This is a genomic window from Streptomyces sp. NPDC040410 (assembly GCF_055595715.1).
In genome coordinates this window covers 230,687-286,501 of the sequence record NZ_JBVIVK010000010.1, presented here as the reverse complement: position 1 = coordinate 286,501, position 55,815 = coordinate 230,687, and the positions used below count along the sequence as shown (strand labels likewise).

The 55,815-nt window shown below is 71.0% G+C and carries 53 protein-coding genes and 4 pseudogenes (2 of these 57 only partly in view); 28 read left to right on the top strand and 29 right to left on the bottom strand.

What is annotated here, in order from left to right:
* Window positions 1-166, bottom strand: the 5' portion of a protein-coding gene (locus ACZ562_RS21680; RefSeq protein WP_471181495.1) for a glycosyltransferase family 2 protein. The gene continues 3,497 nt to the left of window position 1, outside the view; 166 of the gene's 3,663 nt are visible here — the first part of the coding sequence; the start codon lies at window positions 164-166; its stop codon lies beyond the left edge, outside the window.
* A gap of 189 nt (window positions 167-355) precedes the next feature.
* The gene (locus ACZ562_RS21675) at window positions 356-619 is read right to left on the bottom strand and encodes a WhiB family transcriptional regulator (RefSeq protein ID WP_003975777.1); all 264 of its coding nucleotides are present in this window, start codon (window positions 617-619) and stop codon (window positions 356-358) included.
* A gap of 688 nt (window positions 620-1,307) precedes the next feature.
* On the opposite strand from ACZ562_RS21675, the gene ACZ562_RS21670 reads away from it, so the two are divergent.
* Genes ACZ562_RS21670 through ACZ562_RS21655 form a run of 4 tightly spaced genes read left to right on the top strand, consistent with a single transcriptional unit; the run spans window position 1,308 to window position 5,200 of the window.
* Window positions 1,308-1,820 (top strand): cysteine dioxygenase, encoded by a 513-nt coding sequence (locus ACZ562_RS21670; RefSeq protein WP_471181492.1) that lies wholly within the window; start codon window positions 1,308-1,310, stop codon window positions 1,818-1,820.
* Between the two features lie 34 nt (window positions 1,821-1,854).
* Window positions 1,855-2,814, top strand: coding sequence for a 2-phospho-L-lactate transferase (gene cofD / locus ACZ562_RS21665; protein WP_471181489.1), 960 nt, complete (start codon window positions 1,855-1,857; stop codon window positions 2,812-2,814).
* Complete coding sequence (locus tag ACZ562_RS21660; protein ID WP_471181486.1) at window positions 2,811-4,139, top strand: coenzyme F420-0:L-glutamate ligase; 1,329 nt, start codon at window positions 2,811-2,813, stop codon at window positions 4,137-4,139. Before cofD ends, ACZ562_RS21660 begins: the two co-directional genes overlap by 4 nt.
* Before the next feature lie 59 nt (window positions 4,140-4,198).
* Window positions 4,199-5,200 (top strand): DNA-3-methyladenine glycosylase family protein, encoded by a 1,002-nt coding sequence (locus ACZ562_RS21655; protein ID WP_471181483.1) that lies wholly within the window; start codon window positions 4,199-4,201, stop codon window positions 5,198-5,200.
* Window positions 5,201-5,372: 172 nt separating this feature from the next.
* Here ACZ562_RS21655 and manB read toward each other — a convergent pair whose 3' ends face one another.
* Together manB and ACZ562_RS21645 are read right to left on the bottom strand one after the other, a co-directional pair.
* Complete coding sequence (gene manB, locus ACZ562_RS21650) at window positions 5,373-6,455, bottom strand: mannose-1-phosphate guanylyltransferase (RefSeq protein ID WP_471181480.1); 1,083 nt, start codon at window positions 6,453-6,455, stop codon at window positions 5,373-5,375.
* 166 nt (window positions 6,456-6,621) lie between these two features.
* Window positions 6,622-8,034 carry a peptidoglycan recognition protein family protein gene (locus ACZ562_RS21645; RefSeq protein ID WP_471181477.1) on the bottom strand — a complete coding sequence of 471 codons (1,413 nt, stop codon included), beginning with the start codon at window positions 8,032-8,034 and terminating at the stop codon, window positions 6,622-6,624.
* A gap of 129 nt (window positions 8,035-8,163) precedes the next feature.
* Here ACZ562_RS21645 and ACZ562_RS21640 point away from each other — a divergent pair, with 129 nt between their 5' ends.
* The 4 genes from ACZ562_RS21640 to ACZ562_RS21625 all read left to right on the top strand — a co-directional run bounded on the left by ACZ562_RS21640 (window position 8,164) and on the right by ACZ562_RS21625 (window position 14,010).
* A complete protein-coding gene (locus tag ACZ562_RS21640; protein ID WP_471181475.1) occupies window positions 8,164-8,919 on the top strand; it encodes a TIGR03089 family protein in 756 nt (251 codons plus the stop codon).
* Between the two features lie 118 nt (window positions 8,920-9,037).
* Window positions 9,038-10,255 carry an LCP family protein gene (locus ACZ562_RS21635; RefSeq protein WP_471181473.1) on the top strand — a complete coding sequence of 406 codons (1,218 nt, stop codon included), beginning with the start codon at window positions 9,038-9,040 and terminating at the stop codon, window positions 10,253-10,255.
* 228 nt (window positions 10,256-10,483) lie between these two features.
* Window positions 10,484-12,220 carry an LCP family protein gene (locus ACZ562_RS21630; protein ID WP_471181471.1) on the top strand — a complete coding sequence of 579 codons (1,737 nt, stop codon included), beginning with the start codon at window positions 10,484-10,486 and terminating at the stop codon, window positions 12,218-12,220.
* A 104-nt stretch (window positions 12,221-12,324) separates the two neighbouring features.
* A complete protein-coding gene (locus ACZ562_RS21625) occupies window positions 12,325-14,010 on the top strand; it encodes an LCP family protein (RefSeq protein ID WP_471181469.1) in 1,686 nt (561 codons plus the stop codon).
* Between the two features lie 103 nt (window positions 14,011-14,113).
* On the opposite strand, the gene ACZ562_RS21620 is transcribed toward ACZ562_RS21625, so the two are convergent.
* Window positions 14,114-15,142, bottom strand: a complete 1,029-nt coding sequence (locus ACZ562_RS21620) for a glycosyltransferase family 2 protein (RefSeq protein ID WP_471181467.1) — start codon at window positions 15,140-15,142, stop codon at window positions 14,114-14,116.
* A gap of 126 nt (window positions 15,143-15,268) precedes the next feature.
* On the opposite strand from ACZ562_RS21620, the gene ACZ562_RS21615 reads away from it, so the two are divergent.
* On the top strand, window positions 15,269-16,732 hold the full coding sequence (locus ACZ562_RS21615; protein WP_471181465.1) for an LCP family protein: 1,464 nt from the start codon (window positions 15,269-15,271) through the stop codon (window positions 16,730-16,732).
* A gap of 31 nt (window positions 16,733-16,763) precedes the next feature.
* Here the strand turns inward: ACZ562_RS21615 and ACZ562_RS21610 are convergent, their stop codons facing one another.
* Window positions 16,764-17,339, bottom strand: coding sequence for an acyl-CoA thioesterase (locus ACZ562_RS21610; protein WP_471181462.1), 576 nt, complete (start codon window positions 17,337-17,339; stop codon window positions 16,764-16,766).
* 92 nt (window positions 17,340-17,431) lie between these two features.
* Between ACZ562_RS21610 and ACZ562_RS21605 the strand changes: the two genes are divergently transcribed.
* The gene (locus ACZ562_RS21605) at window positions 17,432-18,712 is read left to right on the top strand and encodes an LCP family protein (RefSeq protein ID WP_471181460.1); all 1,281 of its coding nucleotides are present in this window, start codon (window positions 17,432-17,434) and stop codon (window positions 18,710-18,712) included.
* Window positions 18,713-18,831: 119 nt separating this feature from the next.
* Here the strand turns inward: ACZ562_RS21605 and ACZ562_RS21600 are convergent, their stop codons facing one another.
* Window positions 18,832-19,191: a four-helix bundle copper-binding protein gene (locus tag ACZ562_RS21600; RefSeq protein ID WP_471181457.1), complete on the bottom strand. Its 360-nt coding sequence runs from the start codon at window positions 19,189-19,191 to the stop codon at window positions 18,832-18,834.
* A 536-nt stretch (window positions 19,192-19,727) separates the two neighbouring features.
* Between ACZ562_RS21600 and ACZ562_RS21595 the strand changes: the two genes are divergently transcribed.
* From ACZ562_RS21595 to ACZ562_RS21575, 5 genes and pseudogenes are all read left to right on the top strand, one after another.
* Window positions 19,728-19,919: a hypothetical protein gene (locus ACZ562_RS21595; protein ID WP_093723946.1), complete on the top strand. Its 192-nt coding sequence runs from the start codon at window positions 19,728-19,730 to the stop codon at window positions 19,917-19,919.
* The gene (locus tag ACZ562_RS21590) at window positions 19,903-20,427 is read left to right on the top strand and encodes a DUF6879 family protein (RefSeq protein WP_471181453.1); all 525 of its coding nucleotides are present in this window, start codon (window positions 19,903-19,905) and stop codon (window positions 20,425-20,427) included. The genes ACZ562_RS21595 and ACZ562_RS21590 overlap by 17 nt, the downstream gene beginning before the upstream one ends.
* Entirely contained in the window at window positions 20,424-21,254 is an 831-nt protein-coding gene (locus ACZ562_RS21585; protein ID WP_471181450.1) for a helix-turn-helix domain-containing protein, read from the top strand. The genes ACZ562_RS21590 and ACZ562_RS21585 overlap by 4 nt, the downstream gene beginning before the upstream one ends.
* Before the next feature lie 564 nt (window positions 21,255-21,818).
* Window positions 21,819-22,007, top strand: a pseudogene (locus ACZ562_RS21580) (hypothetical protein); the annotation flags it as partial.
* Window positions 21,998-22,441 carry a tyrosine-type recombinase/integrase gene (locus tag ACZ562_RS21575; protein ID WP_471181553.1) on the top strand — a complete coding sequence of 148 codons (444 nt, stop codon included), beginning with the start codon at window positions 21,998-22,000 and terminating at the stop codon, window positions 22,439-22,441. The pseudogene ACZ562_RS21580 and the gene ACZ562_RS21575, both read left to right, overlap by 10 nt.
* Window positions 22,442-22,640: 199 nt before the next feature.
* On the opposite strand, the gene ACZ562_RS21570 is transcribed toward ACZ562_RS21575, so the two are convergent.
* Window positions 22,641-23,798, bottom strand: coding sequence for an acyl-CoA dehydrogenase (locus tag ACZ562_RS21570; protein ID WP_471181447.1), 1,158 nt, complete (start codon window positions 23,796-23,798; stop codon window positions 22,641-22,643).
* A gap of 190 nt (window positions 23,799-23,988) precedes the next feature.
* On the opposite strand from ACZ562_RS21570, the gene ACZ562_RS21565 reads away from it, so the two are divergent.
* Entirely contained in the window at window positions 23,989-25,332 is a 1,344-nt protein-coding gene (locus ACZ562_RS21565) for a UDP-glucose dehydrogenase family protein (RefSeq protein WP_471181444.1), read from the top strand.
* Between the two features lie 155 nt (window positions 25,333-25,487).
* Here ACZ562_RS21565 and ACZ562_RS21560 read toward each other — a convergent pair whose 3' ends face one another.
* Entirely contained in the window at window positions 25,488-25,991 is a 504-nt protein-coding gene (locus ACZ562_RS21560) for a CGNR zinc finger domain-containing protein (RefSeq protein ID WP_471181441.1), read from the bottom strand.
* A 131-nt stretch (window positions 25,992-26,122) separates the two neighbouring features.
* Between ACZ562_RS21560 and ACZ562_RS21555 the strand changes: the two genes are divergently transcribed.
* Both ACZ562_RS21555 and ACZ562_RS21550 read left to right on the top strand, forming a co-directional pair.
* Window positions 26,123-26,482 (top strand): VOC family protein, encoded by a 360-nt coding sequence (locus ACZ562_RS21555; protein ID WP_471181438.1) that lies wholly within the window; start codon window positions 26,123-26,125, stop codon window positions 26,480-26,482.
* 14 nt (window positions 26,483-26,496) lie between these two features.
* Window positions 26,497-26,889, top strand: coding sequence for a VOC family protein (locus ACZ562_RS21550; RefSeq protein WP_471181435.1), 393 nt, complete (start codon window positions 26,497-26,499; stop codon window positions 26,887-26,889).
* Between the two features lie 124 nt (window positions 26,890-27,013).
* Here ACZ562_RS21550 and ACZ562_RS21545 read toward each other — a convergent pair whose 3' ends face one another.
* The 4 genes from ACZ562_RS21545 to ACZ562_RS21530 form a co-directional block, all read right to left on the bottom strand.
* Window positions 27,014-28,141, bottom strand: coding sequence for a dipeptidase (locus ACZ562_RS21545; protein WP_471181551.1), 1,128 nt, complete (start codon window positions 28,139-28,141; stop codon window positions 27,014-27,016).
* A gap of 137 nt (window positions 28,142-28,278) precedes the next feature.
* On the bottom strand, window positions 28,279-29,463 hold the full coding sequence (locus tag ACZ562_RS21540; RefSeq protein ID WP_471181432.1) for a dipeptidase: 1,185 nt from the start codon (window positions 29,461-29,463) through the stop codon (window positions 28,279-28,281).
* 5 nt (window positions 29,464-29,468) lie between these two features.
* Window positions 29,469-29,972 carry a 5-(carboxyamino)imidazole ribonucleotide mutase gene (gene purE / locus ACZ562_RS21535; RefSeq protein ID WP_471181548.1) on the bottom strand — a complete coding sequence of 168 codons (504 nt, stop codon included), beginning with the start codon at window positions 29,970-29,972 and terminating at the stop codon, window positions 29,469-29,471.
* Between the two features lie 20 nt (window positions 29,973-29,992).
* On the bottom strand, window positions 29,993-31,144 hold the full coding sequence (locus ACZ562_RS21530; RefSeq protein WP_471181429.1) for a 5-(carboxyamino)imidazole ribonucleotide synthase: 1,152 nt from the start codon (window positions 31,142-31,144) through the stop codon (window positions 29,993-29,995).
* Window positions 31,145-31,354: 210 nt separating this feature from the next.
* On the opposite strand from ACZ562_RS21530, the gene ACZ562_RS21525 reads away from it, so the two are divergent.
* Window positions 31,355-31,858 carry a GtrA family protein gene (locus ACZ562_RS21525; RefSeq protein WP_471181426.1) on the top strand — a complete coding sequence of 168 codons (504 nt, stop codon included), beginning with the start codon at window positions 31,355-31,357 and terminating at the stop codon, window positions 31,856-31,858.
* Between the two features lie 26 nt (window positions 31,859-31,884).
* On the opposite strand, the gene ACZ562_RS21520 is transcribed toward ACZ562_RS21525, so the two are convergent.
* The 7 genes and pseudogenes from ACZ562_RS21520 to ACZ562_RS21490 all read right to left on the bottom strand — a co-directional run bounded on the left by ACZ562_RS21520 (window position 31,885) and on the right by ACZ562_RS21490 (window position 37,995).
* On the bottom strand, window positions 31,885-33,159 hold the full coding sequence (locus ACZ562_RS21520; RefSeq protein ID WP_471181423.1) for an ATP-binding protein: 1,275 nt from the start codon (window positions 33,157-33,159) through the stop codon (window positions 31,885-31,887).
* Between the two features lie 209 nt (window positions 33,160-33,368).
* Window positions 33,369-34,046, bottom strand: coding sequence for a response regulator transcription factor (locus ACZ562_RS21515; RefSeq protein WP_235457590.1), 678 nt, complete (start codon window positions 34,044-34,046; stop codon window positions 33,369-33,371).
* 649 nt (window positions 34,047-34,695) lie between these two features.
* Window positions 34,696-35,780 (bottom strand): annotated as a pseudogene (locus ACZ562_RS21510) (hypothetical protein).
* Window positions 35,777-36,097 carry a hypothetical protein gene (locus tag ACZ562_RS21505; protein ID WP_471181420.1) on the bottom strand — a complete coding sequence of 107 codons (321 nt, stop codon included), beginning with the start codon at window positions 36,095-36,097 and terminating at the stop codon, window positions 35,777-35,779. Before ACZ562_RS21505 ends, ACZ562_RS21510 begins: the two are co-directional and overlap by 4 nt.
* A 158-nt stretch (window positions 36,098-36,255) precedes the next feature.
* Window positions 36,256-36,667: pseudogene (locus ACZ562_RS21500) on the bottom strand (LPXTG cell wall anchor domain-containing protein).
* Window positions 36,668-36,871: 204 nt separating this feature from the next.
* Window positions 36,872-37,378, bottom strand: coding sequence for an ATP-binding protein (locus tag ACZ562_RS21495; protein WP_471181417.1), 507 nt, complete (start codon window positions 37,376-37,378; stop codon window positions 36,872-36,874).
* A 230-nt stretch (window positions 37,379-37,608) separates the two neighbouring features.
* The gene (locus tag ACZ562_RS21490; RefSeq protein WP_471181414.1) at window positions 37,609-37,995 is read right to left on the bottom strand and encodes an STAS domain-containing protein; all 387 of its coding nucleotides are present in this window, start codon (window positions 37,993-37,995) and stop codon (window positions 37,609-37,611) included.
* A 248-nt stretch (window positions 37,996-38,243) separates the two neighbouring features.
* Between ACZ562_RS21490 and ACZ562_RS21485 the strand changes: the two genes are divergently transcribed.
* Window positions 38,244-39,191 carry an RNA polymerase sigma factor SigF gene (locus tag ACZ562_RS21485; protein WP_471181411.1) on the top strand — a complete coding sequence of 316 codons (948 nt, stop codon included), beginning with the start codon at window positions 38,244-38,246 and terminating at the stop codon, window positions 39,189-39,191.
* 192 nt (window positions 39,192-39,383) lie between these two features.
* Entirely contained in the window at window positions 39,384-41,048 is a 1,665-nt protein-coding gene (locus ACZ562_RS21480) for a ricin-type beta-trefoil lectin domain protein (RefSeq protein ID WP_471181408.1), read from the top strand.
* A gap of 41 nt (window positions 41,049-41,089) precedes the next feature.
* Here ACZ562_RS21480 and hutI read toward each other — a convergent pair whose 3' ends face one another.
* From hutI to hutU, 4 genes are all read right to left on the bottom strand, one after another.
* The gene (gene hutI / locus ACZ562_RS21475) at window positions 41,090-42,313 is read right to left on the bottom strand and encodes an imidazolonepropionase (RefSeq protein WP_471181406.1); all 1,224 of its coding nucleotides are present in this window, start codon (window positions 42,311-42,313) and stop codon (window positions 41,090-41,092) included.
* A gap of 44 nt (window positions 42,314-42,357) precedes the next feature.
* Complete coding sequence (locus tag ACZ562_RS21470; protein ID WP_471181403.1) at window positions 42,358-43,704, bottom strand: formimidoylglutamate deiminase; 1,347 nt, start codon at window positions 43,702-43,704, stop codon at window positions 42,358-42,360.
* A complete protein-coding gene (locus ACZ562_RS21465) occupies window positions 43,701-44,903 on the bottom strand; it encodes an allantoate amidohydrolase (RefSeq protein WP_471181400.1) in 1,203 nt (400 codons plus the stop codon). Before ACZ562_RS21465 ends, ACZ562_RS21470 begins: the two co-directional genes overlap by 4 nt.
* A gap of 218 nt (window positions 44,904-45,121) precedes the next feature.
* Entirely contained in the window at window positions 45,122-46,786 is a 1,665-nt protein-coding gene (gene hutU / locus ACZ562_RS21460) for a urocanate hydratase (RefSeq protein ID WP_471181397.1), read from the bottom strand.
* Between the two features lie 148 nt (window positions 46,787-46,934).
* On the opposite strand from hutU, the gene ACZ562_RS21455 reads away from it, so the two are divergent.
* The 5 genes from ACZ562_RS21455 to ACZ562_RS21435 all read left to right on the top strand — a co-directional run bounded on the left by ACZ562_RS21455 (window position 46,935) and on the right by ACZ562_RS21435 (window position 50,856).
* Window positions 46,935-48,368 carry a type III PLP-dependent enzyme domain-containing protein gene (locus ACZ562_RS21455; protein WP_471181394.1) on the top strand — a complete coding sequence of 478 codons (1,434 nt, stop codon included), beginning with the start codon at window positions 46,935-46,937 and terminating at the stop codon, window positions 48,366-48,368.
* A gap of 168 nt (window positions 48,369-48,536) precedes the next feature.
* Window positions 48,537-48,935 carry a hypothetical protein gene (locus tag ACZ562_RS21450; RefSeq protein ID WP_471181392.1) on the top strand — a complete coding sequence of 133 codons (399 nt, stop codon included), beginning with the start codon at window positions 48,537-48,539 and terminating at the stop codon, window positions 48,933-48,935.
* On the top strand, window positions 48,932-49,762 hold the full coding sequence (locus ACZ562_RS21445; RefSeq protein WP_471181389.1) for a transcriptional regulator: 831 nt from the start codon (window positions 48,932-48,934) through the stop codon (window positions 49,760-49,762). Before ACZ562_RS21450 ends, ACZ562_RS21445 begins: the two co-directional genes overlap by 4 nt.
* Before the next feature lie 34 nt (window positions 49,763-49,796).
* Complete coding sequence (locus tag ACZ562_RS21440) at window positions 49,797-50,462, top strand: roadblock/LC7 domain-containing protein (RefSeq protein WP_471181387.1); 666 nt, start codon at window positions 49,797-49,799, stop codon at window positions 50,460-50,462.
* A 19-nt stretch (window positions 50,463-50,481) separates the two neighbouring features.
* Window positions 50,482-50,856 (top strand): roadblock/LC7 domain-containing protein, encoded by a 375-nt coding sequence (locus ACZ562_RS21435; protein ID WP_471181384.1) that lies wholly within the window; start codon window positions 50,482-50,484, stop codon window positions 50,854-50,856.
* Between the two features lie 13 nt (window positions 50,857-50,869).
* Here the strand turns inward: ACZ562_RS21435 and ACZ562_RS21430 are convergent, their stop codons facing one another.
* The 3 genes from ACZ562_RS21430 to ACZ562_RS21420 form a co-directional block, all read right to left on the bottom strand.
* Entirely contained in the window at window positions 50,870-51,463 is a 594-nt protein-coding gene (locus ACZ562_RS21430) for a hypothetical protein (RefSeq protein WP_471181381.1), read from the bottom strand.
* Window positions 51,464-51,551: 88 nt separating this feature from the next.
* Window positions 51,552-52,418: a MurR/RpiR family transcriptional regulator gene (locus tag ACZ562_RS21425; protein ID WP_471181378.1), complete on the bottom strand. Its 867-nt coding sequence runs from the start codon at window positions 52,416-52,418 to the stop codon at window positions 51,552-51,554.
* Window positions 52,415-52,756, bottom strand: a complete 342-nt coding sequence (locus ACZ562_RS21420) for a hypothetical protein (protein WP_471181376.1) — start codon at window positions 52,754-52,756, stop codon at window positions 52,415-52,417. Before ACZ562_RS21420 ends, ACZ562_RS21425 begins: the two co-directional genes overlap by 4 nt.
* A gap of 219 nt (window positions 52,757-52,975) precedes the next feature.
* Here ACZ562_RS21420 and ACZ562_RS21415 point away from each other — a divergent pair, with 219 nt between their 5' ends.
* Window positions 52,976-53,404 (top strand): hypothetical protein, encoded by a 429-nt coding sequence (locus ACZ562_RS21415; RefSeq protein WP_471181545.1) that lies wholly within the window; start codon window positions 52,976-52,978, stop codon window positions 53,402-53,404.
* Between the two features lie 13 nt (window positions 53,405-53,417).
* On the opposite strand, the pseudogene ACZ562_RS21410 reads toward ACZ562_RS21415, so the two are convergent.
* Window positions 53,418-53,723: pseudogene (locus tag ACZ562_RS21410) on the bottom strand (SDR family oxidoreductase); the annotation flags it as partial.
* 454 nt (window positions 53,724-54,177) lie between these two features.
* Window positions 54,178-55,566: a cystathionine beta-synthase gene (locus ACZ562_RS21405; RefSeq protein WP_471181373.1), complete on the bottom strand. Its 1,389-nt coding sequence runs from the start codon at window positions 55,564-55,566 to the stop codon at window positions 54,178-54,180.
* A gap of 167 nt (window positions 55,567-55,733) precedes the next feature.
* Between ACZ562_RS21405 and ACZ562_RS21400 the strand changes: the two genes are divergently transcribed.
* Window positions 55,734-55,815: the 5' end (the start) of an SGNH/GDSL hydrolase family protein gene (locus tag ACZ562_RS21400; protein ID WP_471181371.1), read on the top strand. The gene runs 944 nt beyond the window's last position; 82 of the gene's 1,026 nt are visible here — the first part of the coding sequence; the start codon lies at window positions 55,734-55,736; its stop codon lies beyond the right edge, outside the window.

Below are 55,815 nucleotides of genomic sequence, written 5' to 3'. Positions count from 1 at the left end.
CCGCCATGGCGTACTGGACGGGGCGCTCCTGGCCGAGCAGCCCGGCGAGCGCGTCGGGCAGCCAGCGGGCGCCGTCGTGGGCGACGAGGACCGCGGTCACCACATGACGCGGAAACTCAGGAGTGGCAGCGTCGTGTCGGGCTGCCGTGTGGCTGTGCACGGACATCGAGGTACGGGCCCCGGTTCGGTGGACTGAGGTGGACGCCTGTGCCCCGAGGGGGCAGCGGGGCGTCTCGGACGAGCGCCCACACTAGCGGCTGGGCACGGCGGCGGCCCGCCGCCTGTGGATAACCCACCTGCGACGGGCCGTTCGTGAGGTTTGTACGGGCGGCTGTGCCCCGGGAGCCGGCGACGGTCAGACGGCGGCCTTCTTCAGCCGGCGGCGCTCCCGCTCGGACAGGCCGCCCCAGATGCCGAAGCGCTCGTCGTTGGCGAGGGCGTACTCGAGGCACTCGGAGCGGACCTCGCAGGCGAGGCAGACCTTCTTGGCCTCGCGGGTGGAGCCGCCCTTCTCGGGGAAGAAGGACTCGGGGTCGGTCTGGGCGCACAGCGCGCGCTCCTGCCAGCCGAGTTCCTCGTCCGCGTCGTCGACCAGCAGTTGCTGCACCAGCTCGGTCATGTGCGCCCCTCGTCTGTCTTTCGCGTCCCCGTGCTAGCCGTTACCGATTCCGGCTGAACGACACGAGTGAAATTACAAGTGTGCTGCTCCGGGCGAGTCAAGCCGAGATCTGCTATTGGGCCCCTTATTCACTCTGCGGAACCAAGGCCTAGCGGAAAGTGTTCAAATCGGCCTAAACCTTGACAGCAGGCGTGACAGCAGGCGAGGCCCGGAAGGGCCGCCGCCCCCGCACAGAGCCATTCCGTGCCTTGTACGGAGAAGGACGCCCAGGATTTCGATCCCGTTCCGACACGCGCGCCGAAGCGAACCGGATCACAGTCGGATCACAGGATCGCATCGAGGCTTGTGCGCCATGTGTCCCGGGTGCCACATGAACAAACCTTTCATCTGCGAGATGAACCGGATGAGGTGAAACATGTCCCACATACCGGGCGTCGAGTTGACAGTGAAGGTGTGAACCGGTGTCCTTGTGGGCATGCTCGCGAACTTGGCACTCACCTCGACCCGCTCCGCCGGGTCCCACGGTGCTGCCCGCGCTCGCCGTAGCTGTTGCTGTTGCTGTTCCAGCTGTTGAGCCGTACCGCGCTCCGGCCTTCCTCCGCCCGCCGAGGCGACTCCTCCCGCCCGTGACCGGGCGGAACGACCCGCGACACCCCAGCACTCTCCCGCCGAGGAACCACCGCATCCCATGAACAGCGACAGCGACCTCCAGATCGCCGGCGACATCCTCGAAGTCCCGCACCTCCTCCAGACGCCGCGCGAGCACCCGGCCACCGTGGCCGACTTCGTGGGCCTGGCCCGCTCCATCGCCGCGGACCGCTCCCAGTGGGAGCACCTCGTCCGGTACGACGCGGCCACCCGCTGGTACCACCGGCTGCGCACCGGGCCCGGCTACGAGGTGTGGCTGCTGTCCTGGGTGCCCGGCCAGGGCAGCGGGCCGCACGACCACGGCCTCTCCTCGGGCGTGCTGACGGTCCTCGACGGCACGCTGACCGAGCGCACGGAGCGGGGCACCCGCTCGTTGGAGGCGGGTGCGCAGCGGGTGTTCGCGCCGGGGTACGTCCACGAGGTGGTCAACGACGCGCTGGAGCCGGCGGTCAGCCTGCACGTCTACTACCCCGGTCTTACGGAGATGCCCATGCACACGACCTGCACGGCCGCTCCCGCGACGTACGACGAGGTGGACGTCGTAACCGCGTGACGCGTTGTCGTACCCGCCTGCAAGACTTGCTCCCATGCGCATTGTGGTTCTGGCAGGCGGCATCGGTGGCGCCCGGTTCCTGCGCGGTCTGAAGCGGGCCGTGCCGGACGCCGACGTCACGGTCATCGGCAACACCGGGGACGACATCCACCTCTTCGGGCTGAAGGTCTGCCCTGACCTCGACACGGTGATGTACACGCTCGGCGGCGGCATCGACGAGGAGCAGGGCTGGGGGCGTGCCGACGAGACCTTCCACGTCAAGGAGGAGCTCGCGGCGTACGGCGTCGGACCCGAGTGGTTCGGACTCGGTGACCGGGACTTCGCCACGCACATCGTGCGGACGCAGATGATCGGCGCCGGGTATCCGCTGAGCTCGGTGACGGAGGCGCTGTGCGACCGGTGGAGGCCGGGAGTCCGGCTGATCCCCATGACGGACGACCGCGTCGAGACGCATGTGGCGGTCGAGGTCGACGGTGAGCGCAAGGCCGTCCACTTCCAGGAGTACTGGGTGCGGCTGCGGGCCTCCGTGCCGGCCGAGGCGGTCGTGCCGGTCGGCGCCGAGCAGGCCAAGCCGGCGCCCGGCGTTCTGGAGGCGATCGCCGCGGCGGACGTCATCCTGTTCCCGCCGTCCAACCCCGTCGTCTCCGTCGGCACGATCCTTGCCGTGCCCGGCATCCGCGAGGCGATCGCCGACGCCGGAGTGCCGGTGGTGGGGCTGTCCCCCATCGTCGGGGACGCGCCCGTGCGCGGGATGGCCGACAAGGTGCTCGCGGCGGTCGGCGTGGAGTCGACGGCCGCGGCGGTGGCCGAGCACTACGGCTCCGGGCTGCTCGACGGCTGGCTCGTGGACACCGTGGACGCGGATGTGGTGGAGCGGGTCGAGGCGGCCGGGATCCGCTGCCGGGCCGTGCCGCTGATGATGACCGACGTCGACGCGGCCGCGCAGATGGCGCGTGAGGCGCTGGGGCTGGCGGAGGAGGTGCGGGTGTCGTGAGCGAGGCCCCGGGCGGCCACGAGTCGTCTGCCGCCGGCTACAGGGTCTGGGCCGTGCCCGGCCTCCCCGAGGTCGCGACGGGTGACGACCTCGCCAAGCTGATCGCCGCCGCCGAGCCCGGCCTTGCCGACGGCGACGTGCTGCTCGTCACCTCGAAGATCGTGTCCAAGGCCGAGGGGCGCGTCGTCGAGGCGGCCGGCCGGGAGGCAGCGATCGACGCCGAGACCGTGCGGGTGGTGGCGCGGCGCGGCGCGCTGCGGATCGTCGAGAACCGGCAGGGGCTCGTCATGGCCGCCGCCGGGGTCGACGCCTCCAACACCCCTTCGGGGACGGTGCTGTTGCTGCCCGAGGACCCCGACGCGTCCGCGCGGGCGATCCGGGACGGGCTGCGGGGCGCGCTCGGCGTCGATGTCGGGGTCGTCGTCACCGACACCTTCGGGCGCCCCTGGCGCGCGGGACTCACGGACGTCGCGATCGGCGCCGCCGGTGTGCGCGTGCTCGACGATCTGCGCGGGGGCACGGACGCGTACGGCAATCCGCTCAGCGCCACCGTCGTCGCCACGGCGGACGAGCTGGCCGCCGCGGGTGATCTCGTCAAGGGCAAGGCCGCCGGGCTGCCCGTCGCGGTCCTGCGCGGGCTGCCGCACGTGGTCGCCGACGACCGGGGGGAGGGGGCGCGGGCCATGGTGCGCTGCGCGCGCGACGACATGTTCCGGCTGGGCACCTCCGAAGCGGTACGGCAGGCGGTGACCCAGCGGCGTACCGTACGGGCCTTCACCGATGAGCCCGTCGACCCTGGCGCCGTACGGCGGGCGGTCGCCGCGGCCGTGACGGCGCCCGCGCCGCACCACACGACGCCGTGGCGGTTCGTGCTGCTGGAGTCCGAGGAGTCGCGGACGCGGCTGCTCGACGCGATGCGGGACGCCTGGATCGCCGACCTGCGGCGGGACAGGAAGAGCGAGGAGTCGATCGCCAAGCGGGTACGGCGGGGCGAGGTGCTGCGCGACGCGCCGTATCTCGTCGTGCCCTGTCTCACCATGGACGGGTCACACACCTACGGGGACGAGCGGCGGGACGGGGCCGAGCGGGAGATGTTCGTGGTCGCCGTCGGGGCCGGAGTGCAGAACTTCCTGGTCGCACTGGCCGGGGAACGCCTGGGATCCGCGTGGGTGTCGTCGACGATGTTCTGCCGGGAGGTCGTCCGTGAGGTACTGGGGCTGCCGGACGACTGGGATCCGATGGGGGCGGTGGCGGTCGGGCATCCGGCCGAGGAACCGCGGCCCCGGCCCGAACGGGACGCGGGGGCTTTCGTCGAGGTGCGGTGACGCACGCGCGCGTGCGCCTACTCTCGTAGAGCCCCTATCGCTTCCCCAGGACCTCATCCGTGGCAGGACGTTTCGCTCCCCGGCCCACCCGTACGACCGTGCGCGGCGGCCATGTCGCCGTGCCCGGGGGGGTGCCTCGGCAGGCACCGGCGCCGGGGCGGGTGCGGACATGGGTGCCGGACGGGCCGCTCGATCTCGGGCTGGTGCTCGGACCACTGAGGCGCGGGCCGGGTGATCCGACGTTCCGGGCGATGCCGGACGGGTCCGTGTGGCGGACATGCCTGACCCCCGCCGGGCCGGGGACGCTGCGGGTCGCCGGGTACGGCGGCGAGGTGCGCGGGGAGGCCTGGGGGCCGGGCGCCGAGTGGCTGCTGGAGCAGTTGCCGGGGTTGTTGGGGGCCGATGACGACCCGTCCGTCTTCGCGCCGAGGCACCGGCTGGTGGCCCTTGCCCGGCATCGGCGGCCGGGGCTCCGGCTGACGCGGACCGGGCTGGTGCTGGAGTCGCTGATTCCGTCGGTTCTGGAGCAGAAGGTCACCGCTGACGAGGCGTACCGGGCGTGGCGGCTGCTCGTGCGGAAGTACGGGGAACCGGCGCCGGGGCCCGCTCCCGGGCGGATGCATGTCATGCCGGAGCCGCGGACGTGGGCGCTCATCCCGTCGTGGGAGTGGCACCGGGCGGGCGTCGACAACAAGCGGGCGTCCACCATCCTGCGGGCCGTGCGGGTCGCCGCGCGGCTGGAGCAGGCGGTGGGAATGGAACCGGCGGCGGCGCAGGCACGGTTGCAGGTCGTGCCGGGGATCGGGCCGTGGACGTCGGCGGAGACCGTGCAGCGCAGCCATGGGGCGCCGGACGCGGTGACGGTCGGGGATCTGCATCTGCCCGGGATCGTGGGGTGGGCGCTGGCCGGGGACCGGGACGCGGACGACTCCGTGATGCTGGAGCTGCTGGAGCCGTATGCGGGGCAGCGGCATCGGGCGGCGCGGCTGATTCTGCTGAGCGGGAGGACGCCGCCGCGGCGTGCTCCGCGGATGCCGAGGGGTGACATCGGGCGGTTGTGAAGTCGCCGCGTGTCGGTGGGCGTCGGTGGGGGCTGCCGCCCCCGGGCCCCGCTTCGGCCTGAACGGCCTCGTCCTCGGACGCCGGACGGGCCGAGTCTGCCGTGACCGGTGCCGCAGAGCATCCGCCGGACGGGCCGGAGAACCCAGCCCGTCCCCCGTTGCTGGTTACTGGTTACTGGTCCGAGGAGAACCGCACCGCCCCCGCCGGAATCCGCGCGTCGCACCACACCCGGGCGCCCTCGCGGAGTTCGTTGTCGGCGCCGACGACCGCGCCGTCGCCGATGACCGTGCCGGTGAGGACGGAGCGTTGGCCGACGCGGGCGCGGGTGCCGATGAGGGAGTCGGTGATGACGGCGCCGGGTTCGATGACGGCGCCGGGGAGGATCGTGCTGCCGAAGACGCGCGCGCCCTCCGCGACGAACGCGCCCTCGCCCACCACCGTGCCACCCGTCAGCTTGGCGTCGGGAGCGACCCTTGCCGTGGGCAGGACCAGTCGGTCGCCGCAGCGGCCGGGGACCGCGGGGGACGGGGCCCGGCCCATGACCAGGTCGGCGGAGCCGCGGACGAAGGCCGCCGGGGTGCCGAGGTCCAGCCAGTACGTCGAGTCGACCATGCCCTGCAGATGAGCTCCGGCCGCCAGCAGGTCCGGGAACGTCTCGCGTTCGACGGAGACCGGGCGGCCCACCGGAATCGTGTCGATGACCGAGCGGCGGAAGACGTACGCCCCCGCGTTGATCTGGTCGGTGACGATCTCCTCGGGGGTCTGCGGCTTCTCCAGGAACGCCGTGACGCGGCCCGTCTCGTCGGTGGGGACCAGGCCGTACGCCCGCGGGTCCGTCACCTGCGTCAGATGGAGGGAGACGTCCGCGCCGGTCGTCTCGTGGGTGCGGACCAGGGCCCTGATGTCCAGGCCCGTCAGGATGTCGCCGTTGAAGACCAGCACCGGGTCGTCGGGGCCCGAGTGCAGGCGGGAGGCAACGTTGCGGATCGCGCCGCCCGTGCCGAGGGGCTCCCGCTCGGTCACGTACTCGACGTGGAGGCCCAGCGCCGAGCCGTCGCCGAAGTACGGCTCGAAGATCTCGGCCAGGTAGGAGGTGGCGAGGACGATGTGCTCGACGCCGGCCGCTCTCGCTCTCGCCAACTGGTGTGTGAGGAAGGGGACCCCGGCCGCCGGGACCATGGGCTTCGGCGTGTGCACCGTGAGCGGACGCAGCCGGGTGCCCTTGCCGCCGACCAGGAGGATCGCTTCTGTCACCTGTCGTCTCTGCTTCCTGCCGGGACCGGCCCGAAGTGTCTTTCGGCCGGCCAGTGTATGCAGACCTTTGTGTGACGCCTTCGACGGCAGTGCGGCGTTCCGCTTCTTGTCCCCCGACGGCGGTGAATGTGTCCCCCGGCCGTTCCCCGGGCTGTGCTTCCGCTCCCTAGCGCCCCTGGTAGCGGGCCGCGGTCGAGCGGGCCGAACCGAGCTTGCCGTAGAGCTTCTTGCCGGGACACTCCGTGGAGAACCCGTCCCGATGACCGGAGATCACATTCAGTCGTACGTTCTTACCTTTTCGGTAGAGATTGCCACCACCGGACTTGAGATATGTCGTTCCTCGTGGATTGGCCCCCCACAGACCGAGCTTCCAGGCGGTGAGCCGGGCGACGGCCTGCACCGCGGCGGCCGGTGGCTTGGACGAACCGAAGCTGCCGACGACCGCGATCCCCATGCTGTTCGAGTTGAAACCGAGCGTGTGGGCGCCCAGGACCGGCTTCGCCACGCCCCCCGCACGCCCCTCGTAGATGTTTCCGCACTTGTCGACGAGGAAGTTGTAGCCGATGTCGCGCCAGCCCATGCTCTTGACGTGATAGCGGTAGATACCGCGGATGACGGAGGGGGCCTGCGAACAGCTGTACCCGTTGCCGGAGGCGGTGTGGTGCACGAAGGCCGCCTTGACCTGCTTCGTGTAGACGAACTTCTTCTCCCGCAGTGCCTCGTTCGCGCCCCAGCCGCGCCGGGTGACGATGCGCGGGCGCGGTCCGATGTACGGCTTCGACCGCTGCTGCCGCGTCAACTGCCCGGCGCCCAGGGCGAACAGCTCCCGCTCGGTCTCGCGTGCGCCCAGTGCCGGGATCTCCGTGGCGCCGAGGGGTGCGAGTTCGGCGTTGGCGGCGGAGGCGGCGAGCGACCTGGCCGTCTCGGCGGCCGACGCGCCGAAGGTCCGCGCCCCGACCACCGCGCCTCCGACGGCCGGGGCACCCGCCGCGGTGCCGGGCGGCAGCGCCTCCTCACCCGGGTCGACGAGTTCGAGGCGCAGGCCCGAGGGGAGCGGATAGAGGGCCGTCATGGTCCGGTTGCCGCGGCCGGTCTCCTCGACCCGGCTCTGGCCGGCCGCCCGGACGCGCACCTCCACACCGTCCGAGTCGCCCACCCACATCGGTGCCGTGGCGCCGCGCACGCGGCCGGAGGACCGCTCGGCCGTGTCCGGGTCTGCGGCATGGTCGGCGTTGTGTGTCTCGATGTCCTGCCAGCCGGACCAGGTGTCGGTGCCGGCCGCGCGGGTGCGGACCTGGACGCGGCCGCGCAGCTCGGTGCCCGGGTCGTCCCAGATGACACCGACCGTCGAGAAGCGGCGCACGTCCCGGCGGGACAGGCCCTGTTCGGCGGCGGAGCCGAGGACGCGGTCGCGGACGAGCGGGGCGAGGGGCAGCGACTGCGTGCTGCCGGGGATGCTCGAGGCATACGGCTCGACCCCCCGCCCTTCGGTCGTGGCCGCGTCCGCGGGCGGGGTCAGCGGAAGGGCGAGGGCGGCGGCACAGGTGACGCCGATGGAGGAAGCAAGGAATCCACGCATGCCCCTGATCTTGGACATAGTCATACATATCTGTCCATCGGGGAATTGACGGGCCATCGGTTGCCGTTCCGCCGAACCGGTGGCCCCGCCGTTCGCTGCGCGCCCGTGCCCCCGCGTACGCTTCTGCGGGTGAACGCCACCGACCGCACCCCTGCCGACCTGCTGCGTTCCGCGCTCGCCGCGGATCCCGGACGCCCCCTGGTGACCTTCTACGACGACGCCACGGGCGAACGGGTCGAACTGTCCGTGGCCACCTTCGCCAATTGGGTGGCCAAGACCGCCAATCTGCTGCAGGGCGACCTCGGCGCCGAGGCCGGTGACCGGGTCGCGCTGCTGCTGCCCGCGCACTGGCAGACGGCGGTGTGGCTGCTGGCGTGCTCCTCCGTGGGCGTGATCGCGGATGTGGCCGGGGATCCGGCTGCCGCCGACGTCGTGGTGAGCGGGCCGGACACGCTGGACGCGGCGCGCGCCTGCGGCGGGGAGCGGGTCGCGCTCGCGCTGCGGCCGCTCGGAGGGCGCTTCCCGCAGCCGCCGGCCGGGTTCGCCGACTACGCCGTCGAGGTGCCGGGCCAGGGGGACCGGTTCGTTCCGTTCGCCCCGGTCGACGCGGAGGAGCCGGCGCTGATCGTGGCCGGGCGGGAGTTCAGCGGGGCCGACGTGGTCGAGCGGGCCCGGGCCGAGGCGACGCCGCTGGGACTGACGGGGCCCGGGTCGAGGCTGCTGTCCGGACTGCCCTACGACACCTGGAAGGGGCTCGCCGCCGGGCTGTACGCGCCGCTCGCCACCGGGGGGTCCGTGGTGCTGTGCCGGCATCTGGAGCAGTTGGGCGGGGATGCGCTGGCACAGCGGATCGAGAGCGAGCGCGTCACCGCCACGGCGAGGTAGCGCCCGGCCACATCACCCGTTCGGCGGAGTTCCACCCACCCCCCGCGCCCCGTGCACGCCATGGTCGTAAGAGCAGCACGCACGAGACGCTCGTAGGCGACGAGGGGTGGACCCAGACGTGACCGACACCGCGCGCGCGGCCTCCGGACGCCAGGGTGCCGAAGGGATCTTCGGGCCCGGAGCGGGGGCGTCCGCGAGTGGGCGGGGGCTGATACGCCGGCGTCGGCGGAGGTGGGTGCGGTGGACCGGGTTCGGGGTCGCCGTGCTGGTCGTGACGGCCGTCGGGGCGGGCTGGGCGGTGTACGCGAAGCTGGACGGAAACATCACGCCGGACGAGGCCGCGGCGGCCGAGCTCGCGCGATACGAGAAGGAGCGCCCGACCTCGATCGTCCGGGACGCGCAGAACATCCTGCTGATCGGATCGGACTCGCGGTCCGGGGACGGCAACGCCCGCTACGGCCGGGACTCCGGGACCGAGCGGTCCGACACGACGATCCTGCTGCATCTGTCGGCGGGGCGGCGCAGCGCCACCGCCGTCTCCATTCCCCGCGATCTCATGGTGGACGTGCCGAGCTGCAGGCGTCCGAACGGCAGCCGCACCGAGCCGATGTTCGCGATGTTCAACTACGCCTTCCAGGTGGGCGGTTCGGCCTGCACGATCCGGACGGTCGAGAAGCTCACCGACATCCGCGTCGACCACCACATGGTCGTCGACTTCCACGGCTTCAAGGACATGGTCGACGCGGTCGACGGCGTCGAGGTGTGCCTGCCGGAGCCGATCCGCGACAAGGCCGCGAAGCTGCGGCTGCCCGCGGGCCGGGTGCTGCTGGACGGCGAGCAGGCTCTCGGATACGTCCGCGCCCGCAAGTCCCTCGGCAACGGCAGCGACACCGACCGGATGGACCGCCAGCAGCGGTTCCTCGGCGCGCTCGTCACCAAGGTGCAGAGCAATGACGTCCTGCTGAATCCGGTGAAGCTCTATCCGGTGCTGGACGCGGCCACCTCGTCACTCACCACCGACCCGGGTCTGGCGAGTCTGCGCGGGTTGTACGAACTCGTGCGCGGGGTGCGCAACATCCCCACCGAACGTGTGCAATTCCTGACGGTTCCGCGAGAGTCGTACGTTTACAACTCCAATCGCGATCAGCTGGTGGAACCCGCGGCGCAGAAGCTGTTCGCCCAGCTCCGCGCGGACGCGCCGGTCGTGGTCACGAGGGCAGCGCCGTCGGATTCGGCGGCGAAAAGCCGCAATTCGCTCGGGCAATCACCCACCGCGACCGTTTCCCCGCCGCCGACGTTCCGCGGCAACACCGCCGCCGAAGACACCTGCGAGTAAAGCGCTCACCAAGGCAGCGAACCAATGTCCAAGGAATGGGCGAATTGCCCAGGTGTAGGGACGTGGAATTTGTCACCGGCGTCGCTCAACGCTGAACTGGGCGGATAGTGTGAGCGATCCGGTGCCCCGGCCAGAGGACCGTCCTGGGGTCGTGCACTGTGTGACCGAGACCCGAGCGCCTTGAGGGGGGAAAGGCGCCGCGTGCCCCGACGGAGGATTCGGACAACCGTGGACGCGCAAGGCCGTGGGCGGGCGGACAACATCGATCCCGCAGACCAGTGGGTGCTCAATCCGAACACCGGCGAATACGAGCTGCGACTGGCTCCTTCCGCACCGCAGTCGGCGGTGCCCGGGCCCCGTAGAACCGCCAGACCCGCTGCGGGTGGTGGCGGGGCCGCAGTGCGCGGCCGGACGGCCGCGCCCGGACGCGACACCGAGGTGGTGCCGCCGCAGCGCCGGCGGCGTGGTGTGCCCGAGGAACCGCTGCCGGGACGGCGCGGGCGCCGGCCGGTCAAGAAGAAGTCGAAGGCGAAGAAGGTCCTGATGTGGACCGGCGGCACCATGGCGTTCGTCCTGGTCGCCGCGGCGGGCGCCGGATACCTCTACATCCGGCACCTCAACTCCAACATCACCTCCGTCTCCGACGACGGTGCGAGCACCGGTGGCTTCCAGAAGGACCAGGCGATCAACATCCTGTTGATCGGCACCGACAAGCGCACGGGTGACGGCAACGAGGGCTACGGCGACAAGGGCAGCGTCGGGCACGCCGACACCACGATCCTGCTGCACGTCTCGAAGGACCGGACGAACGCGACCGCGCTCAGCATCCCCCGCGACCTGATCGTCGACATCCCGGACTGCCCGACCACGCAGGAGGACGGCTCCAAGAAGGTCATCCAGGGCTCCACGAGTGTCCGCTTCAACACCAGCCTGGGCCAGGACGACCGAACGCCCAGCTGCACCATGCGGACCGTCACCGAACTGACCGGGATCAGACCGGACAACTTCATGGTGGCCGACTTCAACGCGGTCAAGACGCTGACCTCGGCGGTCGGCGGCGTCGAGGTCTGCCTGGCCAAGGACATCGACGACTCGGACTCGCACCTCAAGCTGTCGAAGGGCAAGCACACCATCGAGGGCGAGGAAGCGCTCGCGTTCCTGCGCACCCGGCACTCCGTCGGTTTCGGCGGCGACCTGAGCCGGATCGAGCTGCAGCAGCAGTTCCTCAGCTCGCTGATGCGCAAGCTGAAGTCCAACGACACGCTCACCAGCCCGACAAAGATGTTCAGGCTGGCCGAAGCGGGCACGAAGGCACTGACCGTCGACTCCCAGCTGGACAGCATCGGCAAGCTGAAGGACCTCGGTCTGGAGCTGGGCAAGCTCAACACGAAGAACCTGAGCTTCACCACCGTGCCGGTGATCGACAACCCGGCCGAGAGGGTCAAGGCGACGGTCGTGGTCAACCCCGACAAGGCTCCCGACGTCTTCGACCTGATCAAGAACGATGTGTCGTTCACCGAGGTCAAGCAGCAGAAGAAGAAGGAGAAGGCCGCTCTGGCCGCCCGCCTCAAGGGCACCAGGTCCGCCGCCTCGGAGGTGCGGGTGCGCATCCTCAACGGCGGCGCGCCGCCCGGCTCCGCGCAGGAGACGCTCAGCTGGCTGCAGGTCGAGGAGGGCGTGACCAGGTCCGAGAACGCGGGCAACGCGGACGCGGCACAGAAGAAGACGACGCTCGAGTACGCTCCCGAGCAGGCGGACCAGGCACGGCGGCTGGCGGCCATCCTGGGCCTGAAGGGGTCCATGATGAAGCCGGGCGAGAGCGTGACGAACGCGCAGGGTCTGCCGACGATCACACTGACCCTGGGCAAGGACTTCAAGGGCGCCGGCGTGAAGCTCAACGGCTCCTCGACGGCGTCGTCGGACATCGACAAGACGACGGCCGACGAGGTCAAGTGCGCCGGCTGAACACGTGAAGTGACCTGACGGGCCTGTCGTGCGTCTAACAGGGCGTACGACAGGCCTGTTGCATGGCGCGCAAGGGGTTTCTCAGGGGTGGGGAGGACGGGGAAGTGACACCGAACAGTGTGCAGGGGGAAGGGACGCTCGAGAGCGTTCCGCACGCTCGTGAACCCGTGCGGGAAGCCGACGCCGGGCGGGTGGGCGGCGGCGGTGGCGACGAGACGGGAGGAGGCGGGGGTGACGTCCGGCACGGCGGACGCCGGGTGCCGCGCCGCAACCACCGGGTGCTCAGGTGGTCCGCCACGACCCTCGCCGTGCTGATACTCGGGACGGCCGGCGCCGGATACCTGTACTACCGGCACCTGAACGGCAACATCGAGAAGGGCGAGCGCACCAGCGGCGACTCCAAGGCCAGGAAGACGGAGCCGAACGCGGCCGGGCAGACGCCGGTCAACATCCTGATGATCGGCTCCGACAGCCGTAACTCCGAAGCGAACGTGGCGCTGGGCGGCAGCAAGGACAACCGCGGCAACCCTCCGCTGGGCGACGTGCAGATGCTCATCCACCTGTCCGCGGACCGCAAGAGCGCCGCGGTCGTGAGCATTCCGCGTGACACCCGGGTCGACATACCCAAGTGCACGGACCCGAAGACAGGCGAGACGTACCCGGCGACCAACGACATCATCAACTTGTCGCTGGCCCGCGGCGGAGCCGGCTGCACGCTGGCCACCTGGGAGAACCTCACCGGGGTCTACATCGACCACTGGATGACGATCGACTTCGCGGGCGTGGTGAGCATGGCCGACGCCATCGGCGGCGTCGAGGTCTGCGTGAACCAGAACGTGTGGGACCGCCCGCTGCCGGGCGTGTCCGGGGGCTCCGGCCTGAAGATGGAAGCCGGCACGAGGAAGGTCCAGGGCAAGCAGGCCCTCCAGTGGCTGCGCACCCGGCACGCCTGGGGCAGCGACCTGCTGCGGGCCAGGGCCCAGCACATGTACATGAACTCGATGATCCGCACGCTCAAGAGCCAGAACGTCTTCACCGACGGCGGCCGGCTGATGGACCTGGCCGAGGCGGCCACGAAGTCCCTGACGGTCTCCGAGGAGATCGGCACGGTCAAGAAGCTGTACGACCTGGGCATGCAGCTGAAGACGGTGCCGACGGACCGCATCACCATGACGACCATGCCGTCCGTCGAGGACGCCCAGAACAGGAACCACGTGGTGCCGGACGGGGCCAACGCCGAGAAGATGTGGGACATGCTCCGCGACGACGTGTCGTTCGACGCCAAGGGCAGGGCCTCGGACTCGAAGGACTCGAAGGACGCGAAGGACGCGAACGAGACGAGCAAGGAGCAGGTCTCCGGGGACCCGGCGGCGGACGAGGACGAGATCGGCGTCCTGGTGCAGAACGCCACCCGCACCTCCACGCTCGCCCCGGTCGGCGGCCGCGCCGGCACGATCGCCCAGCAGCTGGCGGCGAAGGGCTTCACGAAGGCGGCGACGGACACGGCGGCCGCGCTGTCCGTGGACAAGACCGTCGTCCGCTACCCGAGCGCCGAGCTGGAGGGAGACGCCCAGGCCGTCGCCAAGGCCCTCGGGATTCCGCTGAGTTCGGTGATGAGGTCGACCGACGTCTCCGGAGTCACAGTCGTCGTGGGCGCCGACTGGCGTACCGGCACGACGTACCCGAAGCAGTCGGCGCCCGAGGCCGGTGACCTGCCGAGCAACGCCGACGCCATCAACGGCTCGGACACGGAACAGTGCATGGACGTGTACAAGCCCTACCAGTGGTAGGGCCCCTGCCACTGGGTGAAGCCCTGCCAGTGAGTGTGGCCCTGCCGGTGGGTGGATACCCGCCGGCCGTAGCCGGTCGCCCCGGCGGGCCGGCCCGTGGTGCTCAGTCGGCGCTGAGCACCATGGGCCGCCGGGACGCCATGACCCTCTGGGCCAGCGACTTGGGGCTGGTGAGGTAGCCCCAGCCCCACGACATGTGCATGGTGGCGAGGGCGACGGGGATCTGCAGCCGCGCCTTCAGCGGCAGCCCCGTACCCGCGGGCACGGAGCCCGCGACGATCACCGCCAGATAGCCGCCGGGGACCACGAGGCCCCAGGGTGTGAGCGTGACGCCCGCCACGAGGCCGGCCGCGATCGCGCACACCGCGGTCGGCGCCGCGAGGTAGCGCAGGTTGATGGAGCCCTCGTGGTAGCGGGCCACGACGTGGCGCCAACGCCCGTAGTTCTTGTACTGCTTGGCGAGCGCCCTGATGTTGGGCCGCGGCCGGTACGACACCCTCAGCTCGGGCGAGAACCAGACCAGCCCGCCAGCCTCGCGTATCCGGAAGTTCAGCTCCCAGTCCTGCGCGCGGATGAACTCCTCGTTGTACCCGCCCTGTTGCTCCAGCGCCTCGCGCCGGAACACGCCGAGGTAGACGGTCTCGGCCGCATGCGCGAGTCCGCCCGTGTGGAAGGCGGCGTTGCCGACCCCGATCTTCGAGGTCATGGCGGCGGCGACCGCGTGCTCCCAGTCGTTCTCGCCCTCGGCGTGCATGACGCCGCCGACGTTCTGCGCGCCGGTCTCCTCCAGGAGCCGTACCGCGGTGGCGATGTAGTCCGGCGAGAGCATGCCGTGCCCGTCGACACGGACGACGATCGGGTGGCGGGAGGCCTTGATCGCGGCGTTCAGCGCGGCGGGCGTGCGGCCGGTGGGGTTCGGGACGGTGTGCACGCGCGGGTCGTCGGCCACGAGTTGGGCGGCGATCTCGTCCGTGCGGTCCGTGGACGGACCGAGGGCGATCACGACCTCCATCTCGCCGGCGTACTCCTGCGCGAGGATCGCTTGGACGGCTCCGCGCAGATGCCGCTCCTCGTTGAGGACGGGCATGATGACAGACACGGCGGGGAGCGGCACGTCGGGCTTGGCGTTCATAGGGGGCTCACGTTACCGCGAACGGGGGACACAGGTGCGCGCCGCCCGCTGCGGTGCCCGGGCCGCACATCGTATGGGCCTACGGTGCTCACGATCCCACGTACGGCCCTCGCGGAGGTGTCCCTCATGCCCACGCCGCCCCGCTCCCCGTCCCGGCCGCCGCAGCGCCGCCCGCAGCCGTCCCGCGTACAGCGGCCACCCGTACGGCGGAAGAAGCCGCGCTGGGCCATGCGAGCGGTGACCACGCTGTCCGTCGTGGTCCTGGCCTCAGCAGGGATCGGGCACGCGGTGGTCACCAGTCTGGACGCGGGCATCGCCAGGGTCGACCCGTTCCGGGACATGAAGAACCGGCCGCAGGCGGGCCACGGCATGAACGTACTGCTCGTCGGGACCGACGGCCGCGACAGGATCACGGAGCAGGATCGGCGTACGTACCGGCTGGGCGGCGCCCCTTGCCACTGCACCGACACGATCATGATGGTGCACATCTCGGAGGACCGGGAGCGGGCGAGTGTGGTGAGCCTGCCGCGCGACTCGTACGCCATGACGCCCGCGCACACCGACCAGGTCTCCGGGAAACGGCACGGCGGGCATCCCGTCAAGCTCAACGCGGCGTACGCGGAGGGCGGACCGCAGCTGACCGTGCGCACGGTCGAGAGCATGACCCATGTGAAGATCGACCACTACCTGGAGGTCGACTTCACCAGCTTCATGAAGACGGTGGACGTGCTGGGCGGGGTCCGGATCTGCACCGCCCAGCCGCTGAGGGACGGATACAGCGGACTCGACCTGCCGGCCGGCACCCACACTCTGCGTGGCGGGCAGGCACTGCAGTACGTTCGGGCGCGGCACCTCGACGGCGCCTCCGACCTCGGCCGGATGCGGCGCCAGCAGCGCTTCCTGGCCGCCCTGATCGAGCGGGCGACCTCCTCCGGGGTGCTGCTGAACCCGATGAGGTTCCGGGACGTCACCCGGGCGGTCCTGGGCTCGGTGCGGGCCGACAAGGGCTTCGGCACCGACGAACTGCTCGACCTCGGGCGGGCGATGCGGAACTTCTCGCCCTCCTCGTCCGAGTTCACGACGGTGCCGATCGGGCAGATGGGATACGCCGTGAAGGGTGTTGGTTCGACGCTGAGATGGGACCCGGTCAGGTCCGGGCAGCTCTTCAGGGACCTGCGCGAGGACAGGCCGCTGGCCGTGCACCGGCACAAGAGCCGGGGCCTGAGGGTGGCCGTGGCCCCGCAGCAGATCCGGGTCCAGGTGGAGAACGGGACGGCCACGGCGGGGCTCGGCAAGCGGGTGGACGCGGCGCTGGCGGCGACCGGGTTCCGTACGACGCGAGTGCCGAAGAACGCGCCGGAGCGCTCGGTGAAGCGCACCGTGATCGCCTACGACCCCCGCTGGGACCGCTCGGCCAAGTCGCTGGCGGCGGCGCTGCCCGGCAGTGAGCTGCGGGCGGTGAAGGGGCAGGGCCCGGTGCTGAAGGTCATCGCCGGGGCCGACTTCCGGAAGGTGCGGACGGTACGGGCGGACGATCCCTACCAAGGGGAGTCCGGGGTGGTGACGGGGGACGAGATCGGGTGTTCGTGACGCGGATCTCAGTCCCCTCAGCCTCCGTCTCTCAGTCGTCCAGGCCCTCCGCCATCCTCTTCTCCCTCAGCTCCATGATCGCCCGGCGGCGGGCCAGGCGGTGGGTGCGGCGGATCTGGGCCTCCTGGTAGCGGCGCTCGTCGCGCTCGGTCTCCGGGATCACGGGCGGCACCCGGCGCGGTTTGCCGTCGGCGTCCACCGCCGCGAAGACCAGGTAGGCGGAGCCGACCTGGGTGGGCGGAGCGGACTCGTTCCAGCGCTCGGCCAGGACCCGGACGCCGACCTCCATGGACGTCCGGCCGGTCCAGTTGACCTGGGCCTTCACATGGACGAGGTCGCCGACGCGCACCGGCTCAAGGAAGGCCATCTCGTCCATGGAGGCGGTGACCGCGGGCCCGCCGCTGTGCCGTCCGGCCACCGCGCCCGCCGCGTCGTCGACCAACTTCATGATCACGCCACCGTGCACGGTGCCGAGGAGGTTGGTGTCGTTGTGGGTCATGATGTGGCTGAGCGTGGTGCGGGACGCGGAAGTCGACTTGCCCGGAATGTCGGGCTCCGCTGAGTGGGCCTGGTCTGTCATGGCCTCTACCTTATGCCGAGCCGACATCCGGGGAATTTGTGTCAGGTTGGCAACAGCGCTGCCCTTATTTTCCGACGAACCTTGTAAGGGACACTGCAGTGCCCTGCACACTGGGGCCCATGAACGATTGGCCCCAGGGATGGTCCGACGACAACCGCGGCAACCAGTACGGGCGCGGCAGCGCGAACGCACAGCCTGAGGGCGCGCGCGTGATGCCGCAGGTCCGCCGCGGCCCCACGTCGCCGCCGTACGGCGGCGGCGTGCCCCAGCAGCCGTCGTACGTCGACGGCCGGGGCCACAACGGCTACGACGACACCCCCGTCGACGGGTACGACAGCGGCTACAACACGGGCCAGGTCTACGGCTCGCCCGGCGGCCCGGCCGGACCGGGGGACCCCGCCGCCTACGGTCCCCGGCCGGCGCCGAACTGGCGCCGCCGCTTCAAGGTGACCACGATCACGCTGGTGACGGTGCTGGCCGTGACGACCGTCGCCACGTACTTCTGGGCCGACTCCAAGCTCAACCGCGAGGTCGACCTGTCGAAGGTCATCGACCGGCCCGAGGCGGGCGAGGGCACCAACTACCTGATCGTCGGCTCCGACAGCCGCGCGGGTCTGTCCGACGATCAGAAGAAGAACCTGCACACCGGCTCCGCCGAGGGCAAGCGCACGGACTCGATGATGATCCTGCACGTCGGCGACAACGGCGACACGCTCATCTCGCTGCCGCGCGACTCGGACGTGGAGATACCGACGTACGTGGGCTCGGAGTCCGGCAAGACCTTCAAGGGCACGGGCCGGCACGTGAAGCTGAACGCCGCGTACGCGGAGGACGGGCCGACGCTGCTGGTCCGCACCGTGGAGTTCAACACCGGACTGCACATCGACCACTACGTGGAGATCGGCTTCGCCGGCTTCGCGAACATCGTGGACTCGGTCGGCGGCGTCGAGATCGACATTCCGCAGGACATCAAGGACACCAAGTCCGGCGCCGACTTCAAGAAGGGCAAGCAGACCCTGAACGGCGAGGAGGCCCTCGCGTTCGTCCGCACCCGGTACGCCCTCGCGGGCTCCGACCTGGACCGCACGAAGAACCAGCAGAAGTTCCTCTCCGCCCTCGCCAACCAGGTGGCCACGCCGGGCACGCTCCTGAACCCGTTCAAGCTCTACCCCACCATGGGTGCCGGCCTCGACTCCCTGATCGTCGACAAGGACATGGGCCTGTACGACCTGGCGACGATGTTCTGGGCGATGAAGGGCGTCAGTGGCGGTGAGGGCAAGTCGATGAACATGCCGATCTCCGGCTCCACCGGAGGAAACCTCGTCTGGGACAAGGCGAAGGTCAAGACGCTGGTGAACGAGCTGAAGAACGACGAGAAGGTGACCGTCTCGGGCAACTGAGGCCGGCCCCCCGCGGTCCTGAAAGGCAGGGCGGCCTGATCGCCGCCCGGGCCGTGCGGCGGCCGGGCCTGCTTCGAGGGCACGCCCGGCGGCGTGCCCTCGAAAGGTTCAGGCGGAGGTCACATCGTGGCGCCCGCCATCGTGCGGCAGGTTTCCGCGCAGCGGCGACACGCCTCGGCGCAGCGCATCATCTGTGGGTCGTCCGGCATGGCCATACACGCCTCGGCGCACATGTCGCACGCCTTGGCGCACATCGCACACATCTCGGCCGATATCGGCGAGCGGCGCATCATCATGTCCGCGCACATGCGGGTCATCTCGGAGCAGTCCATGAGCGCGCGCATGATCTGCATCTGGGCCTGGCCGCCCATCTGCATGCAGGAGCTCATGGTCTCCTCGCAGATGCTGTGGCACGACATGCACGCCTCGACGCAGTCCTGCATCTCCTTGCTCATCGGGGTAGCGGTGGGCTGCTGCATGGCTCCTCCTGGAGGGGTGAGAGGGCCCAGGGCGGGCCCTGTGCCCTTCCGTCCTACGCCCGCTCGGCCCCGTCCGCCACAGGACGGACACGATGGGGAGCCGGTGGGAGGCCTCCGGCGCACGACAGCCCCCGGCCGCACGACACCGTTGGGAAATGGTGTCCGCACGCCGGGGGCTGTGTCGTCGTACGCGCCGGCCGTCGCGCTACGGCAGGTTCCGCGCCATCACGATCCGCTGGACCTGGTTCGTGCCCTCGTATATCTGCGTGCTTTACAGGTCATACGGCGTTGGCCTGCACGGACATCCCTCTTGGCAGAGCCCTCCCCAGCATTTCCCCATGATCGTCAGGGGTCCTGCCCAGGTCGGCGCCGCACTGGCGGCAGCCTCCCCGACCGGTCGGAGGAGCGGCAGGCTCCGGGGAGGTTACGCGGTTTCCCGTTCCGTCAACCGTGATCGCTTGACCCGCGCGCCCTGGCCTCGGGAGCATCAACCCAGATGCGGGGTACTGGCAGCACGGGAGAGGGAAACCCAGACCATGAAGGTCACCAAGCTGGTCAGCACGTGCGACATCACGGACTGCCCGACGATCTACGCGACGGATCGCGGCACGCTCTTGGTTCAGGGGGAGACTCCGACCGACCACGGGCTTCAGATTCCCGCTCACGAAACCCTGGTCGAGATCCCGATGGAACTGATCCAGAAGGCCATCCGTGACAACCTCATCTAGGACCCTTGGCGACCTCTTTGACACGTTCCAGCGTGAGGCGTTCCGGCTGGAAACCCTGGACGACTACAGCAAGTCTGGGAACGTCGACGCCTACCACGCGTTCCTGGCCGGGGGGCCACAGCCGGACGACTACAACTCGGGCTGGGTCGAAGAACTCCGCTCACACACCGCAAAAGGGAAACGCATCTACCGGGTTCACATTCTGCGCCGCCCACTAACGGACTATCTTAGGTTCGAACTCGGGTGGGGGTACCAAAAGAACATGTCTGGGGGTGAGGAGTTCTTCATTCTGGACGTCACCGACAGGCCGAACCCCCTACAGGGCGTACCTGACTTCTGGCTCTTCGACTCCGAGTCCGTGGCCGTGATGAACTATGACGGTGCCGGAAAGTACCTGGGCTCGGAATTCCTACCACCGGAACGAGCCGCGGAATTCGCCGGGCACCGTGACGCGGCACTCACCCATGCGGAGCCGTTCACCGAATGGTGGGCCAAGTACGGGGCGTGAACAGGGCACAGTTGGGGGCTGCGCTGCGGGCACTGCGCCAGGCATCCGGGAAGGAGGCCAAAGCAGTCGCCCGTGGCGCACTCATGTCTCCGTCCAAGCTCTCCAAGATCGAGAACGCGAAGCTGGCGCCCAGCGCGACGGACGTAGAGCGCATCCTCATCGCCATCGGCGTTTCTCCCGAGATCAAGGCCGAGTACACCGAGGCCGCTCGGTCGGCCGGCACGGAGACGACAGAGTGGCGACTGCTTAAGCGGGTTGGCGTTCACAAGGGTCAGCAGGAGGTCAAGGCCCTCGAAGCCCAGATGTCAGTACTGCAGATGTTCCAACCGGCCCTGGTTCCCGGATTGCTCCAGACGCCCGAGTACATCCGAGCGGTGCTGCAACGCCACGACCTGAGTGATGACACCCTAGCCCGCACGATCAGCGGTCGGCTGGAACGCCAAGCCATTCTCTACGACAGCTCCAGGTCACTGCGGTTCGTCATCACGGAACCCGTGCTGCGGTGGCGGATCGTCCCGCCTTCTATGATGGCCGCCCAACTGGACCGGATTGTTTCCATATCACGACTCTCCCATGTCGACATCCGCGTGGTCCCTCTGAGCATTCAGCAGCACGACATGGCGAACCACTCCTTCGCCATTCGGGACAACCGGATGGTCACCGTGGAAACGGTCCACGCTGAGGTACTCGTTACCGACCCCAGGGACGTAGATATCTACGTTAAGAAGTTCAACGGGTTCTCCCGAGTGGCGCTGTCCGGTGACGACATGCGCAGCCTGGTCGAGGGCATCCGCGACGACTTTTTGCGGGAACAGGAAACAGGCTAGAGCCACATCCGTGGCCCGCCGAAGATGGCGCCATGGAGAGCGAAGAGAGAACTTCCGATCCTGGAACCCACACGACAGCACGGACGTGCCTGTCGGAGCCACCTCGCGAGCCGTCACCCAAACCCGGTTGCGCTGACTGCCTGTCCATATCGGTAGCCCGCGAGAACGCCCGCTCCACGTTCGACTACAGCGCCGTATCCGACGCCAACGTACGGATGCGCCAGCACCACGCAGAAGCGCACGCGTCATGAGCAAGGGAACGGGCTCAAGGCTCTTCGCCGACCGCCCCCTGATGACGATGCGGGTCTCTCGCGACTCAGGGCAGACCTGGGGGCCGGAGCAAGCCGTGGCCACGACGGACGATCTTCCGCCGCTGCTCACAAGCGCTTGGCCGCCATGCGAGTGCTGGCGCTGCACGGAACGCGGCCAAGGTTCCGGACGGTGCGTGACCCTGGCCCGGATCGGCGACACGTCTGATCCTCCCCCTCCGCCAGTCGGGGCTCGGGTCCATCCCCCGTCCCTGGGCCCGTGCCCGGCTGGCACTTCTCGAAACGGGAACGACTCGTGCACCACCACGGCTATCTGTGGACCGGCCCGAAAGAGCGCTTCGACAACGAGGCTCTACGGCGGCCCCCGCATCCCGATCCACCCCCGGTCGGAAGCAAGCCGGAACTGATCCAGCGGTATCGGGAGGTCGCAGCGGAGTTCCCGAACGTCGACCTACCGCCCCTCGAAACGGCGTACTGGCTCATCACATCAAGGCTCGGGACGAAGGCGAGCCAGGGCGTACCGTCCCACTCCCGCCGAACGTCGCCTTCGAGCTTCGGCGGCACACCAAGAACCACGGCGTATGGGGGCCGGAACGGCTTCTCTTCCCCAACGTGACTCGGACCGGCTACCTCTACGCGTCGTACTTCTACCCGAAGATCTGGATGGAGGCTCTTGGCAAGGGACAGGTGAAGTACTGCAAGGCTCACTCACTCCGGCACTACTACGGGTCTCGGCTGCTGTACGCCGGAGTCCCCGAGAACGACGTGGCCGACTGGATGGGCCACAGCAGTACGGACGTGCTGAGGGAGCACTACCACTACATCTTCGAAGGGGCCGAGCAGCGCGGCCGGGCCGCCATCGCAACGATGCTGACGCCCGGCGCCGACGACCCTACGGAGGCGTCAGAGGTCGCCTGATCCACATACGACAACAGCCCCCGGCGTGACGCCGGGGGCTGCGTTGTTTGTGCAGGTCAGTGGACATTTCCAGCCCGGCATCCGCCCAGGATTCCCCCAGCATGACGCCCAGGAACGGTCCTGATCAGGCCGCAACAGACAGAAAGCCCAGGATGCCTCGGCGATCCCACGAAACCACCTTTGACCTGCAAAAACCCTGCTAGGGGAGGTTCCTCGCCATGACGATCCGCTGGACCTGGTTCGTGCCCTCGTATATCTGCGTGATCTTCGCGTCGCGCATCATCCGCTCGACCGGGTAGTCACGGGTGTAGCCGTAGCCGCCCAGCAGCTGCACCGCGTCCGTCGTGACCTCCATCGCCACGTCCGACGCGAAGCACTTCGCGGCAGCGCCCTGGAAGGTGAGGTCGCTGTCGCCGCGCTCGGACTTGGCGGCCGCGGCGTACGTCAGCTGGCGGGCGGCCTCGATCTTCATGGCCATGTCGGCGAGCATGAACTGGATGCCCTGGAAGTCGGCGATCGGCTTGCCGAACTGCTTGCGCTCGCGGACGTAGCCCTTGGCGTAGTCGAGGGCGCCCTGGGCGACGCCCAGCGCCTGGGCGGCGATCGTGATGCGGGTGTGGTCCAGGGTCTGCATCGCCGTGGCGAAGCCGGTGCCCTCCTCGCCGATCATGCGGTCCGCGGGGATGCGGACGTTGTCGAGGTAGACCTCGCGGGTCGGGGAGCCCTTGATGCCGAGCTTCTTCTCGGGGGCGCCGAAGGAGACGCCCTCGTCCGACTTCTCGACGACGAAGGCGGAGATGCCCTTGCTGCGCTTGTCGGGGTCCGTGACCGCCATCACCGTGTAGTACTCGGAGACGCCCGCGTTGGTGATCCAGCGCTTCACACCGTTGAGGACGTAGTGGTCGCCGTCGCGGACCGCCTTCGTCTTCATGCCCGCCGCGTCCGAGCCCGCGTCCGGCTCGGAGAGGCAGTACGAGAACATCGCCTCGCCCTTGGCCAGCGGGGCCAGGTACCGCTTCTTCAGATCGTCCGAGCCGGAGAGGATCACCGGGAGCGAGCCCAGCTTGTTCACCGCGGGGATCAGGGACGAGGACACGCAGACGCGCGCGACCTCCTCGATCACGATCACCGTGGCCAGCGCGTCGGCGCCCGCGCCGCCGTACTCCTCGGGTACGTGGACGGCGTGCAGGTCGCCTGCGACAAGGGCGTCGAGAGCCTCCTGCGGGAAGCGGGCTTCCTCGTCCACCGCGGCGGCGTACGGCGAGATCTTCGCCTCGGCCAGCGAACGGACGGCGTCACGGAGCATGTCGTGCTCCTCCGACGGGCGGTACAGGTCGAAGTCAGCCGATCCGGCCAAGGTCTCTCACGCTCCAAAGACGCTGCGATGCTGGCGCTAATTACCGTTAAGTAACACAAATTCTAGGGGCCACCCACGCGAGTGAATACGTGAGCTTGGCGACAGCTGCAAACCTGCCCACCGAGGGGCGCGGCCACGCCCCGACTATGCTCAGGCAGCGCACCGCACGACGTCCCTTTCTGGAGCACCCATGAGCCTCAAGATCACCGTGATCGGCACCGGCTACCTCGGCGCGACGCACGCCGCGGCCATGGCCGAGCTCGGTTTCGAGGTGCTGGGACTGGATGTCGTGCCCGAGAAGATCGAGATGCTGCAGCGGGGCCAGGTCCCCATGTACGAGCCCGGTCTCGAGGACCTCCTGCGCAAGCACGTGGCCGGCATCGAGGGGTCCAGCGGGCGGTTGCGGTTCACCATGGACTGGGCCGAGATCGGGGAGTTCGGCGAGGTCCACTTCGTCTGTGTGAACACTCCGCAGCGGCACGGCGAGTACGCCTGCGACATGTCGTACGTCGACTCCGCCATCGCCTCCCTCGCGCCCCACCTGAGGGGCCCCGCACTCGTGGTCGGCAAGTCCACCGTCCCCGTGGGCTCCGCCGACCGCCTGGCCTCCTACCTCGTCGAGCACGCGCCGGCCGGCGGGGACGCCGAACTCGCCTGGAACCCGGAGTTCCTGCGCGAGGGCTTCGCCGTCCAGGACACGCTGCACCCCGACCGGATCGTGGTCGGCGTACGCAGCGAGCGGGCCGAGAAGCTGCTGCGGGACGTGTACGCGACGCCGGTGGGCCAGGGCACGCCGTTCGTCGTCACCGACTTCCCTACCGCGGAACTGGTGAAGACCTCGGCGAACTCCTTCCTCGCCACCAAGATCTCCTTCATCAACGCCATGGCCGAGGTGTGCGAGGCCGCGAACGGCGACGTGGCGAAGCTGGCGGAGGCGATCGGCTACGACGACCGGATCGGGAAGAAGTTCCTGCGGGCCGGGATCGGGTTCGGCGGCGGCTGTCTGCCGAAGGACATCCGGGCCTTCATGGCGCGCGCCGGCGAGCTCGGCGCCGACCAGGCGCTGACCTTCCTGCGCGAGATCGACTCGATCAACATGCGCCAGCGCGGCCAGATGGTGGAACTGGCCCGGGACATACTGGGCGGCGGGCCGTTCCTCGGCAAGCGGGTGGCGGTGCTCGGCGCCACCTTCAAGCCCGACTCGGACGACGTCCGCGACTCCCCCGCGCTCAACGTCGCCGGGCAGATTCATCTGCAGGGCGGGCAGGTCACGGTCTACGACCCCAAGGGCATGGACAACGCCCGCAGGCTCTTCCCGACGCTCGGCTACGCCGACTCCGCGGTCGAGGCCGTGCGGGGCGCCGACGTCGTACTGCACCTGACCGAATGGCGGGAGTTCCGCGAACTGGACCCGGCGACGCTGGGCGACGTCGTGGCGGCCCGCGTCATCCTCGACGGGCGCAACGCCCTCGACCCGGAGGTGTGGCGGCGGGCCGGCTGGACGTACCGCGCGATGGGGCGTCCGACCGCCTGAGGGCCGTCTCGCGATCGTGACGGGCGGGCGTCATGCCCGTCTCGTCCCGCTCTCATCGGAAGCGGTTCCCGAAGCGTGGCGGAGATATGGAGAATGGGGTGGGTGCCGCTCCGGCCGGCTGAGCCCCGGCCGGAGCGGCGCTCGCCTCTGCCGGGTCAGTCCTTCGCCCGGTACCGCCGCATCTTGGCGCGTGCACCGCACACCTGCATCGAGCACCAGCGGCCGCGCCCGGCCGGGCTGCGGTCGTAGTACGCCCAGTGACACGTCACGGCCTCGCAGGCCTTCAGCCGGATCCAGGTGCCCGCGACCAGGGCTCCGGCGACGGACGCCGCGACGCGGGAGGTCAGCGGGCGGCCGTCGGCGGGGGCGAGCAGCGCGGAGCCGTCCTGTACGTCGACCGACACGATCAGCGGCGCCCCTGCCAGCAGCTCCCCCAGCGGGGTCACCTCGCGGTGCGGCGGGTGGCCGGCGTGGGCGAGCAGCACCGCGCGCAGTGACTCGCGCAGTTCGCGGGCCGCCGGCAGGTCGTCCTCCGTGAGCCCGAAACGCGCCCGGCCGTCCGCCGTGTCGAGCGAGTCGGCGCCCGACTCGATGTCCAGCGTGTTCACCAGGGACTCGACCAGAGCCAGGCCTCCCGGCGCGGGCGATCTCTCACTCATGGCTGCACGCTACCTCCCCGCTCCCCTTGCGACGTTACCTCCAATGGGGGAGCATTCAGTAACTGTTACTGGTTACTCTTCTCTTCGGGTAACCAAAGTGGTGACCCATCACATCGACGGAGGAGAAAGTCATGGCTCTCGCCAAACTGGGCGTCGTCGTCCTGGACTGCCCCGACCCCCGCGCACTCGCCGCTTTCTACGCCGAGGTGGTGGGCGGCACCGTCGAGGGCGAGGAGGGCTGGGTGGACCTGAAGGTGCCCGGCGGACAGCCGCTTGCGTTCCAGGCCGCCCCCGGGTTCGTGCCGCCGAAGTGGCCCGCGTCCGACGCCTCGCAGCAGTTCCACCTGGACCTGGTGGTCGACGACCTGGACGCGGCAGAGAAGGGAGTGCTCGCGCTCGGCGCGAAGCCGCTGGACGCGGAGGACCGCTCGCGCGGCTGGCGGGTTTACGCGGACCCGGCGGGGCACCCGTTCTGTCTCTGCGCCTGCTGAGCCGGGAGGATCCCATGGCACCCGTGGCACACCTGCGTTCCGTCGTCGTCGACTGTCCCGACCCGCACGCGCTCGCCGCTTTCTACGCCGAGGTCGGCGGCGGCACGCCCCGGGCCGAGGACGACGACTGGGTGGTGCTCCAGGTGCCCGGCGGACCACGGCTCGCCTTCCAGCGGGCGCCCGGTCTCACCCCGCCCGAGTGGCCGCGGGCCGACCGGAACTCGCAGCAGTTCCACCTCGACTTCGACGCCGGGTCCACCTGGGAGGAGATGGACGCGGCGCACGAGAGGGTGCTGGCGCTGGGGGCGCGGCCGCTGGACCTGGAGGACCGGCAGAAGAAGGACTTCCAGGTGTACGCAGATCCGGCGGGCCATCCGTTCTGCCTCTGCCGGATCGAGGGCGCCTGACCGCACGAGCCTGAGCGAACGCGCCTGACCGACCACGATTGATGACCACGACGGACCGACCACGACCGGTCAACGCGCTTGATCGACCACCCCGGACCGAACACGACTGACCGACCGCGCCCGACTACCCGTCCAGGTCGGCGATTCTCGCCGTGGACGGCTCGCGCCGCAGTTGTGCGGCCTTGGCCGTGAAGTCGGCGCCGCGCAGGACCCGCTGGACGTTGCCCCAGGTGAGCAGGGCGAGGTCCGGCTCGGTCCAGCCGCGGCGGAGCAGCTCGGCGACGAGGTGCGGGTAACAGGAGGCGTCGGGGAGCTCCTGCGGGTGGGCGGTGCCGGCGTCGTACGTGCCCGACAGGCCGACGGACTCCGGGCCGGCGACCGCGCGGACGTGGTCGAGGTGGTCGGCGACGTCCCGGACGGTCGGACCGGTCTGCTCGGCGGTCAGCGGCACCATGCACAGGCCCTTCGCGGCGCCCAGCTCGGCGAGCAGGTCGTCGGGGAGGTTGGCCGGGTGGGGACGCAGGGCACGGGCGGCGGAGCGGGTACACAGCACGGGCGCCTTGGACGCGGCGACGGCGCGGCGGACCGTCTCCTCGGAGGCGCCCGAGAGGTCGGGGATCACACCGAGGCGGTTCATCTCCCGCAGGACCTCCTCGCCGAACCGGGTCAGCCCGGCCTCGCTCGCCCAGGACGCCCCCGACAGCGTCAGGACGCGCAGGTCGAGCAGGTGCAAAGAGCGCAGGATGCCCAGCGAGTCGCCGAGGGCGGCGGCCGAGGCGGGACCGAGCAGAACGGCGATGCGGCCGCAGTTGCGGGCGTCCGCGGTCTCTCCGGCCGTACGGGCGAGGCGCAGTCCTTCAGGGTGGGTGCGCGCCACCGTCCTCACCAGGTCGAGCTGTTCCAGGGTGGCCCCGACGGCCCGGTCGCCGTGCAGGCCCTCGGGCAGGTGAAGCGACCAGAACAGCGCGCCCACATGGCCCTCACGCAGCCGCGGGATGTCAGTGTCGACGGCGCTCTCGCCGAGCTCCAGGTCGAACCAGGGCAGGTGCCGCAGCGCCCACGGCAGCCCGCTGTAGCCGTCGGCGACGGGATGGGCGGAGAGGACGGCACGGGCCCGCTCCAGCCAGGCGGTGTCAGGGCCGGAGACAGAAGGGGGGAGCCGCGCCGCGGACGGTTCCGGGAGGGGCTCCGTCAGGTCGTCGAGCGCGCCGGCCTCCGGGCTGATGTGCAGTTCGTCCTGGAGGTCTGCCATGGACATGGTGAGCTACGTCGTGATCGTCCTGATGCAGTACGGTCACCGTCGCACGGGGCCGAGGGGGCTTCCTGGTGGGTGGGGCGTTCGGGGGTAATACGGCACCCCGGTCCGGCGAGCCCCGTCCGGCGAGCAGATCAGCCGTCGAGGGACTCGACCGTCGCGTTGGACGGCCCGCGGGTGGACTTGAGGCCGCGGGCCACGTCCTCGGCGGCGCCCAGCACCCGTACGGCGTTCTGCCAGGTCAGCTTGGCGAGGTCGGCCCTGGACCAGCCGCGGTCCAGCAGCTCCGCGATCAGGTTGGGGTAGCCCGAGACGTCGTTCAGTCCGTCCGGGGTGAAGGCGGTGCCGTCGTAGTCGCCGCCGATGCCGAGGTGGTCGATGCCGGCGGCCTCGCGCATGTGGTCGAGATGGTCGGCGACGGTGGACACGGTGGCGACCGGGCGCGGGTTCTGCTCCTCGAACGCGCGGTGGACCTTCATCGCCTCGGGGGTGGTGGCGAGGTGGTGGAAGCCGTGGGCGCGCATGTTCTCGTCGGCCTCTGCCGTCCAGTCGACCGCCGCCTGGAGCACGAACTTCGGTACGAACGTCACCATCGCCATGCCGCCGTTGGCGGGCAGCCGCTCCAGGACGTCGTCCGGGATGTTGCGCGGGTGGTCGCAGACGGCTCTCGACGACGAGTGGGAGAAGATCACCGGCGCGGCCGTGGTGTCCAGCGCGTCGCGCATCGTCGTCGCCGCGACGTGCGAGAGGTCGACGAGCATGCCCTCGCGGTTCATCTCGCGGACGACCTCACGGCCGAAGGCCGACAGGCCGCCGACGCGGGGCTCGTCCGTCGCCGAGTCCGCCCACGCCACGTTGTCGTTGTGGGTGAGCGTCAGATAGCGGACGCCGAGCGCGTACAACGCGCGCAGTGTGGCGAGGGAGTCGGCGATCGAGTGGCCGCCCTCCGCACCCATCAGCGAGGCGATACGGCCCTCCGCGCGCGCCGCCTCCATGTCAGCGGCCGTCAGGGCGGGCGTGAGGTCCCTCGGGTGGCGGGCGAGCAGCTGCCGTACGCAGTCGATCTGTTCGAGCGTGGCCGGGACGGCGTCGGGCAGGTCCGAGCGCACGTACACCGACCAGTACTGCGCGCCGACGCCGCCCTCGCGCAGCCGGGGGATGTCGGTGTGCAGATGGGCGTCCTGGCGCCCGCCGATGTCGCGGGCGTCGAGGTCGTAGCGGACCTGTTCGCGCAGCGCCCAGGGGAGGTCGTTGTGCCCGTCGACGACCGGGAACTCCCGCAGGAGTTCCCGGGCCGCCGCCAACGACGGGGAGGTCATCGCCGTCACTTCCCCGACCCGAAGCCGAAGCCGTTGCTTCCCTCGGCCTTGGCGCGCAGGCGCTTGCCCTTCTCGGTCGCCTGGTCGTTGAGATCCTGCTGGAACTCCCGCATACGGCCGAGGAGTTCCTCGTCGTGGGCGGCGAGGATGCGGGCCGCGAGCAGGCCCGCGTTGCGCGCGCCGGCGACCGAGACGGTGGCGACCGGCACACCGGCCGGCATCTGCACGATCGACAGCAGGGAGTCCATGCCGTCCAGGTACTTCAGCGGCACCGGCACGCCGACGACCGGCAGTGGGGTGACCGAGGCGAGCATGCCGGGCAGGTGGGCGGCGCCGCCCGCACCCGCGATGATCACCTTGAGCCCGCGCTCCGCGGCCTGCTCGCCGTACGTGATCATCTCGCGCGGCATGCGGTGCGCGGAGACGACGTCGACCTCGTACTCGATCTCGAACTCGTCGAGGGCCTGAGCGGCGGCCTCCATGACGGGCCAGTCGGAGTCCGAACCCATGACGATGCCAACAACGGGGCTCATTCGGTGATCGTCCCTCTCAGGTAGCCGGCAGCGTGACGTGCGCGCTCGAGGACGTCGTCCAGGTCGTCGCCGTAGGTGTTGACGTGGCCCACCTTGCGTCCGGGCTTCACGTCCTTGCCGTACATGTGGATCTTCAGCTGGGGGTCGCGGGCCATGCAGTGCAGGTACGCGGAGTACATGTCGGGGTAGTCGCCGCCCAGCACGTTGACCATGACCGTCCACTTCGCGCGCGGGCGGGGGTCGCCGAGCGGCAGGTCGAGGACGGCCCGGACGTGGTTGGCGAACTGGGACGTGATCGCGCCGTCCTGGGTCCAGTGGCCCGAGTTGTGCGGGCGCATCGCGAGCTCGTTGACGAGGACACCGGAAGTCCCGTCGTCGTTGCGGGTCTCGAACAGCTCGACGGCGAGGTGGCCGACGACGCCGAGTTCCTTGGCGATGCGCAGCGCCATCTCCTCGGCGCGCAGGGCGAGGTCCTCGTCGAGGCCGGGCGCGGGCGCGATCACGGTGTCACAGACGCCGTTCACCTGCTGGGACTCGACGACCGGATAGGCCACGGCCTGGCCGTGCGGCGACCGTACGACATTGGCGGCCAGCTCCCGGACGTAGTCGACCTTCTCCTCCGCGAGCACGGGGACACCGGCGCGGAAGGGGTCGGCTGCCTCCTCTACGCAGTCCACGACCCACACGCCCTTGCCGTCGTAGCCGCCGCGGACGGTCTTGAGGACGACCGGGAAGCCGTCCCCCTCGGCGGCGAAAGCCGCCACGTCCGCCGGATCGCTCACGATCCGGTGGCGCGGACACGGCACGCCGATCGCGTCGAGCTTCGCCCGCATCACGCCCTTGTCCTGGGCGTGCACGAGCGCGTCGGGGCCGGGGCGCACGGGGATGCCGTCCGCCTCCAGGGCCCGGAGGTGCTCGGTGGGGACGTGCTCGTGATCGAAGGTGATCACGTCGCAGCCCTTCGCGAACGCGCGCAGCGTGCCGAGGTCGCGGTAGTCGCCGATGACGACATCGCTCACGACCTGCGCCGCGGAATCCTGAGGGGTGTCACTGAGGAGCTTGAATCTGATGCCGAGCGGGATGCCCGCCTCGTGTGTCATACGAGCGAGCTGCCCCCCGCCGACCATGCCGACTACCGGGAACGTCACGCCCCTAGGGTATCGGCCGCGCCACGGCGTCCGGTTTCCGCTCCTGCTTCCCGCTCTTTATCCCGCCCATTTCCCGCCCATTTCCCGCCCCTGTCCCGCCCCTGTCCCGCCCTGTTCCCCAACCTGTGAGCTCGTCCACAGGCGATTGCCAAGGGGGTTGGTTAGCATGGCTTGGTTGACGAAACCGACCGACTGGGGGCCTGTACGACCATGGGACGTGGTTCCTCAGGGGTGCGCAGGCTGGTGCACGAGGTCGCCAAGTTCGGCGCGGTGGGCGGGGCCGGTGTCCTGGTCAACCTCCTCGTGTTCAACCTGGTACGGCATGTGACCGACCTCCAGGTGGTGCGGGCGAGTGTCATCGCAACGGTCGTCGCCATCGCCTTCAACTACGTCGGGTTCCGCTACTTCACCTACCGTGAGCGCGACAAGAGCGGGCGCACGAAGGAACTCACGCTGTTCCTGCTGTTCAGCGCGGTCGGGCTGGTGATCGAGAACGGCGTGCTCTATGCGGCCACGTACGGATTCGACTGGGACAGCCCACTGCAGAGCAACATCTTCAAGTTCGTCGGCATCGGCATCGCGACGCTGTTCCGGTTCTGGTCGTACCGCACCTGGGTGTTCCGCGCGCTGCCCGTCAAGGAGGCGGTGGCGAGCGCGGAATCGTTCCTGGAGACGGCGGCGAAAAAGCCGCGCCCCAAGCAGCGCGTGAGCTGACCCGCCGGCCCCCGGGGGCGCTTCGGTCATCGGACCGTCGGCTCGTCGTCCGACGCGGTCGGCTTCTTCAGCGGCGTACGCGACAGGAACAGCCCGAACACCGGCGGCAGCGTCTGCAGCATCTCCAGCCGTCCCCCGTCCGCCTCCGCGAGGTCCCGCGCCACCGCCAGCCCGATGCCCGTCGAGTTGCGCCCGCTGATGGTCCGCTCAAAGATCCGCGCCCCCAGATCGGCGGGGACGCCCGGACCCTCGTCGGTGACCTCGATGACGGCCTGGTTGCCCGTGACACGGGTGCGCAGCGCCACCGTGCCGCCGCCGTGCATGAGGGAGTTCTCGATCAGTGCCGCCAGCACCTGGGCGACCGCGCCCGGCGTGCCCACCGCCTGCAGGTGCCGCTTGCCGGAACTGACGATCGCGCGGCCGACACTGCGGTAGGCGGGGCGCCACTCGGCGAGCTGCTGCTGGATGACCTCGTCGAGGTCGAAGGAGACGGCGGAGCCGATGCGGGGGTCGCGGGAGTTGGTCAGCAGCCGCTCCACGACATCCGTCAGCCGTTCCACCTGGGCCAGCGCGACGTTGGCCTCTTCCTTGACCGTGTCCGGGTCGTCGGTGACGGTGATCTCCTCAAGCCGCATGGACAGCGCCGTGAGCGGTGTCCGCAGCTGGTGGGAGGCGTCGGCGGCGAGACGGCGTTCCGCGGTCAGCATGCGGGCGATGCGCTCGGCGGAGGAATCGAGGACGTCGGCGACCCGGTCCAGCTCGGGGACGCCGTACCGCTTGTGACGGGGGCGCGGGTCGCCCGAGCCCAGGCGTTCGGCGGTCTCCGCCAGGTCGGTGAGCGGGGAGGCGAGGCGGTTGGCCTGGCGGATCGCCAGCAGCACCGCGGCGACCACGGCGAGCAGTGCGACCAAGCCGATGATCAGCAGCGTGCGGCCGACCTCGCGGGTCACGGAGGAGCGGGGCTCCTCGACGGTGACCGTCTCGCCCTTCTCCCCCTCGGCCTCGCCGCTGATGACGTCGCCCGTCGGCTGGGTGCCGACCTCGATGACGCGCTCCCCGGGGATCCGGATCACGGCGTAGCGGTCCTGCGCGACCTGGTCCCGCAGGATGTCCGCGTCGACGGCCTCCGAGCTGAGCAGCCGGCTGTCCACGATGCTGGCCAGCCGCTGCGCCTCGGAGTCGACGCGTTCCTGGGCGCTGTTGCTGATCGTCCGGGTCTCGACGATGACGAGGGAGACGCCGAAGACGGCGATCACGACGAGGACGACCGCGAGGGTGGACTGAATGAGACGACGACGCACGGGGCCCTCCGGGCGATGGCTTTACGACGACCAGTGTGCCGCGTGCACGGCTGCAGTCCGCCGCGGGGCGGTGCCCCGCAAGGGGCGCTGGGCGGTGTCAGGTGGGGGTCCGCCGCGTGAGCGCGACCGGCCACGGACTACCCGGTCGCGCACCCGGCACAAGCCACCCCATCCTTGGGCGGGTAGTCGGCCAAGCCCCGGCGCTGCGTTCAGCTCTTCTCGAACCGGAACCCCACGCCCCGCACGGTCGCGATGTACCGCGGGTTCGCCGCGTCGTCGCCGAGCTTCTTGCGCAGCCACGAGATGTGCATGTCGAGCGTCTTGGTCGACGACCACCACGTCGTGTCCCAGACCTCGCGCATCAGCTGGTCCCGTGTGACGACCCGCCCGGCATCCCGCACGAGAACCCGCAGCAGGTCGAACTCCTTGGCGGTGAGCTGGAGCTCCTCCTCGCCCATCCAGGCGCGGTGCGACTCGACGTCGATGCGCACGCCGTGGGTGGCCGGCGGCTGCTGCGGCTCCGCGGCGCCGCGCCGCAGCAGGGCCCGGACGCGGGCGAGCAGCTCGGCGAGCCGGAAGGGCTTGGTGACGTAGTCGTCGGCACCCGCGTCGAGGCCGACGACGGTGTCCACCTCGTCGGCGCGCGCGGTCAGGATGAGGATCGGGACGGTGTGCCCCTCGGCGCGCAGCCGCCGGGCGACCTCCAGGCCGTCCATGCCGGGCAGGCCGAGGTCCAGCACGACCAGGTCGACGCCGCCCTGCATTCCGGCGTCGAGTGCGGTGGGGCCGTCCTCGCGCACCTCGACCTCGTACCCTTCCCGGCGCAGTGCGCGGGCCAGCGGCTCCGAGATGGACGCGTCGTCCTCGGCGAGCAGTACACGGGTCATGAGGTGATGGTAGACCGCCCATGACAAGAGCCGGGGTGTGATCGGCGGCGGTGATTCTTACCATTGGACATACCTATGACTTTGGGGTGCGATCCTGGCAGTGGCCTTTGAAACGCCCCTACGGTTCCACCGGCACCTGTGATTCGGGTCTCAGGTCCTTCCATTTCCAACCCTGTCCTGCCGCATGGTGAATCTGTGCCTGTGGCACCGCGGGGACCTTTGGCGGCATTTGACGCCGAAGGTCTCTTTTGCGTGCTGGCCGGTTCTCGCCGGCCCTGGAAGGAATGACCTGTGGCCGGGCCTCACAGCGCGTCGACGCGCGCTGAGGCGTGGATCCCAGCGACCGCCGTCCGCCGCCCCGCGACCCGGGGCGGCGGTCCCGTGGGCGTGGGGTGGACGCCGGGTTCCGCCGGTGCCGGCCCCCCACCGGGCGCGCTCCCGCTCTGGGAGCGCGTCACATGGGCCGCTTCCTGGTGGGGCCGCAGGGCTCGTCGGGCTGTCGTCGTGCGGTGCGGAGAGCCGGCCGGCCCTGCCCGGGTCGGAGTCCGGGGTGAACCACGTGAGGGCCGTGGCGGCGGGAGGTTCCTGGGCGGGGACGGGCAACCCCGGCAGACGGAAGGCCAGTGCCGCGTCAGCCAAGGTCTGCCCGTCAGGGAGCGGCGTCCGGCGTCCGGTGCGTGCTCCCGGCGTGCCGGCCGGAAGTCCTCGTACTGGACGTACTCGGACTCTCGGCGGGTGCGGCGGGTGGGGGCACCTCCCACACCCTTGAGGCAGTGGGGGAGCGGGCCGGGCGTCGCGACGGGGCGAACCCTGGCTGACGCGCCACTGGTTCGGGCAGGCGCAGCCCGCGGTGGCGGACACCGCCCGGTCGGCGCGGCCGTACCCGTCCACCACGTCCATCCCGGTGCGGAACAGCGTGGCCGGGACCACCAGGCAGACCAGGATCCAGAACAGCGTGACGCCCCAGGGCCTGCCCACGCCCCACTGCTGCTCGGCGAGGACCTTGCCGCCGTACTTCAGCGAGACGGTGTAGTCGCCGTGCGCCCCGGCCGACAGTGCGACCGGGAGCCTGATCTGCGCCTTCTCGCGGGGCTCGAGCGTGCCGCGCCACTGCTGCTCCTCCCACTGCGGGGCGAACACTCCGTGGGAGGAACCCACTTGGAAGACGGGGTTCCTGACGGCCGAGGTGCCGACGTTGCCGACGGTGAAGACGAGGGTGCGCGCGGGCGGCGCCCCGAACCAGGTGAGCAGGCCGCTCGACCCGTCGAGCCGGGTGTCCGTGAGGACGGACAGACGGCCGCCCGCAGGTTCCGCGGGCAGCGGTTCGACCGCGTGCCCGGCCACCCGGAAGACCGCGTCCGCCTCCGCCTCGGCCCCGGTCGCCGTGGCCGCGTGCACCACGCACGGGCACGGCACCGGCGGTTCGGCGACCGGCAGCTTCCCGCTGAAACGGCCCTGGGCATCCGTGGTGACGGCCCGGCCGTCCGCGTTGGCGCAGGAGTTGGTGCCGCCGACGACACTCCGCGAAGGCGCGGACTGCCCGCAGATCAGCAGCATCGGCAGGGTGTGCGGCCGCCAGCCGCTGCCGGTGACCGTGACCGAACCCCCCGTTCCCGCCTGCGGCTTGGACAGCCGGACGCTCGGCCCGCCGGAGGCCGTGGCCGTGCCCGCGAGGGGCAGCAGAAGCAGGCCGAGCACCGCCGCCAGCGCCGTGATCCGCACCTTGCCGCTCACGTCACCGCTCCCGTCAACTCGACTCCGGTACGGTGGTGTTCGGACCCTTCGCCGTCATCGGACGTACGGCGCCCACGCTGTCGTACGACGGCCAGGGCACCGGGCACGGCCACCGCACCCCCGGCCCCCGCACCCCACGGCACGAACCGCGCCGACGCCCCGGCCGTGCCGCGCGCTCCGCCCGCCGCGGTCACCGTCAACCGCACGTCGACCGGGTGCAGGGCGGGCCGGCCGGGCCAGGGCTCGGTGAGCCGCAGACAGCGTCCCGGCGGCAGTTGGACGGGCAGGGTGCGCGGGGCGCGGGCCGGTGAAGGCATGGCGGCTCCGGCGTCGTACGGACGTGAGGGTCGTACGGACGTGGCGGGTCGTACGTCGTACGGCCGTGGCCGTGGCCGTGGCCGTAGCCGTGTACGGTCATGGCGGACCATGGCGGGTGGTGCGGTCTGACGGTCGCGGGAGTCGTACTGACCCGCGGTCAGCGGCGCAGCCGCGCCGTCTGGTTCCTCCGCGTCAGCCAGAGCACGCCCGCCGCGCCCGAGAGCAGCACCGTGCCGCCCAGGGTGCCGAGGGCGATCGCCGAGTCCTCGGGGCCGGTCTGCGGGAGTTCGGTGCCGGAGCCGCTGCCGCTCTGGGAGGTGCCCGAGGAACCTCCGGCCGCCGCTGTCACGTCCAGGGTCAGCGACGGTCCCGGGTTGTTCGACGGCGTGCAGGACCTTGATGTCGATGGGCGAGACGGCGCTCTTGCCGCCGATCGGCGTCTTGCACCGGTAGTTGACGTCGACGACCTCGGCATGGGCCGCGGGAGCGGCCATCAGCACCGCCGAGCCGGCCAGGGCCGCGGCGGACGCGAGTGCGGCGGTTCGTTTGTGGTACGTCCGGTTCGACACGGTCCCCTCATTCCTGACGGCACATCAGATCGGGCCGTCAAGGTACGCCCGGGGCCTTGCGGACGGAAGACACAGCGCGCGCCGGATCTGTGGTGATCCGGCGCGCGCGAGGTGACGTACACAGAAGGGTTCGAACCGCGGGTAACCCTCTAATCGGACGGCTGCGGCGGGGCAGGTGACTCCCACGGGCCGGCCGGGTGCCCCTCAGGCAGGAGCGCCCAGTTCCGCCCACACGGTCTTTCCCGCGACCCCGGGGGCCCGGACGACACCCCAGTCCAGGCACAGCCGCTGCACGATGAACATCCCGTGACCGCCGGGGCGGCCGGCGCGGTGCGGCGTGCGGGGGGCCGGCTGGCCCGTGCCCTTGTCGGAGATCTCGATCCGGATCACCTTGTTGTCGCAGGAGATCCACAGCTCGTCCGGGCCCTCGGCGTGCAGGCAGGCGTTGGTGACCAGCTCGGAGACGACCAGCAGCACGTCCTCGGCGGCGGCCCGCCGGTCGGCTGTGGCGGCGGGCAGCCAGCCCCACGCGTACAGCGCCTGGCGGGCGAAGTCGCGGGCGAGCGGGACGACGCCGCTCTCCCCGTCGAAGCTCAGTCTGCGGATGTGCTGACCCCCCGACGACACAGTCGCGCCCCCCTCGGACGCCCCGGAAGCGCCGCTGGGCTCCGGGCCGCGGTCGCCCGGCGGGTAAGGCCGGGTGGTGCTCATCAGCGCTTCACCTCACCGATTCACCGGTTCACAATTCAAAAGTCACTTGTTCAAGTCTCTGCGTTGTCAGTACGACAGTCAGCAGTAGGGCATTCAGTACGGCATTCAGTACGGAGGTCTCCTGCCCGACCGGACCGGCAGAACACCCCCTATTCGGCACGAAACGCGTGACGCCTGAAAACCGCCGGTCACAGGGGTGCGCCGGGACACGGTCCGCGAGCCGGTCCGGCTCAGTCGTCTCCGCCCGAGTCGTCGGCGAGGGCGGCTTCGAGGCTGTCATGGACAGTGAAGACCGCTTCGGCCCCCGTGATCTCGAAGACGCGCGCGACCACGGGCAGCATTCCCGCGAGATGCACCCCGCCCCCGGCCGCCTCCGCCTTCAGCCGCGCGCCGAGCAGCACGTTGAGCCCGGTGGAGTCGCAGAACTCCAGGCGCGAGCAGTCGACCACCAGTCGGCTGAGTCCTTTGGCGAGGCAGTCCTCGAGTGGCTCACGCAACAACTCGGCGGTGTGGTGATCCAACTCACCCGCCGGGGTCACGACGGCACTGGAGCCCTCTTCCCGAACCTCAACCAGAAGCCGACCCGACTGTGCGCTGCCGACCGTCCCGCGGTCCATGCCTTGTCTCTCCCGACGTCGTGGCTGCTGACTGACGCCCTCGAACACTACGCCTTCTCCACATTCCCCGACACCCGAATAATCCCCCGCAAACGGACATAACCACACAAAATGCACTTGCGGCGGGCTCGGGAAAGCGGGTAGGGCTAGTAGAGACACGTATTCGACACGGCCGGCTTTGGAGGCGCCGCACACCGCAGTGCACGCACGGCTTCGGCAGCCATATGCCGAGAACGATGGAGGACATCATGTCACCCCGGCTCGACGCATCGCATACCCATGAGGCGACGTCGACATCCCCCCCGGAACATCTGGATCCCATCGAGCGCGACGGCGTACTCGTCGACGTCGCGCAGGACGACCGGGAGAACCGGGACGACCAGGACGACGCACTCGCCGGACTTCCGGAGATCCCGCCGTACGACGAGGTGGGCCCGGTGGACGCACGGGCCCTGTCCAAGACCCTCTTCTCGCGGCTCGAGTCGCTGGAGGAAGGGACCCACGAGTACTCGTACGTCCGCAACACGCTCGTCGAACTGAACCTCGCCCTGGTCAAGTTCGCCGCCTCCCGCTTCCGCTCGCGCAGCGAGCCGATGGAGGACATCATCCAGGTCGGCACCATCGGCCTGATCAAGGCGATCGACCGCTTCGAGCTCAGCCGCGGCGTGGAGTTCCCCACCTTCGCGATGCCGACCATCGTCGGTGAGATCAAGCGCTTCTTCCGGGACACGTCGTGGTCCGTGCGCGTACCGCGCCGGCTGCAGGAACTCCGGCTCGACCTGGCCAAGGCCGGTGACGAACTGGCCCAGCGGTTCGACCGCGCGCCGACGGTGCCCGAGTTGGCGGAGCGCCTGGGCATCTCGAACGACGAGGTCGTCGAGGGCATGGCCGCCTCGAACGCGTACACCGCCTCCTCGCTGGACGCCCAGCCGGAGGAGGACGACGCCGAGGGCGCCCTCGCGGACCGCATCGGGTACGAGGACCACGGGCTCGAAGGCATCGAGTACGTCGAGTCGTTGAAGCCGTTGATCGCCGAACTCCCGTCCCGGGACCGGAGGATCCTGTCCCTCCGTTTCGTCGCGGGAATGACCCAGTCGGAGATCGGCGACGAGCTCGGCATCTCGCAGATGCACGTGTCACGGCTGCTCTCGCGAACGCTGGTGCGGCTGCGCAAGGGGCTGACGGTCGAGGAGTGACAACCTCTTCGTGAACGCGGTGTGTCCGGCGTCCGGGTGGGCGGCGGGCACACCGCGTGTACAGACCGTTCGTGGGTTACCCACGGAAACTCTTTTCCCCCCGAGCCCCTTCCATCACTATGGCACCGGCCAGACTGGCCGGTCCGTCAGGACCGCGCCGGATGGCGTCACCGGGTGCGAGGAGGCGGGTGGATGGCTCGGGCCGACGACGGGACCGACGACGGCGCCGAGTCCGCGGGCGGTTCGTACGGCGGCGGCGGTTCGTACGGAAGCGGTTGGTACGGAAGCGGTTCATACGGCAGCGGTTCATACGGCGGCGGTTCATACGGAGGAGTGCACGTCGGCGCCTCCGACGCGCGGCTCACCGAGTTGCTGCGCACTGACACGGCCGCCGCGTACTCGGCGCTCCAGGAACTGCGCGCGCGGCACCGCCCGGCGGTCCTCGCCCACGCCCGCCTGTGCACCACCAGCGAGTCCGTGGCACGGCAGTTGGTGGCGCAGGCGTTCACGCTCGCGGCTCGGGAGACGGCGCGGGGCATCGACTCCGGCGTCCCGTGGCGGCACCGACTCCTGCTGCTGGCCGGGCGGGTGGCCGCGGTGTGGGCCGGGGACGAGCGGGCCGCCGGACTCGACGCGGGCCTGCTGCTGGTCCTGAACACCGCGGCACCCGGGGGGCCGGTCCCGCCCATGCTCGGCCCGTTCCGGTCGCTGCCCGCCCGCACGCAGGGCCTCGTCTGGTACGGGATCGTGGAGCGGGAGCCCGTGGACGGCACCGCCGGCTTCCTCGGGCTCACGCGCGAGGACGTGGTCTACGGCACGGAGCAGGCGCTCCAGGCCATGGCCCAGGCCTGCCTGAAGTCCCGTCTCGCCGCCTCCGACGACTTCCGCTGCGGCGACTTCCGCAGGCTCATCGAGGAGTCGGTACGGCCCGACAACCCGCGTCACAGCGCCGATCTGCACGCCCACATGGCGCACTGCGCGCACTGCACGACGGCCTACGAGGAGCTGTCCGCCCTTCGCGACAGCCCGCGCACCACCCTGGCCGAGGGTCTGCTGCCCTGGGCCGGCACGGCATACGTCATGGCCCGGGGCCGCAGACCCGACGCCCGCGACACACAAGGCCCCGACATGCGGCCGGTTTCGGCGACTTGGCCACCGTCGCGCCGCTTCGTCCTGGCCTCGGCGGCGCTCGGCGTGGCCCTGGCCCCGCTGCTGGTGTTCATGTTGTCAACGGACGGTTGGTCCTCCCAGCCGTCCCAGCCGTCCCAGCGGGCGGCCGGCTCCACCGTCGCAACGCCGCCCGTTCCACCGCCGGTGACCGTCACGGCGACGGTGCCGGCGACCCCGTCCCCGTCCGCGACCAGCAAGTCCCCCTCCCCGAAACCGAGTCAGACCCGGTCGAAGACGGCTCGTCCGAAGCGGCCAACCCCCACGCCCTCCCCGGCACACCCGCCGGACGGCACGTACGCCCAGGTGGTGAACCTCGCCTCGGGCCTGTGCCTCGACATCCGCGACGGCGACATGGAGAAGGGCACGGACGTCGTCACGGCGCCCTGCGGCTTCTCCGGCACCCAGCGGTGGCGGGCCGACTCCCGGCGTGGCGTCATCCAGTCGTACGCCGACCCCGACTTCTGCCTGGACAGCCGCGGCTCCGTGGACAGGGGCGTCGGAATCTGGGAGTGCGACTCCGTCGACGGCGGCAACGGCGACAACCTGAGGTTCACCGTGGACGACGACGGCGTGATCCGCCCCGCCGTCGCCATCGCGACGGCGCTGACGCCGGACGGCGGCGACGGATTGTCGCTGGAACGGCTGAGCGGGGGTGCGGAGCAGCGGTGGCGGGCAGGGAACTCCTGATCCCCGCGTCATCCATCCCCGCGTCATCCCCGTGTTCGCCCTCAGGCCTCGCGGACGCCCCGCCGCCACACGCCGGCCACCAGCGGCACGCCCGGTCGGTAGGCCAGGTGGACGTGGCTCGGGGCGTCGAGGAGGGTGAAGTCGGCGCGGGCGCCGGGTGTGAGGCGGCCGATGTCGTCGCGGCGCAGGGCCCGGGCGCCGCCGGCCGTGGCCGACCAGACCGCCTCGTCGGGGGTCATGCCCATGTCCCGTACCGCGAGTGCGATGCAGAAGGGGACGGAGGAGGTGAAGGACGAGCCCGGGTTGCAGTCGGTGGACAGGGCGACGGTGACACCCGCGTCGAGGAGGCGGCGGGCGTCAGGCCACTCGGCGCGGGTGGAGAACTCTGCGCCGGGCAGGAGGGTGGCGACGGTACGGCTGTTCGCGAGGGCGTCCACGTCCGCGTCGGTGAGGTGGGTGCAGTGGTCGGCGCTCGCCGCGTCGAGTTCGACGGCCAGTTGGACGCCGGGGCCGTAGGAGAGCTGGTTGGCGTGGACGCGGGGGTGCAGGCCCCTCGCCCTGCCCGCGGTGAGGATCGTGCGGGCCTGGTCGCCGTCGAAGGCGCCCTTCTCGCAGAAGACGTCGATCCAGCGGGCGTGCGGGGCGCAGGCGTCGAGCATCTCGCCGGTGACGAGGGCGACGTAGCCGGCCGGGTCCTCGGCGAAGTCGGGCGGGACGATGTGGGCGCCGAGGTAGGTGACCTCGTCGGTGTGGCGGGCGGCGATGCGCAGGGCGCGGGCCTCGTCCTCGACGGTCAGGCCGTAGCCGGACTTCGTCTCGAAGGTGGTCGTGCCCTGGCGGAGGGCCTCGGCGAGGTAGCGGGTGAGATTGGCCTCGAGTTCGGCGTCCGTGGCCGCCCGGGTCGCGGCGACGGTCGTCCGGATGCCGCCCGCGCGGTAGGCGCGGCCGGACATGCGGGCGTTGAACTCCTGGGTGCGGTCGCCCGCGAAGACCAGGTGGGAATGGGAGTCGACGAAGCCCGGGAGCACCGCGCGGCCGCCTGCGTCGACCCGGTTGTCAGTGGCGGGTGCTTTGCTTGATTCACCGGTCCACGCGATGCGGTCGCCGTCGACGACGACGGCCGCGTCCTGGATCAGGCCGAGGGGGGAGCCTCCCCCACTCTCGAATTTGCTCGAGCGGGAGGACCCCCGTCCGAGGGAGGGGTCGTTGGTGACCAGCGTGGCGATGTTGGTGATGACGGTGGTCGTGCCGGTCGTGCTGCTCATGGCGTCCTCGTGGGCATGCGCGTGGGGGCGGGGTTCGGCGGTCTTCACGCGCGCAGGGCTTCGACGGCCTGCGCGAGGGCTTGCGGCACATCCGGTACGAGCGCGTGCGCTCCGTCTCGTACGACGTGCCGTCCGGCGACGACCGTGTGCCGTACGTCCGCCGCGGTCGCCGCGAATACGGCCGTCTCGGCGCCGAGCCTGGGCAGCGGCCCCGCTGTCCTGACCGAATCGAGCGCGATCGTCGTGAGGTCGGCGAGCGCGCCCTGCTCGATGCTGCCCGCCTCCTGCCAGCCGAGCGCGGCGTGACCGTCCGCGGAGGCCGCCCGCAGCAGGGCGGCGGCAGTCCAGTGGCCGCGTGTGCGGGTGCGCAGGCGCTCGTTCAGCTCCATGGCGCGCGCCTCTTCGAACAGGTCGATGACGGCGTGGCTGTCGGAGCCGAGGGAGAGCGGGGAGCCTTCGTTCTGCAGGGCGGCCGCGGGTCCGATGCCGTCGGCAAGGTCGCGTTCGGTGGTGGGGCACATGCAGGTGCCGGTGCCGCTGCCGCCGATGAGGGAGATGTCCTCGGCGGTGAGGTGGGTGTTGTGGACACCGGTGGTGCGCGGCCCGAGTACGCCGTGCAGGGCGAGGAGCTGCGTCGGGGTGCACCCGTGGACTTCTCGGCAGGCCTCGTTCTCGGCGGTCTGCTCGGACAGGTGCACATGGAGCGGAGCCCGCCGCTCCTCGGCCCACCGCGCGACGGTCTCCAACTGGTCGGCGGGCACGGCCCGTACGGAGTGGATGGCCGCCCCGATCCGCGCGTGATCCCGTTCCTTGAGAACTGAACAGCGTTCGGCCCAGACGTCGGCCGTCCCGTCGGAGAAGCGGCGCTGATGGGTGTTGGGCGGCTGTCCGAAGCCGGAGGACAGGTAGGCGGTGTCGAGGAGGGTGATACGGATACCGGCTTCGGCGGCCGCCGCGATGAGCGCCTCGCCCATCGCGTTGGGGTCGGCGTAGGGAGTGCCGCCGGGGGCGTGGTGGACGTAGTGGAACTCACCGACGCTCGTGACACCGGCCAGCGCCATCTCCGCGTACACGGCGCGGGCGAGAGCGTGGTAGGTCTCCGGGGTCAGCCGGTCGGCGAACGAGTACATGACCTCGCGCCAGGTCCAGAAGGTGCCGGAGCCGACCTGGACCGCGCCGCGCAGGGCGCGGTGGAAAGCGTGGCTGTGGGCGTTGGCCAGCCCGGGGAGAGTGAGACCCCGCAGGATCTCGGCGCCGGGCGGCGGGGTGGGCGTGTCCGTGCGGACGGCGGTGATGCGGCCGGCGTCGATGTCGAGGGCCACGCCCGGCTCGACGTTCGTGCCGAGCCAGGCGTGCTCCAGCCAGTACGTGCGCGTGTGGGAGTGCGTCACCTGCAGGCCAGTCCTTCCAGTACGTCGGCGAGTGCGGTCACCCCGGCCACACAGTCGTCCTCGGCGGCGAACTCGGCCGGCGAGTGCGAGACGCCCGTGGGGTTGCGCACGAACAGCATGGCGGTCGGGATGCTCCCGGAGAGGATTCCGGCGTCGTGTCCGGCACCCGTGCCGAGGACGGGCACCTTGAGGTCGGTGTCCCTGCCCAGGATGCGGGCGAGTTCGTCGCGCAGGGCGTGGTCGAACTCGACGACGGGCGTGAAGGACTCCCGGACGACGTCGAGGTCCACGCCGTGAGCGGCGGCGTACTCCCGGGCCGCCTTCTCGACGCCGCCCACCACGGTGTCGAGGCTCTCCTGGTCGGCGGCGCGGGAGTCGAGCCAGCCGCGCACCAGCGAGGGGACGGCGTTCACGCCGTTCGGCTCGACCGCGATCTTGCCGAAGGTGGCGACGGCACCGGCGAGTCCGGCCTCGCGACGGGCGGCGAGCACGGTCTCGGCGTAGGACAGCATGGGGTCCCGCCGGTCGACGAGCCGGGTGGTGCCGGCGTGGTTGGCCTCGCCCCTGAAGTCGAACCGCCACCGCCCGTGCGGCCAGATGGCGCTGGCGATGCCGACCCGGTCGCCGGACAGGTCGAGCGCCCGCCCCTGCTCGACGTGGAGTTCGACGAAGGCGCCGACGCGGGCGAGCCGCTCGGGGTCGGCGCCGATGGCGTCGGGGTCGTATCCGGCGGCCTCCATGGCCTGCGGCAGCGTGATCCCGTCGCCGTCGGTCAGCCGGTGCGCCTGCTCGACGGTGAGCTGCCCGGCGGTGAGCCGCGACCCGACACAGGCGAGCCCGAACCTGGCACCCTCCTCGTCGCCGAAGTTGACGATGGCGAGGGGCTTGGTGAACCGCGCGTTCCTGCGGCGCAGTTCGTCCAGTGCGGCGAAGGAGGACACGACTCCGAGGGGCCCGTCGAAGGCCCCGCCGTCGGGCACGGAGTCGAGGTGCGACCCGGTGACGACGGCGTCCCCCGCAGTGGGATCCCCCAGCCAGGCCCACTGGTTCCCGTTGCGGTCGATGTCGAGGGCGAGCCCACGGGCCTCGGCCTGCTCCTTGAACCAGGCCCGGCACTCGGCGTCGGCTCCGGTCCAGGCGAAACGGCGGTAGCCGCCGGAGTCGGGGTGCCGGCCGACGGGGTGCAACTCGCGCCACATTTCCTGGAAGGATCCCGCGGCGTGTGCCGAGGCGATGGGCCGTACAGGCTGTGGGCCGTCGTGCCGCCGGGCGACGGGGCTCCCCTCGGGGCCTCCGGAACTCCCGGCGCCAGTCGAGCGAAGCCGAGGCTGGGGGCGGGTGGGCACGGCCGGACCCGCACCCGGCGACGAGACGTCTGCCCCTGCCGGGGAGTTGCCGTGGCCGCCCTCGTTCACCGTCACGCGTCGTCACCCTCGCGCATGGGAACCCGCACACCCCGCTCATCGGCAACCGACTCCGCGATGTCGTACCCCGCGTCCACGTGCCGGATCACACCCATGCCCGGGTCGTTCGTCAGCACGCGCCGGATCTTCTCGCCGCCCAGCTTCGTACCGTCGGCCACGGTCACCTGCCCGGCGTGGATGGACCGGCCCATGCCGACCCCGCCTCCGTGGTGGAGGGAGACCCACGACGCACCGGACGCCACGTTCACCATCGCGTTCAGCAGCGGCCAGTCGGCGATCGCGTCGGAGCCGTCGAGCATGGCCTCGGTCTCGCGGTAGGGGGAGGCGACGGAGCCGCAGTCGAGATGGTCGCGGCCGATGGCCAGCGGTGCGGCGAGCTCGCCGCTCGCCACCATGTCGTTGAACCGCTCGCCGGCCTTGTCGCGCTCGCCGTAGCCGAGCCAGCAGATGCGGGCGGGCAGGCCCTGGAAGTGGACGCGCTCGCCGGCCATCTTGATCCAGCGGGCCAGGGACTCGTTCTCGGGGAAGAGGTCCAGGATCGCCTTGTCGGTCTTCGCGATGTCGGAGGCCTCGCCGGACAGGGCCGCCCAGCGGAAGGGGCCCTTGCCCTCGCAGAAGAGGGGGCGGATGTAGGCGGGGACGAAGCCGGGGAAGGCGAACGCGCGGTCGTACCCGGCGAGCTGGGCCTCGCCGCGGATCGAGTTGCCGTAGTCGAAGACCTCGGCGCCGGCGTCCATGAAGCCGACCATGGCCTCGACGTGCCTGGCCATCGACTCGCGGGCGCGGGTCGTGAAGCCGGCCGGGTCCTTGGCCGCGGCGGACGCCATGTCCTCTAGGTCCATGCCCAGCGGCAGGTAGGCCAGCGGGTCGTGGGCCGAGGTCTGGTCGGTGACGATGTCGACGGGGGCGCCCATGGCGAGCAGCTGCGGGACGAGTTCGGCGGCGTTGCCGAGGACGCCGACGGACAGCGGGCGCCGGGCGTCGCGGGCCTCGACGGCCAGCTGGAGGGCGTGGTCCAGCGAGTCGGCCTGCACGTCCAGGTACCGGTGCTCGATGCGCCGCTCGATCGCGCGCGGGTCGCAGTCGACGCAGATCGCGACGCCGTCGTTCATGGTCACGGCGAGCGGCTGGGCGCCGCCCATGCCGCCGAGGCCGGCGGTCAGGGTGATCGTTCCGGCGAGGGTGCCGCCGAACTTCTTCGCGGCGACGGCGGCGAAGGTCTCGTAGGTGCCCTGGAGGATGCCCTGCGTGCCGATGTAGATCCAGGAGCCGGCGGTCATCTGGCCGTACATGGTCAGGCCGAGGGCCTCCAGACGGCGGAACTCCTCCCAGTTGGCCCAGTCGCCGACGAGGTTGGAGTTGGCGATGAGCACGCGCGGGGCCCACTCGTGGGTCTGCATGACACCGACCGGGCGGCCGGACTGGACGAGCATCGTCTCGTCCTGCTTGAGGGTGCGCAGCGTGCGGACCATGGCGTCGAAGGAGCGCCAGTCGCGGGCCGCCTTGCCGGTGCCGCCGTAGACGACGAGCTTGTCGGGGTGCTCGGCGACCTCCGGGTCGAGGTTGTTCTGCAGCATTCGCAGGGCGGCTTCCTGCTGCCATCCCAGGGCGCTCAGTTCCGTACCGCGCGGCGCTCGTACGGGGCGGGGTCCTGACATGGTCTGCCTCCTAGCGGATTGTTGCTGCCGTTATTCACATCCTGACTTCCTGAATAGAACTAGTCAATACAGGGCTCCGTCGGCGTGGGCCCGTCGAGGGTGTTCGGCTGGATGTGTCGGCGTGGTCCCAGTGGGCACGGACATCGACATGACGGGGAATGTTGTGGGCAACGGCAGGGACACCGACGACGGTCACGCGAGCGACCCCGGCACCGACGCCGGTACCAGCACCGGCACCGAGCGGGCGACCCGCCGCGACGAGGCCGTGCGGGCCGCCGTGGAGCAGGGGCTGCTCGCGCCCGGCGCTCCCGTCGCCGGCCTGCTCGACGTCATCGGCATCCGGGAGTCGGCGGCGGAGCTCAGGGCTGCGTTCGACGCGGTCGTGGCACCCGGCACACCCGTGCTGCACGCCTTCGCCGTGAAGGCGACACCGCTGGTCCCCGTGCTGCGACTGCTGTGCGAGGAGGGCATCGGCGCGGAGGTGGCGAGCCCCGGCGAGCTGGCGCTGGCCCGGGCCGCGGGACTGCCGCCCGCCCTGACCGTGCTCGACTCGCCCGCGAAGACCCCGGCCGAGCTGCGCGAGGCGCTGGCGCTCGGGATCGCCGTCAACGCGGACAACCCGCAGGAGCTGGACCGCATCGACGGGCTGATGCGGTCCGCGCCCAGCCGCTCCCCGCTCGGAATCCGGGTGAACCCGCAGGTCGGCGGGGGCTCCATCGAAGCGCTGTCCACCGCCACGGCGACGTCGAAGTTCGGTGTGGCGCTGCGCGACGAGGGGGCACGCGAGTGGCTCGTGCGGGCGTACGCCGACCGCCCCTGGCTGACCCGGCTGCACGCGCACACCGGGTCGCAGGGCATCCCGCTGTCGCTGATGGCGCAGGGTGTGGCGGAGACCCACGCGCTGGCCGAGGAGATCAACCGGCGGATCGGCCGGCAGCAGATCGACACGATCGACATCGGCGGCGGGCTGCCGGTGGACTTCGGCTCGGACGTGACGCGGCCTACGTTCGCCGAGTACGCGCGGCTGTTGAGGGAAGCGGTGCCGGGGCTGTTCGCCGGGCGGTACGGGCTGGTCACCGAGTTCGGGCGGTCGCTGCTGGCCAGGCACGGGACCGTGGTGGCCCGGGTGGAGTACGCGAAGAGCGCCGGCGGGCGGCCGGTGGCGGTCACGCACGCGGGCGTGCAGGTCGCGACGCGGACGGTCTACGTGCCGGGTTCATGGCCGCTGCGCATCGCCGCGTACGACGCGAAGGGGCGGCCCAGGACCGGGCCCGAGGTGATCCAGGACATCGCGGGACCGGCCTGCTTCGCGGGCGACCTGCTCGCCGTGGGCCGGGCGCTGCCCCTGCTGGAACAGGGCGACTACGCGGCGGCGCTGGACACCGGCGCGTACTACTTCGCGCACCACTACGCGTACAACTCCCTCGCCCGGCCCGGGATCTACGGCTTCGCTCCGGACGGGGCAGGCGGCGTCGCCTTCGCGACCGTGCGCGAGCCGCAGTCCGTGGAGGAGATCGTGGCCGAGTCGGGCGCAGCGCACGCCGCCGCGCTCACCACCCTCCCCGCAGCCGGGCGCGGTTGACCGGCATCGGCAGATCTGCTGCTCAACCGGGACGAAGCGGAGTCAGCCGACCCACCTTAGTCATCCGCAGCATGTTCCGCCGGAAAATGCCAGAACACTCACTCCCCGCGCACACGTTGCGTAGTTTCGGCGTCACTCAGCCGAACTCCAGGCGGGAGGGGAGCCACGGTGCCCGGAATCGACGAGTGCCTGCTTGAAGCCATGCGACTGCCCGGCGCCCGGGGCGCCGCGCTGGTCGACTGGACCAGCGGGCTGGCCCTGGGCACCGTGGGCGAGTCCCCGGGCGGGGATCACGAGGCGGCCGCCGCGGAGGCGGCCGAACTCGCCCGTCTGGCCGCCGAACAGCACGCCTTCGCGTCCGACGGCGACACAGAGGAAGGAGATGCCGACCCGCCGGTCGAGGACCTCATACTCAGCAACCGGGACAGCTACCACGTGCTGCGGTTCGTGCCCACGTCCTTCGACAGCAGCGTGTTCCTGCACCTGTGGCTGGCCCGTACAGAGGGGAACCTCGCGCTGGCCCGCATCCGGCTCGGCGAGATGGCCGGACGGCTGGTGCTGGGATGACCGCTGTGAGAACCACCCCGCCGCCCCGTCTGCCGGTGCGGGACAAGGCATCGGCCGGACAGCGGGGCTGGGGCGGCGTCTCGCCGATGCTGACCCGGCTCGCCGCCGAGCGGGCCACGGGCGTCCTCGTCCGCGAGCACGGCACGCTCCATCTCGCCGAGGGCCAGGTGGTGCACGCGGAAAGCCCCGCCGCACCGTCCCTCGACGTGCTCCTCGCCGTCTGCGGCACCCTCGACGCCGGCACCGGGCGCCGGACGGCGGGCGAGGCGGGCGGCCGGCACCGCGCCGGGTCCCGCCCGGCCGACGGCATCCAGGTCACCCCGGGCGCGCTGGAGCTGTGCCGTCTGGTGGCGCTGTACGACGCGGCGTACTTCGCCCTCGCGCCCAGCAGCACCCCGGGGCGCTTCCGTTACGACACCGCGGACGTGCCCGGCGCGGTGCGACCGGTGCCGGTGGCCGACCTGGAACGGGAGACGCTGCGCCGCCGCGACCTGCTGCACCGCATCTGGCCCGACCAGATAACGGACGGTGCGCCGCTGGTGCGGGCCGAGGTGGGCGCGGCCCCGGCGCTCACGGCCCGCCGGCGGGCGGTCCTGGACCGGGTGGACGGCGTACGGACGGCCGCGGACATCGCGTGTGAGCTGGGCCGGCCCGCGTTCCACACCTTGGTGGACGTGCGCCGGCTGGTGGCGGCGGGCCTCGTCTCCCCCCGGCCCCAGGCTTCCGCACCGGAGCCCCCGCCCGAGAACGCCGGTCCCGGCGATCCGGGCGACGATCCCGACATCACCCTGCTGAAGAGGCTCAGGGATGCGCTGGAGGCCCTTTGAACGGCAGCGACCACGCGCCGAGAGGAGAGACCTGATGGCAGCGCAGGCGACGGCGGCGGAGGCCGAGATCCTGGACGAGCTGCGCCGGCTGCGCGCCCGCGTGCCGCAGCTCACCGGTGCACTCGCGGCCGGCGTCGGCGGTCTCGTTCTCGCTCAGGACACCCCCGGCGTCGAGCCGGACAGAGTGGCCGCGCTCACCGCGACCTCCCGCGCCCTCGCCATGCAGCTGACGGACGCGACGGGTCACGGGAACTTCCGGGAGCTGCTCGTCCGCGGCGTGTACGGCTGTGTGGCGACCTATGCGGCGGGGCCGTCCGCCGTGCTGACGCTGCTCGCCCAGGACCGCGTCAACGTCGGCCGCCTCCACCTGGAGGGCCGCCGTGCAGCCGCCCGTATCGGTCAGCTCGTCGACGCGCACGCCGAGGCGGCGGACCGGACGCCCGCGAAGTCCCCGAAGTCCTCGGCCAGAACCACCGGCAAACCGACCGGCAAACCGACTGGCAAACCAACCGGCAAACCGACCGGCAGTCCCACCGGCAGTCCCACCGACAGTCCCACCGGCGAACCCCCAGACACACCAGACACAGCGGCCGGCACACAGGACACCGCACCGGCCGCCAAGACCACCACCGCACGGACCAGAGCGGTGCGCGCCCCACGCGGCCAGACCGCCGACGCGCGCACCACCACGGAAAGTTGAGAGGAACAAGGGATCACCCATGGCCAACACCGAAACCACACTGAAAGAGGCGCTCGCCGCCATCGAGGGCGCCACCGGCGTCGCGCTCGTCGACTACACCAGCGGCATGGCGCTGGGCACCATGGGCGGCAGCAAGGGTTTCGACCTCAACGTCGCCGCCGCCGGCAACACCGACGTCGTACGCGCCAAGATGCGCACCATGGAGCACCTCGGACTCAAGGCCCAGATCGAGGACATCCTGATCACCCTGTCCGACCAGTACCACCTGATCCGGCTGATCAGCGGCCGTGGCGGCAACGGCCTCTTCCTGTACCTGGTGCTCGACGCCAAGCGGGCCAACCTGGCCATGGCGCGGCACCAGCTGAAGAAGATCGAGGAGGACCTCGAAGTCTGAGCGCGCAGGCGCTCTAGACCAGCGCCGCGGTGCGGCGGCGGGCCCCGCCCGGGGCCGCGTCGCCGGCCGCGATGCCGGTGCTGCGGAACGCCTTGACCGGCTTGCCGGCCGGGCGTCCGCCGCGCGCGCCGAGCCAGTCGACGCGCACCCACAGCAGGGCGTCCCCGTCCCGCTCCCGCCGCCCGATCCAGGCGGCCTTGAGCCGCAGTCCGGCACCGCACCCGGCGAGCAGCATGCCCCCGGCGGCGGGCACGGCGAACGCGCTGCCGAGCGCGGCGAGGAAGGCGAGCAGCAGCCACCAGCGGTGACCACGGCGCCAGGTGCGGACGGTCACCGCGCGGTCCTGGAGCACGTCGTGCCTGCCCGTCCGGGCGGCGCCCTGCGCGAGGGCGGCGTAGCACCTGCGGCGGCGGTACGACACGACGGCCACGGCGACGACGAACAGCGCGGCCCCGGCCATCACCCCGATCCGGCGCCCCGTGAAGCCCGGCACCAGAATGCCGACGCCCGCCGCGATCACCCCGGCCCACCACAGGGGCGCGGCTCCGGCCCGCACGACGACGGCCACCCGAGCCAGTCCCTGACCTCCACGCCCTCCGCGTGCCACGTTCCCGCCTCCTCCTCGCTCCGGCACAGCCTGTCCGGGCGTGAAGTTAGCGGGCGAAGGTGAGACGAGTCTGAGAACAGCCGCGCGCTCACTCCACGAACAGCCCCCGCGCCGCCGCCTGCGCGTCGAACTCCTCCAGCCGAGCCTGCGCGTCCGCCAGGTCGTCGCACATCGCCTCGAGAAGCACGCGGCCGAGCAGCATCGGCGCGCAGGCCGTGTCGAAGGCGAGGCCGGTGCCGACGGCGGCGGGCAGCAGCAGGTCGGACACCTTGGCGACCGGCGCGAATGCGGAGTCGGCGACGGTGACCACCGTCAGCCCCGCCGCCCTTGCATAGGCCAGCGTGTCCACCACCTCGCGCGGATGGCGGGGCAGCGCGAAGCACAGCAGGGCCGAGGCACCGGCCCGTACGGCGGCGTCGATGCGGTCGTGGATCATCGTGCCGCCCTCGTTGAGCAGCCGTACGTCCGGATGGACCTTGGCGGCGAAGTACGCGAAGCCGTACGCCTGGGAGGCCGCGGCCCGCAGTCCGAGCACCGGCAGCGGCCGGGAGGCGGCCAGCAGCCGTCCCGCCTGCTGCACCGGCCGCGGATCGGCGAGGAGCTCCGCGAGATGCCTCAGGTTCTCGATCTCGGCCTCGACGGCCTGCTGGTACTCGTTGTACGACGCCGAGTCCGCCGCCTGTTCGGCGGGCGCGACCTCGCGCAGGTGCCTGCGCAGGGCGGGGTAGCCGTCGAAGCCGAGGGCGACCGCGAAGCGGGTCACGGACGGCTGGCTGACCCCGGCCAGTTCGGCCAGTTCCACGCTGGACAGGAACGGCACGTCGGCGGCCCGCCGCACCATGCTGTGCGCGATGCGCCGCTGGGTCGGTGTCAGCCGGTGCCCCTCGAAGAGCGCCTGCAGCCGTCCGGCAGGGCTGTCCGTCACACCCGCACCCGTGTCCCAGTCCGCGCTCATGCCTCGTTCCCCCTCCAGATGTCAGTGAACCGGTCCGGCAGCCGGGCCGCCTGCGCCGTCACGTCGGCCGTGAGCGGCCGGCCGGCCTGTTCCTCGTCGAGCGCCGACTCGGCGAGCTCCGGCGTCCGGCCCGCCGGGAGTCCCGGGTCGGAACTGAGGCGGCGCCGGCGCAGCGCCCGTACGGCGGCCACGAGTTCGCAGCCGACCATGAGAAGGTACGCGCCGCACGCGTGCTGCGTCTTCCGCGCGGCGAGCGAGGCGAAGCCGGCCTGTCCCCCGGCGCCCCGGGAGAGTACCGGGACCGGACCGGAATGCGCGGACAGCACAGCATCCGGCACCGGAACTCCCCTCAAGCCGGACATTCGATCTACCTCGCCTCAGCACCGGACCCTTTGACAACCTATTCAGATATCAAGAACTCTGCATGCCGTTATGCAGCAGGGCAAGCGATGCCTCGCAATCCGGTTCGCGGCGCGGAGGGAACCCCCACGCCGACAGGGGGGCTGTCCCCAGTGCGGCGGGGCTCCCTGCTCCCTAGCCTGAATCGCATGACGGGAATGGACGCTCCGGACACCGAACTGAAGAGGGAGCTCAGCGCCACCCTGCAGGCCCGCAGGGAACTGGGCGAGGAGTACGAGTCCGCGCTGGTCGACTCGTTCCTGGAGAAGGTCGGCCAACGCATCGACGGCGCCGTCGAGCGACGGGTGCGCCGGCAGCTGGCCGAGCAGCAGTTGGTGGTGGCCCGGGGCTCCCGGTCGCCGAAGGCCACGGACTCCTGGGGCGAGCGCTTCGGCTTCGGCATCGTCTCGCTGGTCCTGGCGATCCCGCTGTCCGCGATCGGCGGCGGCGTCGCCCGGATGCCCGGCCTGCTCGTCGCCTGGGCCGGCATCGTCGGCGTCAACGCCTTCCAGGCGGTCCGCACGAACCCCGGCCTCTTCGGCGGGCGGCGCCGCCGGCTCTCCCAGGACGGCGACCGGGAGGACTGAGCGCGGCACGTCGGGCCTGCCGGGTGGGCAGCACCACGATCTGCCGCAGGTTCACCCGCCGCGGGCGGCTCGCCGCGTATGCCACGACGTCGGCGACCTCCTCGGCCGACAGCCCGTCCAGCGCCGCGAACATCCCCGCAACCTGCTCCCGCAGTGCGTCGCTGCCGATGTGCGAGCTGAGTTCGGTCTCCGTCAGCCCCGGCTCGATGTTGGTGACGCGGACGTCGCGCGGCCCCGACTCGGTGCGCGGGGACTGCGAGAGGAAGGTGAGCGCGGCCTTGGTCGCCCCGTACACCGCATAGTTGGGAAACGCGAAATGTTGCGGCCAGCAGCACGGCGGCGGCCTCGCCGATATCGCTGGCGGCTCCGGTGACGACGGCGGCGGAACGGCGGGCGCTGCTGGGGAGTTGGGCGACGAGTCACACCGGCTGATCCGGCCGGAAAGGGCTGTGCGCGGGGACCGCCGCACCCCCGTTGCCGGGGGGCGGGACGACGGCGGTCCCCGCGGGGGACGCGGGCCGGGTCAAGGCCGGGCTTGCGCGTCCGTGGCGTCCATGGAGGTCCGGGAGCCGCTCCGGAGGTCCTTGGCGCCGTTCGGCGCCGGCCGGGGCGGGGAGCCGCTCCCGCCCTGCCGACACCCCTTACTGTGCCGGACCCGTGTTAAGCGGGTGCTGCGTGAACGTGACGCGCTCGTACCACTTCTGCGAAGTCCACCGTTTGGGCGGGAGCCGCAATTTTCGTACCGCCACGAGCCGTTCACCGCACGTTTGCCGTTACTTCCCGCCCTTGGCGAGGAAGGCCAGCAGGTCCTGCCGGCTGACCACACCGGTCGGCTTGCCCTCGACGAGGACGATCGCCGCGTCCGCCGCGCCCAGCACCGACATCAGGTCCGCGACCGGCTCGCCGGAGCCGACCTGCGGCAGCGGCGGCGACATGTGCTTCTCCAGCGGGTCCTCCAGCGAGGCCCGCTTGGCGAACAGTGCGTCGAGCAGCTCCCGTTCCACCACCGATCCGACGACCTCGGCCGCCATGACGTCCGGATGGCCGGCGCCCGGCTTCACGATCGGCATCTGCGAGACGCCGTACTCCCGCAGCACCTCGATGGCCTGGCCGACGGTCTCGTCCGGGTGCATGTGGACGAGGGAGGGCATGGCGCCGTGCTCCTTGTCGTTGAGGACGTCGGCCACGCGGGCGCTGGGGCCCTCGTCCTCGAGGAAGCCGTAGTCGGCCATCCACTCGTCGTTGAAGATCTTGCTGAGGTAGCCGCGCCCGCTGTCGGGGAGCAGGACGACCACGACGTCGTCGGGACCGAGGCGTTCGGCGACCCGCAGCGCGGCGACGACGGCCATCCCGCAGGAGCCGCCCACCAGCAGGCCCTCCTCCTTGGCCAGCCGCCGGGTCATCTGGAAGGAGTCCTTGTCGGACACCGCGACGATCTCGTCGGCGACGGTGCGGTCGTAGGCGGTCGGCCAGAAGTCCTCGCCGACGCCCTCGACGAGGTACGGCCGCCCGGACCCGCCCGAGTAGACGGACCCCTCGGGGTCGGCACCGACGACCTGCACCGTGCCGTCACTGACGTCCTTCAGGTACCGCCCGGTCCCGGAGATGGTGCCGCCGGTCCCCACGCCCGCCACGAAGTGGGTGATCTTCCCCTCCGTCTGCTCCCAGAGCTCGGGGCCGGTGGAGTGGTAGTGGGAGAGCGGGTTGTTGGGGTTGGAGTACTGGTCGGGCTTCCAGGCGCCGGGCGTCTCGCGCACGAGCCGGTCGGAGACGTTGTAGTAGGAGTCGGGGTGCTCCGGGTCGACGGCGGTCGGGCACACGACCACCTCGGCCCCGTAGGCACGCAGCACGTTGATCTTGTCGGTGGACACCTTGTCGGGGCACACGAAGATGCACTTGTACCCCTTCTGCTGGGCCACGATGGCGAGGCCCACCCCGGTGTTGCCGCTGGTCGGCTCGACGATCGTGCCGCCGGGCTTGAGCGCGCCGCTCTCCTCCGCGGCCTCGATCATGCGCAGGGCGATGCGGTCCTTCACCGAGCCGCCCGGGTTGAAGTACTCCACCTTGGCCAGGACGGTAGCCCGAATGCCCTTGGTCACGCTGTTGAGCCTCACCAGCGGGGTGTTGCCGACGAGGCTGATCATCGAGTCGTGGAATTGCACCGTTGTCTCCGGATGCTGCAAAAGAAAGTGGTCGTCGTGGTTCCGCCAGCCTAGGCCCTGTCGCCTGTTCGACGCCCGTGAAGGTCGTTCACTGGCTGTGGGGATTGGGCCACGGTACGTGCGGGGCAAGCAGTGGGTGTACCGGTACGTGGAGGTGGCGGCGGCGTATGACGAGCATGTCGAGGGCGAGGGTGGCCCGGCGCATCGCGGCCGGCGCGGCATACGGCGGCGGCGGGATCGGCCTGGCCG

Excerpts from the sequence above, each read along its gene's own strand:
- ACZ562_RS21425 (WP_471181378.1), bottom strand. The coding sequence starts at position 52,418 with ATGAGCGCGGACTGGGACACGGGTGCGGGTGTGACGGACAGCCCTGCC.
- ACZ562_RS21545 (WP_471181551.1), bottom strand. The coding sequence starts at position 28,141 with ATGGCAGACCTCCAGGACGAACTGCACATCAGCCCGGAGGCCGGCGCG.
- purE (WP_471181548.1), bottom strand. The coding sequence starts at position 29,972 with ATGGGTTCGGACTCCGACTGGCCCGTCATGGAGGCCGCCGCTCAGGCC.
- ACZ562_RS21455 (WP_471181394.1), top strand. The coding sequence starts at position 46,935 with ATGACGGGGAATGTTGTGGGCAACGGCAGGGACACCGACGACGGTCAC.
- ACZ562_RS21670 (WP_471181492.1), top strand. The coding sequence starts at position 1,308 with ATGAACAGCGACAGCGACCTCCAGATCGCCGGCGACATCCTCGAAGTC.
- ACZ562_RS21440 (WP_471181387.1), top strand. The coding sequence starts at position 49,797 with ATGGCAGCGCAGGCGACGGCGGCGGAGGCCGAGATCCTGGACGAGCTG.
- ACZ562_RS21540 (WP_471181432.1), bottom strand. The coding sequence starts at position 29,463 with ATGACCTCCCCGTCGTTGGCGGCGGCCCGGGAACTCCTGCGGGAGTTC.
- ACZ562_RS21465 (WP_471181400.1), bottom strand. The coding sequence starts at position 44,903 with ATGTGGCGCGAGTTGCACCCCGTCGGCCGGCACCCCGACTCCGGCGGC.
- ACZ562_RS21610 (WP_471181462.1), bottom strand. The coding sequence starts at position 17,339 with ATGTCGGCTCGGCATAAGGTAGAGGCCATGACAGACCAGGCCCACTCA.
- ACZ562_RS21485 (WP_471181411.1), top strand. The coding sequence starts at position 38,244 with ATGTCACCCCGGCTCGACGCATCGCATACCCATGAGGCGACGTCGACA.
- ACZ562_RS21615 (WP_471181465.1), top strand. The coding sequence starts at position 15,269 with ATGCCCACGCCGCCCCGCTCCCCGTCCCGGCCGCCGCAGCGCCGCCCG.
- ACZ562_RS21555 (WP_471181438.1), top strand. The coding sequence starts at position 26,123 with ATGGCTCTCGCCAAACTGGGCGTCGTCGTCCTGGACTGCCCCGACCCC.
- cofD (WP_471181489.1), top strand. The coding sequence starts at position 1,855 with ATGCGCATTGTGGTTCTGGCAGGCGGCATCGGTGGCGCCCGGTTCCTG.
- ACZ562_RS21675 (WP_003975777.1), bottom strand. The coding sequence starts at position 619 with ATGACCGAGCTGGTGCAGCAACTGCTGGTCGACGACGCGGACGAGGAA.
- hutU (WP_471181397.1), bottom strand. The coding sequence starts at position 46,786 with ATGTCAGGACCCCGCCCCGTACGAGCGCCGCGCGGTACGGAACTGAGC.
- ACZ562_RS21550 (WP_471181435.1), top strand. The coding sequence starts at position 26,497 with ATGGCACCCGTGGCACACCTGCGTTCCGTCGTCGTCGACTGTCCCGAC.
- ACZ562_RS21605 (WP_471181460.1), top strand. The coding sequence starts at position 17,432 with ATGAACGATTGGCCCCAGGGATGGTCCGACGACAACCGCGGCAACCAG.
- ACZ562_RS21600 (WP_471181457.1), bottom strand. The coding sequence starts at position 19,191 with ATGCAGCAGCCCACCGCTACCCCGATGAGCAAGGAGATGCAGGACTGC.
- ACZ562_RS21620 (WP_471181467.1), bottom strand. The coding sequence starts at position 15,142 with ATGAACGCCAAGCCCGACGTGCCGCTCCCCGCCGTGTCTGTCATCATG.
- hutI (WP_471181406.1), bottom strand. The coding sequence starts at position 42,313 with ATGAGCAGCACGACCGGCACGACCACCGTCATCACCAACATCGCCACG.
- ACZ562_RS21515 (WP_235457590.1), bottom strand. The coding sequence starts at position 34,046 with ATGACCCGTGTACTGCTCGCCGAGGACGACGCGTCCATCTCGGAGCCG.
- ACZ562_RS21565 (WP_471181444.1), top strand. The coding sequence starts at position 23,989 with ATGAGCCTCAAGATCACCGTGATCGGCACCGGCTACCTCGGCGCGACG.
- ACZ562_RS21560 (WP_471181441.1), bottom strand. The coding sequence starts at position 25,991 with ATGAGTGAGAGATCGCCCGCGCCGGGAGGCCTGGCTCTGGTCGAGTCC.
- ACZ562_RS21490 (WP_471181414.1), bottom strand. The coding sequence starts at position 37,995 with ATGGACCGCGGGACGGTCGGCAGCGCACAGTCGGGTCGGCTTCTGGTT.
- ACZ562_RS21415 (WP_471181545.1), top strand. The coding sequence starts at position 52,976 with ATGGACGCTCCGGACACCGAACTGAAGAGGGAGCTCAGCGCCACCCTG.
- ACZ562_RS21435 (WP_471181384.1), top strand. The coding sequence starts at position 50,482 with ATGGCCAACACCGAAACCACACTGAAAGAGGCGCTCGCCGCCATCGAG.
- ACZ562_RS21505 (WP_471181420.1), bottom strand. The coding sequence starts at position 36,097 with ATGCCTTCACCGGCCCGCGCCCCGCGCACCCTGCCCGTCCAACTGCCG.
- ACZ562_RS21595 (WP_093723946.1), top strand. The coding sequence starts at position 19,728 with ATGAAGGTCACCAAGCTGGTCAGCACGTGCGACATCACGGACTGCCCG.
- ACZ562_RS21645 (WP_471181477.1), bottom strand. The coding sequence starts at position 8,034 with ATGCGTGGATTCCTTGCTTCCTCCATCGGCGTCACCTGTGCCGCCGCC.
- ACZ562_RS21525 (WP_471181426.1), top strand. The coding sequence starts at position 31,355 with ATGGGACGTGGTTCCTCAGGGGTGCGCAGGCTGGTGCACGAGGTCGCC.
- ACZ562_RS21495 (WP_471181417.1), bottom strand. The coding sequence starts at position 37,378 with ATGAGCACCACCCGGCCTTACCCGCCGGGCGACCGCGGCCCGGAGCCC.
- ACZ562_RS21445 (WP_471181389.1), top strand. The coding sequence starts at position 48,932 with ATGACCGCTGTGAGAACCACCCCGCCGCCCCGTCTGCCGGTGCGGGAC.
- ACZ562_RS21480 (WP_471181408.1), top strand. The coding sequence starts at position 39,384 with ATGGCTCGGGCCGACGACGGGACCGACGACGGCGCCGAGTCCGCGGGC.